Raw genomic sequence first — 50,286 nt, forward strand, 5'->3', positions numbered from 1 at the left:
TGCAGGAAGATTCGTTTCATCTCCTCGCTGCTGCCAGGAAGACTCTGGATGTCCTCCGCCCATCCCGCTAAGCGTTGTGCTCTCCGAGTCTGCGACAACAGATCGACCTGTTGGTTCAGCTGCCGCCAAAGTTCCTCGACAGCCTGCGGGCTGTGGTCTTTGCCCAACGTTTTCAGTGCTTCCTCCACGGTAGTCTTCATCACTGCGTCGTTCGTTTCTGCTGGTGCGATCCCTGGATTGTGCCAGCGCATCATTCCTACCAGCCTCGTTGCGTTCCCTCCCGTCGCTTCCAAGGCTTTAATCACGAGCTGTCCTACTTGGTACTGCAAAAACTGGAACATTATTCGGTACAGAGACTGATCCTTGTCCTGTTGAATGCCCGGTGTCGAGCGCAGTACGTCGATAGCTTTGCGCTCCAGTTCTGTGTGCTCCTGGTTGAGTTGGGACACGATCTTGTACGCGGTCGGCTCGTTCGCGTTCTCCGGATCGGTTATCTTCAGGTACTCCACGAGCAGAAAGATCGAGTCGCTGTCGCGATCGACCATCGGAAGATCCCAATCCGACCCTCCCAGGATGTCCGGCACTGGTCGCTTCGGGTAACCGTGAAACCTGATTTGTGGTGTTGTCATCGTTGCTCCCTTCTACTTTCGGCAATGCTATGCAGGCATGCCGACATGACGGCATGGAGTCATGCTGGCGGGACGGCATGCTGGCATTCTGTGTTTGAGTCAGCGCTGGTCAGAGGGTGTCGAGGCGTATTTTCTCTCGCAAAGATTTGCGATTTTTCTTTATATCGTCAGCGGCTGCTTCGGTGAGGATTTCCATCATTGTCGGGAAGTATTCTCTGGCTTGTTCGCTAATACGAATCGTTAATTTCTTCTCACGGTCGGCTGGTTTCATTCCGGTTTCAGCAGCAGTGGTTGATTACCCGTGGTTGCGGAGGCCACATAGGCTTGTGGCGTCGTGCTACGCACCGAGGACACCCTCCTCCGAGACGAGCAGCCCACACGGTAGGGTGGCCACCATGATTCACTCCACGTCCGAGTCCCCGGCTGCGCACGCTTCAGCGCGTGCGGGTCACGATCCAATGATCCGGGTGCGTGATGCGCACCTGCATAACCTGAAGCACATCGACGTTGATCTGCCTCGGGATACCCTCGTGGCGGTCACCGGTGTGTCGGGCTCGGGAAAGTCCAGCCTGGCGTTCGGCACCATCCATGGGGAAGCGCAGCGTCGCTACCTGGAATCTGTTTCGCCGTTTGCGCGTCGTCTGATCGGTGGCGCGGTCAACCCGCGCGTCGGCTCGGTCGCGGGTTTGCCGCCGACAGTGGCGCTGCAGCAGTCCACCACCCTGGGTGGAGCGCGCTCTTCCGTGGGCACGATCTCGAATATGTCGAATAGCATTCGGCTGCTCTTTTCCCGCTCCGGCAGCTACCCGGACGGCATGCGCGAGCGACTGGAATACGGCAGGCTCGACTCCGACGCCTTCTCTCCCAACACTACGGCCGGCATGTGCCCCGAGTGCCAGGGCACCGGCACCGTGCACCAGCCGACGGAGGAGTCGATGGTGCCGGATCCCAGCCTGTCCATCTGGGACGGAGCGATCGCCGCGTGGCCGGGAGCGTGGTTGGGGAAGAACTTCCGGGACATCCTGGGCACCCTCGGCTACCCGCTGGACATCCCGTGGCGGGACATTCCGCAGAAGGACCGCGACTGGATCCTGTTCACGGACGAGCAGCCGGTGGTCACCGTCCACCCGGTGCGGGACGAAAACGCCGTGCATGGGTCGTATAAGGGTAAGTGGCGCTCGGTTGCCACGTACCTCACGGACACGTTGGCGGAGACGGAGTCGGATAAGAACCGTCGTCGGGTGCTCTCGTTTATGCATTCATCGACGTGCCCGACGTGCCAGGGCCGCGGGTTCCAGCCGGATACCCTGCAGGTCACCTATGCCGGGTACGCCATCGACGAGTTCAATGACTTGGCGTTGAAGGACGTACTGGCTGTGCTGGAGGATCGCCTGGAGCGCCTGGAGGGCATCACGGAGCAGCAGTGGAACGAGCACGACGAGGCCGAAGAGCTGCTGCTGGATCAGGTGCTGCCCACGGTGCGGGCGGCGAATGAGCTGGGACTGGGGCACTTAAGCCTTTCCCGTCCGGCGCGGACCTTGTCCGCGGGCGAGCACCAGCGACTGCGGCTGGCCTCCCAGCTGAACTCGAGCCTGTTCGGTACGACCTACGTGTTGGATGAGCCCTCGGCTGGCCTGCACGTGGTGGAGCGCAAGGCGGTCTCTGAGCTGCTCCAGCGCTTCATCGACGCTGGTAATTCGGTACTGCTGGTGGAGCACGACATGTCGCTCGTGGCGGGGTGCGATTGGATCGTGGATATCGGCCCGCGTGCAGGGGAGCGCGGCGGGGAGCTGGTGTTCTCTGGGCCTCTTGACCAGTTCCGCGCCAACGCCGAGCAGCTGGGCTCGCCCACGGCGATCGCCCTGAATGCGGACTTTCCCGAACTGACGGACACCCCTGCCGGCACCGGTGACTCCATCAGCCTGCGCGGCGTGCACGCACGCGCCTTCGACGGCACCGACGTGGACTTCCCGCTAGGAGCACTCACTGCAGTCACGGGCGTATCCGGTTCCGGCAAGTCCACCCTGGTCATCGGGGTGCTGGCGGACGTGGTGTCCCGCTCTGCCAAGCAGGTGGTCGGCGCCGACGAGGCCTCGGGAGAGGATGCGGATGCCGAACTCACTGCAAACTCCGACGACTCCCGGGATTTCCGGGTGGACAACGTAGAGGGCGTCGAGAAGATTCGTCGGCTGGTGCACATCACTCAGAAGCCGATTGGGCGCACGGTACGCTCCACCGTCGCGACGTACACGGGGCTGTTCGATCACGTCCGCAAGCTCTTCGCCGCGACCCCAGAGGCCAAGCGGCGGGGCATGTCGGTGTCGGACTTTTCCTATAACACGACGAAGGGCCGCTGCCCGGAGTGCGACGGTGCGGGCAGCATCGAGGTCGAGCTGGTGTTCCTGCCCGGCACGTACACCACTTGCCCGGCCTGCCACGGCAAGCGCTACAAGCCGGAGATCCTTGAGGTGCAGTGGAACGGCCGCAGCATCGCGGATATCTTGGCCCTGACCGTGGACGAGGCGCTGGAGGTTTTCGCCGAGGAGTCGAAGATTCTGCGCTCTGTCGAATTCTTGCACGCGCTCGGCCTGGGCTATCTGCGGCTGGGGCAGGGGTCCCCGGAGCTTTCGGGCGGGGAGGCGCAGCGCATCAAGCTGGCCTCCGAAATGCAGCGCGGTTCTAGCCGCAAGCACAGCCTGTACCTCCTGGACGAGCCAACGACAGGCCTACACCCGGCGGATGTTGATCTGTTGCTCGCCCAGCTGCGCCGCCTTGTCGACGACGGCGCCACAGTGGTCGTCGTCGAGCACGACCTGCGGGTGGTCGCGCAGGCCGACCACATTATCGACGTCGGCCCAGGCGCCGGGGACGAGGGCGGCCAGATCTTGGCCACCGGGACGCCGGCGGCAGTCGCCCAGCAGGGGACAGATCCGGATTCGCGCTCGGTGACGGCCCAGGTGCTGGCCGAACGGGCTGGGTTGCGCTGAGGGGGAGCATCCAGCGTCCTGCTGGAACGCGGTGATGCTCGACGCGGATGCGCCTCTGGGTCTGCTTGTCGAGTTTGCGTAGTTCCTTCGCAGCAGAAGATTTGAAGGTGATGCGATAAGTGGCGTTTGACATAACCGAGCTTTACGCGAAGCCGAGTTCCTTTTTGAGGTCCTCAAACGAGATTTCCTCGCTCTCTTGCCGAGCAATTTCGGCGGCGCGGATGTCTTCCATGTCCTCGAGAGCTTCGACAGCGCGGGCAAAGAATGTAGGAGAGACGACAACTGCGCGAGCGCGGCTGCCACGGCTGGTGATAACAACAGGTGTGCGCTGCGCTTCTTCTAATAACCTGCTCTGGGAATTGCGAAATTCGCTGGAAGTCACTGATTTTGTTTCCATCTCGTAAATGTACATCTTGTACATATTGGTTGGCAACGATATTTCACTGATTGTTCCGATTCGGGCTTGTGGTCAAAAGGCGCTGTAGCGCGATTGATCTGCAAGGTTTTGCTCGTGTCGAGGTGTTAAAGGAGTGCGATGCAGGTCGCACATTTTCGTCCAGCCCGGCTGATTTTCGACGACCAGCGTCGCACTCCTTAAGCACCTCGACCGGAATGGGCTGCAGCTGTTTGTTCGAGCTTCCCAGTCGCCAAGTCGAACGAGGAGACACGCAAAAAGATATTGCCAGCCGCGCGTGGACCGCACCCAGCGCATTCGTTGGGCTTGAGGGACATGTGGTGTGTAAAAGCCGCTGCCGAACCACCCATTTCTCACGCTTAAGCTGGGGCTCCACTGACTGTCGATGCCGGTATCAATTCTCTCGGCCACTGTGCTGGGCGCATGCTGGGTGACGCGTAGTCGGTAAGGCACGTGTTAGCATCTGGTGACGGACGGGTGTAAACCCTACAGAAGTTCCCACTTTGGATTTATGGAAATGGCAAAAGCTCCAGAGCATCAATTCGATTTAAAGGCCGCTGCAAACTATTTGGCCGAAATTCTCAATAAGGATGCTTTGAGTGAAAGCGATTCTCGGGTTGAAGGTGCCGTATCCTCGCCGAAGTTTCATGGGGCTGCCGCTTGGATTGATACATTTTTATATCTCGTTTTGGAAGTGGAAACGTCGACTGGGACCACCTTCGTGGGGTTTGAAACTCTCTTTCAACCCGAGGGAACGTTTCACGAAAATTCGGTTGAGTATGAGAATGTCCATGATTTGTGGGCGTACGAAATTGCTGGTGATTTGTTTCTTCAAACACTCAGTTTTGAGGATCCGGATCGTATCACGTGGATGAGAGTTGATACGAAACATTTCGTTCCTGCTACGTGGAGCGATTTGCTGGATTTTGCGTATGGGTCGAATCGAATATGGGTGCGTGATTAAAGTGGTACCAACACCGGCATGAAACCTACAGGAGCAGCCTCATGAACGCCGACGTACACTCCAGTTATTTCCTTGCTGATTCCTACGGGTCGCGCCTGGAGAAGATTGACGAAGAGTCGCGCGCCCTGCTTGCCGAATACCAGACTTTGCAGCCTCCTCTCGTCTCGCCGGATATGGATGTCACGAATCTCCGTGGGACCGCTTTCCCGCGGAGCTCAGTGGAGCGGATCCGCGATTCGAGCCTCAGCGAAGAGGAGCGTCAGAAAGCAGTGACCTACCTGCTGGGTTGTTGGTATATCGACCAGGTTGATGGTGTTTGGGATTTCGTTCCCATGCTTGTGGATAGGCCAGCGCTCTACCTTTCGTTTGGCCTCGGGGTCCGGACGGAGAACGGCTCGATGCTCATTATCGCCGAGTCTGCTCGAGAGCTTGTGGAAGGCGGGGACCTGGCTTTTAGTGAGGCCTTCTATGCGTCCAACGTGAAAGTCGAACGGCGACTTGCGGAAGAGAGGTCGCGCTCGGAGGAGGCTCGGGCCTAGATTCTCGCACCAAACGTCCATGCCATCAAACGTGCATGAAGGTTCGCTTGGGCAAGGACTGACTTGAGTTGAGGACTGTAAGGCGCAGAGTTGAGGTGTTGAAGCACGTAATGATTCCGCCATCTGCAGTGCTTTTACTGGGGTAGCGCAGGAGCACAGCTGCATGTGCGAAAGCGAGTTTACCCCTCCCAATATCGAAGCCACGAAAGTCCTGCGCAGGATTGTCGAATCAGCTACTCTAACGAGAAAGTTGATTTCCCCTCCCTAAGTAGGTTGCAAAATGAAATTGATTAACCGCATTCTCCCTCCCGTCACTGCGTTTCTTGCCGCGTGCAGTTTAGGCGTGGCCACAGCTAGCGCCGATGTCTTTCATGGGCATTGGATCGGCGGCCGAATTGAAGAAACGTATCAACGCCTCGGCGGATGGCCCACATTTGGGGATGCTTTGACTCCCGAAAGCGTGTCGGCGTGGAATGGTCGTTTTCAAGTCTTTGCCCGCGATTCCTCCATTTACTGGCACCCCAACATCGATGGTGGAACCGCCCACCAAGTTGGAGGGGCAATCAGGGACAAATGGGCGGAATTGGGGTGGGAACGGGAGCATCTGGGTTATCCCGTCACAGATGAACTTCCCACTCGGAAGCCAGGAGGGCGATTCAACCATTTTCAAGGAGGATCGATCTATTGGAGCCCGTCCACCGGCGCGCATAATGTTCAAGGCGAGATTAAAAAGCGATGGGGTTTGAGCGACTGGGAAATGGGCCCACTTGGCTTTCCTACGACCGACGAGATCGACACTCCTGGCGGAGAAGGAAAGTTCAATCACTTTCAAAGAGGCTCGGTCTATTGGAGCCCGTCCACCGGCGCGCATAAAGTGCTAGGCGAAATTAGAAACTACTGGGGTAAACACGGGTGGGAGAAGAGTAGGTTCGGTTTTCCTGTATCCGAGGAACGGCATTTGAATGACGGCGCAGTTCAACAAGAATTTCAAGGCCATGCCCTTCAATGGGTTCCTTTTAGGCCCGCATCCCTACCAACCTACGACTCTGCATATGGTAGCTACAACCAGATTTACGATATTTTCAATATCAGTGAGCAATGGACCCCGCAGGCCCTCAATAGAGAGTTGACCACTCGGTTTAATCAATATTTCACTTTCACGGGCTGTCCTGACATCCTCCACGTAGGAGATACTTGCGACCTTGACACAGCATTACCTGTGGTTGCCCCAGTACGAGTAGAGGCCATTTCTCCAGACGGTTTCACCCTTAAATCCCTGGAGGGGCACCCCGAGGGTGCCGGCAGGTTGATTAACTTCAGATTCGTTCCGACTACCGTCACAGGGGTTACGACTATCAGATTGCAAGTACAAGCATGGGGGCCAGTTTCAAGTGCATCGCTCGCCGGGCCTTTGAACTCCGAAACCATCGCTCGGTATTCATGGTCCCGCCTGGCACACAATCTAAGGAAGCGAACTTCGACTGCATCTGCTACATACATCACCGCAGATAAGAACACAACCTCTGTTAGGACGTTGAATGTTCCCAATTCGGACTCAGCTTTTGCCCTTTCAGGTGCTGAGGTGGTTGACACGAAAGACTACCAGTTGAGCGAAGGTATGGACCGCGTTCCGCTCTTCCCAGCAGGAACATCCTCGGAGGAAATCGAAGCGGCACTGCAAGGTGGTAGCATGCCCACTTCATTTCCAACAATCCTTGAAAATGAGACCGACACCTCAAGCGACACCACGACCGATAGTCAGCCAGAGCCCGTTCAGATAACACAGGGAGCAGAAGATAGAACACAATAGAAGTCGTCTCGTCACCCCCAAAAAAGAAGAATTAGGAGAGAAACATGGTCTTTGCGGTTCTCAGTTTCGGTGCAGCAATCGCGCTATTCGTGTCCTTTTGCATCTTGGTAATTGGGTTCGTAGTCCACTTACTCCTAGTCCACTTCTCAGTGAAGCGAAAGGTGCTTTCTGCATACCGTTTCTTAGTGGTGATGGTTTTATTAGCACCTGTTTTTCTGATGTACGACGGGTTCGGCGGTGGGAGGCGTGACGGCTTCTTTAGCGTAGTGGTCACCGGGTATTTAATTACCGCAGTCATCATCAGTTTCCTTGGGCGCATCATTGAGTACTACAACAGCGAAGAGCGGGAGTAGTTAAGCAAAACGTGCGGTCATCATCGTTGTGCGGGGCACCTGAAACCGTTGGCGTTGAAGATGGTTGGATGAACTCGCTGCGGTAGCAGGCGTCGACTCCCCAAGGAAGAAGTTCTCTTGGGTTGAGGCCCTACGCTTATCGACGTTCGCCCGCTCGCATGTCGGGCGCCTCCGTTAAGCTACCTGTATGAGTTCTGTGACAACTGCTCCGCGCCTTGATCGCGCTACCATGCGCCGCAACCTTGACGGCTTCAAACACCGTTGGAACGAACGCCTCGACGGGTGGCGCTCCCTCGACGAGGGCGCACTGGAACGCAAGTATGCGCAGTCATACTGGGCAGAGCTCCTCGCGTGCTTCGGCATCACCGCTTCACGCATGGACTTGTTTGAGCAGGACGCGAAGCGCGCCTCAAGCGGACAACGCGGCTACATCGACCTCTTCTGGCCCGGAGTCGTCATCGGCGAAGCCAAAAAACCGGGCGTCGACCTACAAGTAGCGATCGACCAAGCCCGCGACTACCTCCTCGGCGGCACCGTCAACGACGCCGAACAACCCCGCTACATCATCGCCACCGACTTCTACCGCATCCGACTCATGCGCCTCGGCGACCCAGAGACTCGATTCAACATCGAGTTCCCGCTCGAAGAAATCACGGACCACGTCGACGAACTCAAATTCCTGGCGGGCTACGAGGACAAGCTCACGCACGTTGAGCAGACCCAGGCTTCGATCGCGGCGTCGAAAATCATGGCGAACCTGTTTACCGCGATGGTCGGTGACGAGGTGGACGAAGAAGTTGGCGACGCAGCCCCTACGTACATGCAGGATGAGGAGCTCGCGGTGCAGGAAACGTCCATGTTCCTCACGCGGCTGTTGTTCCTGCTGTTCGGCGATGATGCCGGGCTGTGGGAGCAGGACCTGTTTTATCGTTTCATTCTTGAGCACACCAACAGTGAGAACCTCGGCACACAGCTTGCTGGTCTGTTCGAGGTCCTCAACACCCCGGAGGAGCGCCGCCGACGCGTCCCCGATTCGATGGCGGCATTCCCGTACGTCAATGGCGCCCTGTTTGAAACTATGATGCCGACGCAGTTTTTCACCCCGGAGATGCGCGACGCAATCCTGGTCGCCTGCCGTTTTCAGTGGACGAACATCTCACCGGCGATCTTCGGTTCGCTTTTCCAGCTCGTGAAGTCCAAGGAGGCACGTCGCGACGACGGCGAGCATTACACCTCCGAGAAGAACATCTTGAAGACGCTCGGCCCGCTATTTCTCGACGAGCTCCGCGAAGAAGCCGACCGCCTCATCAATTCAAAATCAACCAGTGTGAAGAAGCTCCGCGAATTCCGCGACAGTCTCGCTACACACGTATTCATGGACCCGGCATGTGGTTCCGGAAACTTCCTCATCGTTGCCTACCGTGAGCTGCGCAAGATTGAGACCGACGTCATCGTTGCGATCCGCGAACGCGAAGGCAACACCGCCATGTCGCTGGATATCACGTGGGAGCAGAAGCTTTCCATCGGCCAGTTCTACGGCATCGAACTGAACTGGTGGCCAGCCCGCATCGCCGAGACCGCAATGTTCCTCGTCGACCACCAGGCGAACCGTGAACTTGCCGACCGCGTCGGCCTTGCACCAGAGCGCCTACCGATCAGCATCACCGCACACATCACCCACGCCAACGCACTCTCGGTGGATTGGCGAAATGTCCTGCCGGAAACTTCTGGGCAAACTTATGTGTTCGGCAACCCACCGTTTCGCGGCGATGCACGGACGAAAGAGCAGCAAGCTGATTTAGAGCGAGCATGGTTAGGAAAAACAGCGAAGATTTCTCGTTTAGATTTCGTAACTGGATGGCATGCCAAAAGTCTTGACTTGTTCGAAAAGCGTCGTGGTTCATTTGCTTTCGTAACGACAAACTCAATCGTTCAAGGTGATCAAGTTCCACGATTATTTGGGCCGATCTTCGCAGCTAGGTGGCGCATTCGATTCGCGCATCGAACATTTGCATGGGATTCCGAAGCCCCTGGTAAGGCAGCCGTGCACTGCGTTATCGTTGGCTTTGATCGTGCTGATGAACCACGACCTAGGTTGTGGGACTATCCAAGCGTCAAGTCCGATCCTGTTGAGATGCCTGTAGAGCGGGCAATCAATGCATATCTCGTGGACGGTCCTAACGTGCTTGTGGAGAAGGCATCGAAACCGATCTCTTCAGAGGTTGAAAAAACCGCATATGGGTCAAAACCTACCGATGGTGGTCACCTCATCGTTGAACCCGACGAATATGAAGCAGTTATCGCTGATCCAATTGCTGCACAGTACGTTCACCGTTATGTCGGGGCGCGAGAGCTTCTTCATGGAGAAATGCGGTGGTGTCTTTGGCTTGAGGATGCTGGACCCAAGGACATCACATCGTCTCCGCTTCTTAAGCAACGCGTGGAAGCAGTTCGAGAATTTCGAGAGCAATCTAAAGCGGCTAGTACCCGTGAATTTGCCAAATTCCCTACACTATTTCGGCAGCGAGCAAAGATGGATACTGCATACTTGTGTATCCCCAGTGTGGTAAGCGAGGCTCGGCACTATTTCACTGCGGCAAGGCTAGATCCTGAGTTCGTTACCAGCAATCTAGCATTCCAAACACCTGACCCAGATGGTTATCAGTTTGGTCTGATTTCATCGTCCATGTTCATCACGTGGCAACGTACCGTCGGAGGGCGAATGAAGTCCGATCTGCGATTTGCTTCGACGCTTACCTGGTACACGTTCCCTGTTCCGGAGTTGGACGAAAAGACTCGCCAGCGGATCATCGACGCGGGCAAGAGAGTGCTTGCCGCGCGTGAACTGCACCCGGAGCGTTCGCTGGCGGAACACTACAACCCGCTCGCAATGGACTCGACGTTACGCAAGGCGCATGACGCGTTGGACAAGGAAGTCGACAAAGCGTTTGGAGCACCTCGCAAACTCACATCAGAGAAGCAACGTCAGGAATTGCTTTTCAAGAATTACGCTCGTATGACAAACTAAGCCGCAATATGCGAACGGGGCAGATGATTTTACAATCACCTGCCCCGTCCTGGTTCGTCCCCCAACGACTCACCAAGTGCTGCTTTGAGTATTCTTATGAACCCTCGGCAACAAAGTATGAGCGATGCGACATGCGACAACAACAATAGCGAGCGTACTCGCCATGCAGAAAGAGATCCTCAATGAAAGATCGCATGGTCATTTCCATTGCTGAATGTGACCGCACTAATCAGACGAGGGTCTTGCTGATCGCTGTCATGCGCATTGATTCTTAGCTGGAAAAGTGACCAACCAAGCGAAGCGAAGGCGGTAGCCGAACTGAGCAAAGCGAAAGCGGGAGTAACACAAGGTATGATTTCAGCGTCAGGATTCTCTCTCTTCTGTCCGGTGTCCTGGCTTGGTCAATTCTAAACTTGCGAGGTGCTTTTGTAGACGCTTCGACATCGGGAGGAACGTCCCCAGAGCGAGGCCCCCAGAGAGAACTGCACCGGCGACGGGGACGGTCTTAGCTACTCCGCTAGCGAATATTTTTTTAGTCATACTCACCCCGAGATAGCTCGCAACCTTTTTTACGATCGGATAGATCACTCCCTTGGTGAGTGCCTTCTGCGGGAGTTTCCTAGCAACATTGGCTGCGACCATGCCTGCAACTCGAGTCACTCCACCTTGAGCGAGCTGCACCCCAAACATCACACCCACGAACAGGACCAACATGCTCTCGGTCGCTTCGTCCAAATCTTCGCCATCATCGGCAAATAAATCAGGCCAGCTGTAGATATAGGCAAGCTTCTGGGCAATTCGAAGAATATGCCCCATGTACTGCGCAAGATCTGCCGGCACAGTCCCCGCCATCGCCAGGCCGCCAGGGATGCCTGCGATTGTCGAGAGGCCAGTAACCTTGCTCGTCTCATAGGTAATAGATGTGTTCGCTATCGCGGTGATGACCTTGAACGGGATGCCTGCCGCTGCCGGGCTGGTATTGACTGCTTCCTCGATTTGCGCCTCAGTGCAGTAACGCTTGAGGGCTTGGCGGAGGTAAGTAGCTCTGTTCATCCTCACCCCAGGGAGCTTCGCTGCAGCTTCCAACACCTGGGTGAAATTCGATCTCGGACTCTCGAGTTCTTGGGGTTGAGTCATGGATACATTGTATCTATGTTGCCGGTAGCGAAATATTCCGCAAGCCCTACTCGGCCCAAGAAGGTACAGCCAGTTCGCCAGTTCCTCCATTTTTGATGGCCTGAGTGAGCAACAGAAAGGACTTCCTCCCCCCCTAATCTCAATGTTGTGCTGAAGTGCGTACCTCTTTTGCAGTTGAGAGAACCGAGTCGACGGCAAGAACGGCTTCTATACGGTGGACTGGCGTATCAGCCTGGGCCAGCTCCTCGCGAGCGTTGGCAAGTCGGCGATACATATCTTCAATGACACCATCCTGACCTGCGATTCTCGTGCCGATGCCCTTGGTGTATTTCAGCTTATCCCAGGCGATTAGTTCCTCAGAAATATCAAACGAGGCATCATTGCTAAGCTGCTCAATCTCACCCGATATCGGTCCAAGCTTGGTTCCTCCGGTGTCATAAGAGCGAAGGATAAAAAAGACTCCGACTCCGATGGACCCAAGGGTCACAAGGGAGGCTAAAACGATGAGAGCGATGCCATAAAAAAGCATTGCCAGCAAGGCAACTATCATTCCGATTAAACCGGACATCCCTTGCCAGAATGAAGGGCCATCGTCGTTGGCTTCAGAAGAGTTATTAGCCATTAGAGATCCTTCGCATACTCGACGAAACCCGGCCACACCAGGTAAGCAGCATAGAAGAGTAGTGCTCCCACGATGAGCCCAACAACCAAGATAATGATGCCGGCGATTCTCTTTAGTTGCGGGCTTCGCTCGGGGGTTGAGCGAAGCTCGGCAACTAGATCTCGCATCTGAGAACGTACGTCGCTGTACTCTTCTTCGGTTTTCGCTAGCCTGCGTTGACGGCGCACACGTTCGACATCCTCAATGGAAATCGTCGGCTGTGTTTGGGCCGACTTAATCCGCGTCACGGGGTTCAGATTCATGCAAGTAAAGATACCATGGCACGAAAGGCCCCAGTGATAGATGTTTCAGAAGGTAGTAACAAGCTTTGTAGAGATCACACCCTGACAGCAGCAGCTTTGCATTAGCTGGGGGAAGTACTGTAGAGTGGACCGCAATAGATCCCCGGTCAGGCCTCTTCCCCATGAGGGGAATGCACAAATGACCGGGGCCTTTCATTATTTGTGGAGGCCCATATTTGATGCCGAAGGGGTGGCTGAGCTACGAGCAGCAGATCGAGCTGCTTGGCCAGCGAGGCATGCACATCGATGACACTGCAGCTGCAGCTAAGTTTCTCGCACGGGTCAACTACTACCGCTTCTCTGGGTATTTCCGGCATTGGCAGCAAGATCCGGCACGAGGCGACAACCGATTCTTCAAAGGCACCTCATTTGAGGCCATTTGTGCTCTCTATGACGCCGAGCAGGAGCTCGTGACTGTCTGTGATGAACTGCTGCATCCTCTTGAGGTTCTCCTGCGTACCCGCTTTGCTTACGCTTACGGTCAACACGTGGGCGTAACAGGGATGTTCGCGCGTGGGGAGGGTTTTACCCAATCACCCCGCGCCGATGCTGAACGTGTCGAAGAGCATGCGCTTTCCAATCTTGACCGCAGTAAAGAAGCATTCGTTACTCACTACCGCGATGACATCAAGCAAGGGCACACCTACAAGCCTGAAGCCTACGGCCGCATGCCGATCTGGGCTGCAGTCGAAGCGTTCTCGTTCGGTACCCTGTCCCGTCTCATCGAGGCTTCCGGTGAGTCCGGTGTGTTAGATGACATCGCAGAATCGATGAACACCTCGCGTAAGTTCCTGCCTGGCCAGGTGAAGTCATTCGTCTATCTGCGTAACCGCGTAGCGCATTGTGCTCAACTGTGGAACCACCGTGTACTCGATGTCCCTGGCCTACAGCCCAAGACCACGAGGAAAATCAAGAAAGAATATCGCAACTTCTCGGATCATTCGATCTACAAAATCCTTGTTGCGCTCGATGACATCGCAACTCGGTCTAAAATCTCGGGCACCTGGCTGCGCGACGCCGTTGAACCGATTTTGAACAATAATCCACTACTTGCTCAGGGAATATCTCAACCGGCACGATACGGGGAAATACTTCCCCCAGCATCGTGAACTAGTATTTCATGTAGAAATCGTATGCGTACCCGTCTGCTGCTAGTGATAACCCAACAGCTCAGCCAGGTGTGGTTGTTATAAGCTGGCAGATCTTGTCCACGATGATTGTGGTGGTCTCTCTCCACGGCGATTGCGGACTTGATTTTAAATCGCACAGAATTTGCGTCTTTTGAGCAGCAAGTTGAAATCTTCGAAAAACAGATCACCCAGGCCCATGTCGCCGTTATTCGCAAACTTGCGAACGAGCGTCAGCCCAGGAGCTGCTCTTCGCTAACTAAGCGAAGATGGCCAGTGAGCAGACAGGGGACAAGGCTTAGCTGTCCCAGTCCACCGCCCAGGGGTCTTCCTCTTCTTGCTGGTTCATCAGGGCGGTGATTGGCTCCGTTAGGTGCTGGTCAATCACGGTCCAGGCTGCCTCGCGTTGGTCCTGTTGGAAGATCTGTTTCAGCGCCTCGCTGCTGCATGGTATGTCGGCGATGTCTTTTGCCCACCCGGCGAGGCGTAGCACCCGCTTCGTTTTCGCGATCAGGTCCGCCTCTTCATTGAGCTCCAACCAGAGTTCCTCGACGGCCTGCGGGCTGTGGTCCCTCCCGAGCGTCTTTAGTGCTTCTTCCACGGTGGTTTTCATAACGGCGTCGACAACCCAGGCGCATTCTATAGATGGGTGGTGGTAGCGCATCATCCCGACCACCTTGTACGGGTTCCCATCGGTGACTTCCAAGGCCTTGGCCACGAGCTGCCCGGCTTGGTACTGGCGGAACTGGAACATCACCCGGTAAAACGCCTGGTCCTTCTCCTTCAGGATGCCTGGCGTCTCACACAGTCGGTGAAATACTCCCTGCTCCATTGCGCGGTGTTCGCTGTGGAGCTCGCGAAGTAATTTGTAGGCCGTCGGCTCGTTCGCGTTCTCGGGGTCGGTGATTTTTAGACCCCAGTCGGAGCTGCACGAATCACGCCCGGATGTCGCGGATAGCGCATATCCTTGCTCCTACTGAAATCATCGGCCCGATGCGTAGGAGGTTCGCCCGTGCTCGTAGACGTGCTCACCTGGGCAACGGTGATGGCGATTCCGGGTCCGGACATTGTGGCGATCGGCACGCAGACGTCACGCTACGGGCAGCGGGCGGGGTTTTGGACTGCGCTCGGGGCGATGCTTGGGGTGGCAACGTGGTCGGTACTCGCGCTGCTCGGGATTGAGGCGCTCCTGCACGTCGTGCCCGCGCTGTCGGTGGTGTTGCCGCTGGCGGGGTCGGTGGCGCTGATGCTGCTCGGCGCGTTCGGTCTGTGGGGGAGCGTGAAGGCGGCGAAGGGGACGTCGAAAAGTACTGAAGAGCAAGAAGTGGCGAGCGTGGCCGCGCGCACCGCGGGTGCCTCGGTGCGGCTGGGGTACGTCACCAACATCTCGAACCCGAAGGCGCTGGTGTTCTTCACCTCTTTCTTTACGCCGATGATGAGCCACTACGACGGGCTGGCGGAAAAGCTCAGCATGCTGGGGTTGCTGCTGGGTGTCACGCTGCTGGTGTTCAGTGCGATGTCCGTGCTGATTCAGGTGGCGGCGAAGACGCAGCTGCGCAACATCCCGGGCCTGCAGTACCTGCCGGGGATCATCTTCCTGGGCATCGGGCTGTTCTACTTCGTGGAAACACTAGTGAAATAGCGCAGAAAATGTGATTTATGTCGCAAAAATTCGGTGGATTTTTTCCTGCGACGCTTTTGCAATGAGGGAAAACTAACAGGGGTCCAGTCAATATAGTGCTCGCCACGGAAGGGGCGCCACGAAGAAAGGATTCACATGTCTATCGATCAACAGATCTCTGACTATTACGGCAAATTGCAGAAGAGGAACGCGGGGGAACCGGAGTTCCACCAGGCACTCGCGGAAGTGCTTGACTCCCTCAAGATCGTCCTCAACAAGGATCCTCACTACGCTGACTACGGCCTCATTGAGCGTCTCTGCGAGCCAGAGCGCCAACTTGTGTTCCGCGTCCCATGGGTCGATGACAACGGACAAATCCAGGTCAACCGCGGCTTCCGCGTGCAGTTCAACTCCGCGCTCGGCCCATACAAGGGCGGGCTGCGGTTCCACCCGAGCGTGAACCTGGGCATCATCAAGTTCCTGGGCTTCGAGCAGATCTTCAAGAACTCCCTGACCGGCCTGCCAATCGGCGGCGCGAAAGGCGGCTCTGACTTCGACCCGAAGGGCAAGTCCGACGCCGAGATCATGCGCTTCTGCCAGTCCTTCATGACGGAGCTGCACACCCACATCGGCGAATATCGCGACGTGCCAGCCGGTGACATCGGCGTTGGCGCACGCGAGATCGGCTACCTCTTCGGCCAGTACCGTCGCCTGGAGAACAGCCACGAGTCCGGCGTGATCACCGGCAAGGGCCTGAAGTGGGGCGGTTCCCTCGTCCGCACCGAGGCGACTGGCTACGGCCTGGTCTACCTCACCTCCGAGATGATGCAGACCCACGGCGAGTCCTTCGAAGGCTCCAAGGTCATCGTCTCCGGTTCCGGCAACGTAGCCATCTACGCTGCGGAGAAGGTGCAGCAGCTCGGCGGCGTGGTTGTGGCCATGTCGGACTCCTCCGGCTACGTCACCACCCCGAACGGCGTGGACATCGAACTGCTCAAGGATGTCAAGGAAGTGCGCCGCGGGCGCATCTCCACCTACGCGGCTGAGGCCGGCGAGGGCGTCGAATTCCACCGGGACGGCAACGTGTGGGAAGTCCAGGCGGATGTTGCCCTGCCGTGCGCCACCCAGAACGAGCTCGATGGTGACGACGCCAAACTCCTTGTGGACAACGGTGTGCGCTACGTCGCCGAGGGCGCAAACATGCCGTGCACCCCTGCGGCTGCCCACTACTTCCAGCAGAAGGGGATCGCGTTCGCGCCGGGCAAGGCCGCCAACGCGGGTGGCGTGGCCACCTCTGCGCTGGAGATGCAGCAGAACGCCTCGCGCGACTCCTGGTCCTTCGAGTACACCGACCAGCGTCTGCACGAGATCATGTCGAACATCTTCAAGACGGTCGATTCGACCGCGAAGGAGTACGACATGGAAGGCGACTACGTGGCCGGCGCGAACATTGCGGGCTTCAAGAAGGTCGCTGACGCGATGCTGGCGCAAGGTGTTATCTAGGGATATATGAATATGCGTTGATGGCATAAAATACGCGTTCACTGCCCACTGCCGATTCCGTTTCGGTAGTGGGCAGACGTGTTTCCGGGGGTAGGAGGAAAGAAATTTTCCTGAATAACATACAGCGCGCCGTATATCTGTTACGCTGCCGTGTATGTCAGAGCAAAAAGTGTTGAACGTAGCAGTCGCGGGCGCTACCGGGTACGCCGGCGGCGAAATCCTCCGCCTGCTGCTCGGCCACCCGGCATACCTCGCGGGCGAGCTTGCAATCGGTGCGCTCACCGGAGCCTCCAACGCGGGCGCCTCGGTCGGGGAGCTCATGCCGCACCTGCCCGAGCTTGCCGACCGCATCATTGAACCCACCACGGTAGAGGTGCTCGCGGGCCACGACGTCGTCTTCCTCGGCTTGCCGCACGGGCACTCCGCGAAGATCGGCGCGGCGCTGCCGCCAGAGGTCACGGTCATCGACTGTGCTGCGGACTTCCGCCTGCGCAGCGCCGATGCCTGGCAGCACTACTACGGCTCCGAGCACGCCGGCTCCTGGCCGTACGGCCTGCCGGAGCTGCCCGGCCACCGCGAGCAGATCGCAGCAGCCACGCGGATCGCGGTGCCCGGCTGCTTCCCGACGGGCGCTACGCTCGCGGCGTGGCCCGTGGTGGCATCCGGCCTGGTCGAGCCGGACCTGACTATCGTCTCCGTCACCGGCGTGTCCGGCGCAGGCAAGAAGGCGAGCGTTGCCATGCTGGGCGCGGAAACGATGGGCTCGCTGAAGGCCTACAGCGCTGGCGGCACCCACCGGCACACCCCGGAGATCCAGCAGAACCTGCAGGAAGTTGCGCAGTCTCCGGTCGGCATCAGCTTCACGCCGGTGCTCGCGCCGCTGCCGCGCGGCATCCTCACCACCGTGGTCGCACCCCTTGCCCAGGGCGTGGACGCGGCCGCGGTCCGCGCGGCGTACGAATCCGCCTACGCGGGCGAAGCCTTCGTCACCCTGCTCCCGGCAGGGCAGCAGCCACAGACGCAGCACGTGGTCGGCTCAAACATGTGCCACGTGCAGGTAGAAGTCGACGAATCGGCCAAGAAACTGGTGGTCACCAGCGCCATCGATAATCTCACCAAAGGCACCGGCGGCGGTGCTGTGCAGTGCATGAACCTCGCGCTCGGGCTCGAAGAGACCGCGGGACTCTCGCGAGCCGGGGTGGCCCCGTAACCGCCAGCCCCATTCCATCTCTACTTCTTCTCATAACGGACTGTAAAGGACATTTTCATCATGAGCACTACTGGTGTTACCGCCCCCAAAGGATTCAGCGCCGCAGCAACCTCGGCCGGCATCAAGGCATCCGGCAAGCCGGACATGGCCGTCGTGGTCAACGAAGGGCCAAAGAACGCGGCCGCTGCCGTGTTCACCCGCAACAAGGTCTTCGCGGCTCCGGTCAAGGTCAGCCGCGAAGTAATCAAGGGCGGCGCGCTGTCCGCCGTCGTGTTTAACTCCGGCAACGCCAACGCCTGCACCGGCACGCAGGGCTTCGAGGACGCCAAGGCGATGCAGCAGCTCACCGCCACGGGTATCGGGGCGGAGGCCTCGCAGATCGCGGTGTGCTCCACCGGCATCATCGGCGACCTGCTGCCGATGGACAAGGTCGAGTACGGCATCGGGGCCGTCGTGAAGCAACTCGGCGACCATGGCGCGGACGCCGCCGTCGCCATCAAGACCACGGATACCGTGGCGAAAGAGGTCGTCGTCAACGGTGACGGGTGGACGCTCGGCGGGATGGGCAAGGGCGCCGGCATGATGGCGCCGTCGCTTGCCACCATGCTCGTGTGCATCACCACGGACGCGGACGTCGAGAGCCAAGCGCTGCAGGCCGCGCTCGACCGCGCCGTCGCCACCACCTTCAACACCCTCGATATCGACGGCTCCACCTCCACCAACGACACCGTCATCGCCATGGCCAGCGGCGCAAGCGGCATCACCCCGACGCAGGAAGACCTCGACGCCGCGATGCAGGACGCCTGCTCGCAGCTCGCCGCCATGATGCAGTCCGACGCCGAAGGCGTGACCAAGCGCGTGGCCATCACCGTCGAAGGCGCAGCCGACGACGCCCAGGCGCTCAACGCAGCCCGGACAATCGGGCGCGACAACCTAGTCAAGACCGCAATGTTCGGCTCCGACCCGAACTGGGGCCGCGTGCTCGCCGCCGTCGGCATGGCAGACGCCGAGATGGACGCCGAGAACATCTCCGTCACCTTCAACGGGCAGACCGTATGCGAGCAGTCGGCGGGCGCGCCGGGCGCGCGCGACGTGGACTTGAGCGGTGCGGACATCGAGGTCGTCGTCAACCTCGGCACCGGCGGGCAGGGCAGCGCCACCGTGCGCACCACCGACCTGTCGCACGCCTACGTCGAAATCAACTCCGCATACAGCAGCTAGGAGGCACCGTGTTAGCGAATCTCAGCAGCGAGCAGCGGGCAACCGTCCTGGCAGAGGCACTGCCATGGCTGCAGCACTACCGCGACAAAATTGTGGTGGTCAAGTACGGCGGCAACGCCATGATCGATGAAGACCTCAAGGCCGCATTCGCCGCCGACATGGTCTTCCTGCGCACCGTCGGCGCGAAGCCCGTCGTCGTCCACGGCGGCGGCCCGCAGATCAGCGCGATGCTCTCCCGCCTCGGCCTGGACGGCGGCGAGTTCGTCGGCGGGTTCCGCGTCACCACACCGGAGATCCTGGACGTGGTGCGCATGGTGCTCTTCGGCCAGGTCGGGCGCGACCTGCTGGGCAAGATCAACTCCCATGGGCCCTACGCGGTGGGCACCTCCGGCGAGGACGCCGGGCTGTTCACCGCGAAGCGCCGCACCGTCGAAGTCGACGGCGAAACCCGCGACATCGGGCTCGTCGGCACGATCACCGACGTGAACCCCGCCGCCGTCATGGACATCATCGAGGCCGGCCGCATCCCGGTGGTCTCCGGCATCGCGCCGGGAGAGAACGGTGAGGTGTACAACATCAACGCCGACGAGGCCGCGGGCGCGCTCGCCGCGGCGATCGGCGCGGAGCGCCTCGTGGTGCTCACCAACGTGGAAGGCCTCTACACAGACTGGCCGAATAGGGACTCGCTGCTGTCTAAGATCGAGGCCGGGGATCTCGAGCAGATGCTGCCAGCATTGGACTCGGGGATGATCCCCAAGATGGAGGCGTGCCTGACCGCGGTGCGGGGTGGGGTGAAAGCCGCCCACGTCATCGACGGGCGCGTCGCACACTCCGTCCTGCTTGAGCTGCTCACGATGGGCGGTGTGGGCACCATGGTTCTGCCAGATGATTACGACCGTTCCCAGTACCCGGACGGCACCATTTTTAGAAAGGATGACGCATGAAGGACTTCACGCAGCGTTGGGCGGGCGCGCTTTTAGATAACTACCCGGTTCCGCCAGTCGAACTCGTCGAAGGTTCCGGCTCCACCGTGACTGACGCCGATGGCAAGCAGTACATCGACATGCTGGCCGGCATCGCGGTCAACGCGCTCGGCCATGCGCATCCGGCAGTGGTCGAGGCGGTCACCAACCAGCTATCGACGCTCGGCCACGTCTCGAACCTGTTCGGCTCCGCACCCGTGGTCAAGGTCGCCGAGGCACTCCGCGAGCACGTCGGTGATGACACCGCCCGCGTCTACTTCGGCAACTCCGGCACCGAGGCCAACGAGGCCGCCTTCAAACTCGCGCGCCTGACGGGTCGCCGCCGCATCCTCGCAGCGCAGCACGGCTTCCACGGCCGCACCATGGGCGCGCTCGCCATGACCGGCCAGCCCGACAAGCAAAAGCCGTTCGAGCCCCTGCCCGCCGGCGTGGAGTTCTACCCCTACGGCGACATCGAGGCGCTCACCGCACTCGTGGAACAGAACCCTTCGGATACCGCGGCCATCATCCTGGAGCCCATCCAGGGCGAGACCGGCGTCATCCCCGCCCCGGAAGGCTTCCTCACCCAGGTCCGCGAGCTGTGCGACAAGTATGGCATCCTCTTCATCGCCGACGAGGTGCAGACTGGCGTCGGCCGCACCGGCGACTTCTTCGCCTTCCAACACGAGGGTGTGCTCCCGGACGTGATCACTATGGCCAAGGGCCTCGGCGGCGGCCTGCCCATCGGCGCGACGATCGCTCGCGGCGAGGCGGCGAAGCTCTTCACTCCGGGCAGTCACGGCACCACGTTCGGCGGCAACCCAGTCTCGTGCGCGGCGGCCACGGCAGTGCTGGCCACCATCGACGACGCCTTCCTCGCGGAGGTGCGTCGCAAAGGCCAGGTGCTTTACGACGCCGCCTCGAAGATCCCGGGTGTGAAGGAAGTCCGCGGGCGTGGGCTCATGCTCGGCGTGGTCTTGGAGCAGCCGGTGGCGAAGCGCGTCGTCAAGCTTGGCCTTGAGCACGGCGTGATCCTCAACGCGCCGGCGGATGACGTGATCCGCCTGACGCCGCCGCTGGTGATCAGCGACGAGGAGATCGCACAGGCGGCCCGGCGCCTCGCGGCCGCGATTGCGGAGGCTTCAGAAGAGGTCTCACAATAATTTGACAGGCTTGACGTATCGCTTTCACATGTGCTGTAATTTGATTGTTCAATTCATTAATTGAACATTTGCTAGTGGGGTGGAGCCATCCACCCTTGCGCCTTCACATTCCTTGCTCGGAATCGGTGCAACCAAACCACAGTGAAAGTCGATAATCATGGCCTTCTCCGCGAAGAAATCCCTCCCAGCTGTAGTGCTCTGTGCCGCGATGATGTGGACAGTGACTGGATGCAGCAGCCCTGCGGACAACGAGCCTGCCTCGGAAACGAGCCAGACTGCCGCAGACGCCTCGCATGCAGTGACCATCACGGACATCACCGGGAACACGATTCAGCTGGAGAAGCCACTCGAGCACGCAGCCATTCAGCTTTCTGGTTCTGGCGGGCCGCTTTTGACGATGGCGGCCCTTGACCGGGACAACTACACGTCTAAGATCGCTGCGATGGATAAGGGCCTCGAGTCCAACCGACAGGACCTGTGGGACCTTTTGCTTGAGGCGAACCCGGAGCTTGCTGATATCCCGAAGATTGGTGATGCGACGAAGGATCAGATCTCCGCCGAACAACTTTTGACGATGGGTGTCGACGGAGTCATTGCTCCGGTTCGCCAGAAAGCAAAGATGGATGTCATCGCTGAACAGACTGGCATCCCGGTAATCTACATCGATTACCACAGCCAAAAGCTGGAAAACCATATTCAGTCCACCAAGATCATCGCTGAAGCCACTGGGCTGACGAAGAACGTCGACGAGATCACGAAGTTCTACGGGGACGTCGTCGGCGACATCGAGGAGCGCGCTTCGAAGCTGGACCACACCACGTCGGTCTACTTTGAGACGACCTCGAACGGCCCGACCGAATTCGGCAACACCTACGGCGCCGGCATCATGTGGGGCGCCATCCTGGACGCCGTCGGCGCGGACAACATTGCGACGCACTTTATGGCTGCGGACGACGCCGAGGCGCTCTCCGCCGAACAGGTCTTGGTCAGCAACCCGGACAAAATCGTGCTCTCGGGTTCCCTGTGGGCGAACCAGCCGGACTCGGTCAAGATGGGCTTCTCTGTCTCCAATGAGGAGGCGCTGGCCTCGATGGAGTCGTTCCGCCAGCGCGAGGGCTGGGACAAGCTCAAGGCAATCCAGAACAACGAGCTGTACGCGATTGGTCACCCTATGACCCGCGAAATGCTGGACTTCTACTCCTACGCGCAGCTTGCCAAGCTCTTCCACCCGGAGGAGTTCGCGGACCTGGATCCAGAAGCGCTGATCAAGGAGTACTTCGATAAGTACATGCCGATCCCATACGAGGGAACCTGGTTCATCAAGTATGAGTAAGGCAAGAACAAAAAGCCTCCCGAAAGGACTACTGGTCGCATTTGCCATTTTGGCGGTCGTAGTCCTTTTCGTGGTGGATCTTTGCGTCGGCCCCGCCAACATCAAGCTCTCGAACTTCTCCGCCGTGCTAGATCCTGATTCGGTTGAGCACGTTGCGTTCTTCCGCATGCGCATGCCGGCTGCCCTCATGGCAGTTGGGGTGGGGATGAGTCTGGGGTTGGCGGGTGCCGTGATGCAGACGATCCTGAATAACCCGCTTGCCAGCCCGTTCACGCTTGGCGTGTCCTCGGCAGCGAGCCTTGGCGCAGCCATCGTCTTTGTGATGGCGCTGCCGATGGTGTTCGTTACGGGCGGTGCGCTGCTGCTCGCGCTGGTCTCCGTGCTGGTTATCTTCGCGGTGGGCAAGTACATCGAGATGAGCAACTCATCACTCGTGCTTGCGGGCATCGCGCTGAACTTCCTCTTCGACGCCTTCCTGTCCCTGATCCAGTACCGCGCGTCAGAAGAGAGCCTGTCGTACATCGTCTTCTGGACGATGGGCGGGCTCACCCGCGCCTCGTATCCGCAGGCGTGGATCCTGCTCTCGACGTTCGTCGTTGTCTTCGCGGTGCTGCTGCGCAACGCGTGGAACCTGACCGCGCTGAAGTTCGGTGAAGCACGAGCGGAAGCGCTCGGCGTCAAAGTCGGGCGCGTGAAGATCCTCTCCCTCGTCTTGGCCTCGATTCTGACCGCGCTCGCGGTGAGTTTCTGCGGCAAGATCGGCTTCATCGGCCTGGCCGCGCCGCACCTGGCGCGCCGACTGGTCTCCGAGGACCAACGGTTCTACCTGACCAGCTCCGCCATTCTTGGTGCGATGATCCTGCTGGTGTCCTCTATACTCTCGAAGCTGATCGTCCCTGGGGTTGTGGTGCCAATCGGCATCATCAGCTCCATCATCGGCATTCCGTTCCTGGTCTACGCGCTTACCAGCCAGCGCCGTCAAAGGGCGGTGTAGCGGCATGATTCGCGTCAAGAACTTCTCGTTCGATTATGGCGAGCGCCAGATCATCAACAACATCAGCTTCCAAGCCAAACCCGGCGAGGTCACCGTACTGATGGGGCGCAACGGTGCTGGCAAGACCACGCTGATGACGTCGATTGTCCGCTCACACAACCAAGGGCGCGGCAAGAAGATCTCCGGCGAGATTACAACCACCGGTAACATTTCTTACCTGAACCAGCACACGGAAGGCGACCTACCGTTCACCGTGTTTGAAACGGTGATGATCGGCAAAGTTGCCAAGCTGGGCATCCGCACCACGCAGGAAGACATCGACGACGTCAACGAGGTGCTCGACATGCTTGAGTTGCAGCCCCTGCGCGACGTCGCCATCCGCAACCTGTCCGGTGGCCAACGCCAAAAAGTCTTCATCGGGCAGGCCATGGTCAAACGGCCAGACATCCTGCTTTTCGATGAGCCCACGTCCGCACTCGACATCGAAAACCAGTACAGAATCCTGCACCAAATCAAGGCGCTCACGGTTGAACGAAACATCACAACGGTAGTAAGCCTGCACCAAATCGACCTGATTGAGCGCTTCGCGGACCACATCATCGTGCTCCACGAAGGCAAGATCTATGCCGAAGGCTCACCCGCCGAAGTGTTTACGAAGCAAACGTTCCGCGACGTCTACTCCGTCGAGGCGATTCTGGCGGGAGTCAAGGACCGGATCCTCTTCGGGTTCGACCTGTTAGACCACCCGAAGATCCCGCCCGAGCACTCACCAACCTCCATCCATTAGTCCCGGTGGCGGGTAAGCTTCAGCGCCCGCTGCTGGTCCAGCACCTCGAAGTAGGGCAGCGGGTCGATGTCTAGCGCCTCCACGTAGTCCGTCAACATGTCACGCACTACGCTGTGCAGGTTCTCGACGTCCCACGGCTTAGCGATGTAGTAGTCCAGGTTCGCCTCGTTCACCGCGTGCACGGTGTCCTTGAGCTGCGCCTGCCCGGTTACCAGCACCTTCCGGGTCGCCGCGGTGCGTGGGTCTTGCATCATCTGCACAAGGAACTCCACGCCGGTGGTCCCGGGCATGCGGTGATCACACAGCGCGAGCGCGAGGAGGTCGCCGTCGTCGCTGAGCTCGTCGATCACCTCCCATGCTTCGTCGGCGTTGGAGGCAACCTCCAGGCGGACGGTGTCCGCGAAGGGGAGGAGGTCGCGCTCAAGGGCGGCGCGCACTTCGGCTTCATCTTCAAGAATCAGAATGGTGAGGTTCATGGTGTCTCCTTGGTCCGTTGATACGTAGGCGAACGCTGGCTTGGGTGCCTCGTGGCGAGGACTCCAGCGTGATGGTTCCGTGGTGCTTATTGATGATGCTTCGGCACACACTCAGGCCGATGCCCATCCCGAAGCGCACCTGGCCGTTCTTCGTGGTGAAACGCGGTTCGAAGAGCCGCTCGAGGCGCTCGCCGGGGATGCCGGGGCCGTCATCAATAATGTCGACTTCAATCCAGCCCGGCTCTGGTGCGCTGGTTCTGATCGTGACTGCGCTGCCAACGCCCGTGTCCTGCATCGCCTCGGCGGCGTTGGTCAGCAGGTTCGTCCACACCTGCGCAAGCTGGCCCGGCATGCACGTGATGTTGGGCAGCTCCGCGTAATCGCGGATGACCTCGACGTGGTCGAGCCGGTGCGAGATGAGGCGCAGCGTGTCGTCAATACCTTCGTGGACATTGACATCGGTGACGGGGTCGCCGTCAGGGCGCGCGTACGAGCGCAGCGAGGCCACGAGTTCCGTGATGCGGGTCGCTGCGGTGGACAGATTGCGCACCCCAGTGCCGATCGCCGCAGCGCGCTCGATGGTCTCGAAGTCGAGCCTGCGGGAGCGAGCCACCTGCTTAGCAAAGGCGGCGTCGTGAAGCCCGGCGAGCACCCAGCGCTGCGCGAGCGCGCGGTCGCCGATGATCTCGGTGAGCTCACGCCGCAGCCTGCGCGCCTCCTTCGTACTCACCGAGGGTGCTAGTTTCGCCTGCTCAAACGCCTTGAGCACGCCCTCGCGCCACTTCCGGTTCGGGCTCGCCGCAAGCAGCGTATCGACGTCCTCTCCGAGATGCGCCGCCGTGCGCTCAATCGCGGCCATCGGGTTGTTCAGCTCGTGGGCGACCCCCGCCGCCAACTCACCGAGTGAGGCGAACCGGGCCTGGCTCATCAGCTCTCGGCGGGCCTCCTCCAGGTTGCGCAAGGCGGTGCTGAGCCGCGCCCGCTCCTGCTCAAGCTCCGCGGTCATCTCGTGCTGGTGCACCTGGATGTCCTCGGAGCGGCGCAGGCGCCGGTCGTAGGAGCGCACCAGCAACACAGCGAGCATGCGGTCCAGGCCAGGGGCGATGTCGAGCAGGTAGTTGAGTTGGTCCATCGGCAGCTGCACCGCGGTGACCTCCGTCGTGGTGCGGGCGGTAAAGAACCCGATGCGCGTGCCCGCCAGCGCCAACAGGCCGATGACCAGGCCCGTCGAGCCGCGGTGCATCGTGATGTCGCCTGCGTCCGTGTTGCGCTGCAGCACCACCTCGCCCGAGATAGTCAAGATGACCTCCTCGACCTCCTTGCCCTCCGTGGTCAGGTTCACCCCGGGAGGAAACACCAGGCGTGGCTGGCGCCCAAGGTGGCGGTCGGCTGCATCAATAATGCGCCCGACAATCTCCTCGTTTGTCAGTTCCACATCCAGGGCCGGCGCGGCCGGCTGGTCGTACTTCGACGCCAGCTCGGGGTTGTCGTGGTAGCGCGACGCCCAATAGCGGGTGAGCTGCTGCTGCAGGTTCCGTGCCAGGGCCTCGTCGTGGATCTCCGGCGTGTACACCAGCATGTCCAGCCTGCCCAGCTCGCTGAGCCGGTCCAGGCCCGACACCGTCGGTGCCGTGGTCAGGACGATGATGCGGGTGTGTTCGTAGTGGGCGTCGTCAAGAAATTTGACCAGCGGGTGATCGGCGGTGAGCCCGTGCTCGTGCACCGTGACGGTGACGAGCGCGAGGTCGTCCGTGCGAGGCAAGTCCGTCAGCGACGGGTAGGTGAGCACCGTGTGGGTGCCGCCGAACGCGTCGCGCACGATGGTCTGGATGGTGCGTGACGCCTCCGACGCACCGATGACCGCGATTGTTGAGTGGGGAATCATCTACAGCAACCCCAGCAGCGTCCATACTGACGGCATCACGAAGATCAGCAGCAGCGTTGCCACCGTACCCACCACCAGGCCGACCTGCGCCATCTGTGGGATGGTGATCTCCTTCGTGGCGTACGCAATCGCGTTCGGCGGGGTGGAGATCGGCAGCGCCATACCCAGCGAGCAGGCGATCGCCACAATCACCGCGATGAGCATCGGGCTCGGCTCGGACAGCGTGATCGCCAGCGAGACCGCCAGCGGCACCAGCAGGTTCGCCGCCGCCGAGTGGGAAATGACGTTCGCCATGGCAAACCCGATCAGGCCCAGCAGCGCCAGGATCATCATCGGGCCGAGCACCTTCCAGTTCACGGAGCCGACCAGCCAATCGTCGAGGCCCGTCGCACCCACGCCCGTGCCCAGCGCAATACCGCCGGAGACCAGCCACAACACCGGCCAGTCCAGCGCCTGGACGTCCTTGCCCTTCATCACTTTCAGGCTCAGCAGCGCAACGACGGGGAAGAAACCGACAATATTCGAGGAAATCCCGTGCAGCGGCTCGCTCATCCACAGCGCAATCGTCAGCCCCGCCACCGCGTAAAACAGCTTCGCGTTCGACGACGTATCCCAGGACGCATCCATTGCAATCGAGATCCGCGTCTCCGAAGGGATGAACGCGACGCACAGGAACAGCCACGCAAACACCAGCACAACCAGCATGAACGGGACGGCAAGCAGCATCCACTGCGCGAAGGACACCTTGATGCCGTACTCCGCCAGCGCACCAATCGCGATCGCGTTCGGCGGCGTGCCCACCGGCGTACCGATGCCGCCCACATTCGCCGCCAGCGGAATCGACAGCGCCACACCCGCGCGCACCTTACCCGGCGGCAGCGTGCGCAGAATCGGGATGACCACCGCGAACATCGTGGCCGTCGTCGCCGTATTCGACATAAACATGCTCAGCAGTGCAGTAATCAGCATGAGCCCCAGCACCGTCAGCCGCGCCTTATCCGGGAAGGGCCGCAGCATAATCGCCGCCAGGTTCTTGTCCAGCCCGAACTTCTCCGCGCCATGCGCAATCATGAACCCGCCCAAGAAAAGGATGATCACCGGGTTCGCCAGCGCCGCAAAGTAGTCGGACGCCGGCAGCACCGTCTCCTTCAGCGCCTCGACGCCGCCCGTCGGGTCAACGATGGCGCCCTTCGAAAGCAGGATGACCTCGAGGAAGATCACCAGCACCGCGGTCGCGGTCAGCGGGATCGGCTCGAGGATCCAGAAGACAATCGCTAACAGGAAAATAGAAAGCATCCGCTGGCCGGGAGCCTCGAGGCCAGGGATGTTGAAAAAGAAGGGGAGCGCGAAGAGCACGGCGCCAAGAATGAGGCCCGCCCACTGCTTTTTCGAAAGGGAGGGGGCGCGCTGCTGGAGCGCCGGTGGTGGAATCGTTCCATGCTGTACAGCCATACCTCTGTATCTTAATCGTATGACCAGCGAATTTCGGTGGTTAGAATAAGCAGAATGAAACACTCAAAGCTTTTCGTCGCAGCACTCGCCGCCGCCTGCGTATCGACGGCCACTTCGTGCACCACCCAGCCCCTCCCATTCGAGCAAACACCCGCCGCACCGGCTTCGCAGGAAGCAGAGACCGCGCCCGATGCCGATCCAGGCGTGATGGACGAGCCCGCCTTCGAAGACGCCATCATTGCCATCTGGTCAAAGACAGACGAGATGCGTGGCATCGGCGTTCCCGAGTCCGAAATCGAAGACCTGCAGGCCCGCACCGACAAGCGCGACGAGTCCATGGGGCAGCGCGCCATGTTCTACGTCACCGAGGCGGACAAGCTCAGCGAACAGTACGCGTCCGTAACCGAAGACGGGTCTTAAGCCCAGAGCGGGCCTGTGCGCGTGTGGTACCCCGCGGGCTCCACGTGCACGATGGTTTCCGATTCGCCGATGGCTTCGGTGATGCCGTCCTCGATGGCGTCAGCGTGTTCGTGGGAGTACGCCACTGTCCAGCTGCCGGGTACCTGCACCACGAGGCTGATGAGCCGATCCCGCCCAAACGCAGCCGTGCGCACAGACGTGAACTCGACGTCGTGCTCGGCGACGTAGCTATTAAGGAAGCCGTGCAGCTTCTCCAGCTCATCTTGCGGTAGCGCTTCCGAGAGCAGCCCAAGAATGGCGCCTTTGAGCAGGCGGTAGCCAGTGAACAGGACGTTGAAGCCGACGCACAGCGCGATGATCGGGTCGAGCAGCTGCCAGCCCGTAATCCAGACAGCCGCGATGCCGATGATCACGCCGACCGTGGTCCACACGTCAGTAAGCAGGTGGTGGCCGTCGGCATCCAGCGTTGAAGAGCGGTACTTTTTCCCAGCCTTCACCAGCGCGACGCCCACCGCGAGGTTCAGTACCGTGGCGGCAACAGAGAACGCCAGGCCGATACCGATCTGCTCAACCGGCTGCGGGTGAATAATGCGCTGCACGGACGTATAGATAATGGCCACGGACGCCACCAGAATCAGCGACCCCTCCACCTGCGCGGAGAAATACTCGGCCTTCGCGTGGCCAAAGTTGTGGTTTTCGTCTGCGGGCTTGGCGGAAAGCTTTAGTGCCCACAGGCCGACGAGGGCAGCAACCAGGTTGATCACGGACTCGATGGCGTCGGAGAGGAAACCAACTGATCCTGTAATACCAGCCGCTGCCATCTTCAAAGCAATGGTGATGACGGACGCTGTGATGGAGAGCCACATAAACCGTTCGAGGAGCCGCTGTTCTCGTTTACGTTCAGCATTGATTTCGGACAAAGGCATGTCTGCTTTCCGCCTCCCTATATCTGACCTGCAATATGTTAACAGTGCGGTCGGGGAGGGGTATGGGACCAGGCGAACCGGGAAAGGTTGAAAGTTGGACCTTAAAAAGCTCCCAGGAAACTTTTGAATGTTGATTTATAAAATAATGAAATAACAACAGTATGCAATTCAATCGAACCATTGAATCTCGGATATTCAATAAAGGGGTAGAGAGTTTCTATTTTTGGCCCAATTTTCGGGGCATCTTTGGGAAACGTGCAGCTGACAGTATGTTTGTACTGTTTGGGCATACCCTATAACGGGGGTAGTCGAAATGTATAAAAATCTGAATGGAGCTTTTATAAAGTCGCTCGGAGAGGGGTTATATATGCAATAGTTTGAAAGTTATGCAAATGGTGCCTTAAGAAATTCTGAATTGTGTTTCGGAATGTATTGTGTTTGGCATGTCAAATACTTCTAGCGCCACTACGGCAGCGGACATCAAGGGTCCGCCAATCAAACCAGTGAGCCACGGCAAGGCGGTTTTGTTCCTTGCGCTTGGTACAGCATTCCTTGCCGGCACCCCGCTGTGGGTAAAGGCGACAAACATGGATCCAGCGACGCAGGCCTTCCTGCGCGTCGTGATCGGTTGCCTCGTGTTGATCCCGTTCGGTGTTATGGAAATTCGCAAGAAGGCGTCGCTGAGCAAGAAGGGCATCATGCTCTCCATTGCCTCCGGCCTCTTCCTGGGCGTGGACTTTACCTGCTGGAACTACTCCATTTTCTACGTAGGCGCCGGCATTGCCGCAATTCTGCTGAACCTGCAGGTCATCATCGTGCCGATGCTTACGGCAGTCTTTGATAAGTACAAGATTCCGCCGGTCTTCCTGATCCTTGTCCCGATCATGGCCGTCGGTGTGATGCTGACCGGTGGCGTCTTCGAGGCCTCTGAGGCATCTGGTGGACCGGAGTCCATCTACGGCATTAAGACTGCAACCCTGGGTACCATCTTCGGCCTGACCTCGGGCGTGTGCTACTCGTTCTACCTGTACCTCTCCCGTAAGGCTGGTACCTCCGCACGTAAGGACCTGTACGTCCAACCGATGATGTACACGATGATGGCGCAGGCAGTCCCGCCAACAATCGTGGCATTCTTCATCTCCCCGCGTAAGGGATTCGACTTCGTGAACGGTGTTCTGATCGACGGCCAGCTCCCGCTGGTTGATCCTGAGCACACCGTCGGTGACGCGCTGACCACTTGGAACTGGTTCAACCTGATCTGCTTGGCTATCCTCGGCCAGGCGCTGGCATGGACCTTCGTCCAGTACGGCACGGTTTGGCTCGACCCGACCCTGTCCGCAGGTATCCTGCTGCTCTCGCCGGTGACCTCCGTCATCATTGCAGCTCCGCTGTTCGGCGAGATCCCATCGGTACTCCAGATCATCGGTATCTTCCTGATTCTGGGTACAGTGGCATACCAGAACGGACTGTTCTCAATGTTTACAAAATCGAAGATGAAAACCGACCATGAGAATCCGGACCACTCACTCGATGAACAACTCATCAGAGAGGGATTAGCGCCCGGACACTCACCGGAAGAAGCCTCGGATAACCCGAAGAAGCATCACCATCACCACTAATTCGGAGTAGGTTCGGGGCGAACCGAAAAAATTTCACACAATGAGTGAAAACTGAACCCCGTCTGTTCCAGAAGGCACAGACGGGGCGTCGGCAAATAATCGAATATCAATCGTCAACGAGCAAGGAGAAGAAATGAAGCTGACCCAACGCGAACAGGAAAAGCTGCTCATCGTGGTTGCTGCTGATGTGGCACGTCGCCGCAAGGAACGCGGCGTGAAGCTGAACTACCCAGAGTCGGTAGCCCTCATCACGGATTACCTCATGGAAGGCGCCCGCGATGGCAAGACGGTAGCGCAGCTGATGTCCGAGGGCATCCAGGTGCTTACCCGTGACGATGTCATGGAAGGCGTTCCAGAGATGATCTCTGACGTTCAGGTTGAGGCAACCTTCCCTGACGGCACCAAGCTTGTCACTGTCCACAACCCAATCCGATAAAAGGAGACTATCCATGATTCCAGGCGAGTACTTCATCACTGAAGGCAAGGTCATCCTGAACGAAGGCAGCGAGCCAATCACGCTTGAGGTGAAGAACACCGGCGACCGCCCGATCCAGGTCGGTTCCCACTTCCACTTCGCAGAGGCAAACAGCGCCCTCGAGTTCGACCGTGAAGCTGCGATGGGCAAGCGCCTCGACATCCCGTCGGGCACCGCAGCCCGTCTCGAGCCAGGCGATTCCCGCACTGTTGAGCTGATCGACTTCGGCGGCAAGCGCGAAGTTCACGGCTTCAACGGCCAGGTCAACGGCCCAGTCAAGTAAACGGATTACGAAACCTTTAAGGAAGGGAACAAAATGGCATTTGAGATGGATAGGCGTCAGTACGCCGAGCTTTACGGCCCACACACCGGTGACGGCGTCCGCCTCGCGGACACCTCGCTGATCGCACGCGTTGAGAAGAACCTGCTGAAGCCAGGCGAAGAAGTCAACTTCGGTGGCGGCAAGGTTATCCGCGACGGCATGGGTCAGAACTCCCGTGTTACTGGTGAAGAACTGATTCCGGACCTCGTCATTACCGGCCCGATCATTATTGACTACACCGGTATCTACGTTGCTGACATCGGCATCAAGGACGGCAAGATCCTCAAGATCGGCCGTGCAGGTAACCCAGATATCCAGGATGGCATCGACATCGTTGTCGGCGTCGCAACCGAGGTCATCGGCGGCGAGGGCAAGATCGTCACCGCTGGTGCAGTGGATACCCACATTCACTTCATTTCCCCAGAGCAGGTCCTGGCTGCGCTGGACAACGGCACCACCACGCTCATCGGTGGCGGCGTTGGCCCGGTTGATTCCACCAACGCAACCACCGTCTCCGCTGGTGCGACCAACATCAAGCACATGATCGAGGCTTCGGTTGACTTCCCGGTCAACGTTGGATTCCTGGGCAAGGGCCACGCGTCCGCGCTCAACCCGCTGCGTGAGCAGATCAAGGCCGGCGCTATCGGCCTGAAGATTCACGAGGACTGGGGCGCAACCGCGAACACCATCGACAACGCGCTCAAGGTCGCGGACGAGATGGACGTCCAGATCGCGATCCACACCGACACCCTCAACGAGGGTGGCTTCGTGGACAACACCATCAAGGCAATTGACGGCCGCGTCATCCACACCTTCCACACCGAGGGTGCTGGCGGCGGTCACGCGCCGGACATCATTGAGCTGGCTGGCCACTCCAACGTGCTGCCAGCGTCGACCAACCCGACGCTGCCGTACACCCACAACACGCTGGAAGAGCACCTTGACATGATCATGGTCTGCCACCACCTGAACCCGGATCTTCCGGAGGACGTGGCGTTCGCAGACTCCCGTATCCGCAAGGAGACCATCGCGGCGGAGGACGTCCTGCACGACATGGGCATCCTCTCCATCACCTCCTCTGACTCCCAGGCAATGGGCCGCGTCGGCGAGGTCGTGCTGCGCACCTGGCAGGTCGCTGACCGTATGAAGCAGCAGCGTGGTCCGCTCGAGGGTGACTCCGAGGGCAACGACAACGAGCGCATCAAGCGTTACGTGTCCAAGTACACCATCAACCCAGCGATCGCTCACGGTATCGCGCACGCAGTCGGTTCCGTTGAAGAGGGCAAGCTTGCTGACCTGGTGGTCTGGGAGCCGGCACACTTCGGCGTCAAGCCGCTGCTCGTGCTCAAGTCCGGCTACGTTGCACGCGCAGAGATGGGTGACTCCAACGCATCCATTCCGACGCCACAGCCACGTACGATGCGTTACTCCTACGCGGCATACGGCGATGCAGTTCGTCGCACCAGCGTCACCTTCCTGCCGACGGCCGCATTCGAGGCCGGCGTGCCGGATCAGCTGAACACGAACCGCAGGTTTGTTGAGGCGAAGGGCATCCGCAACCTCTCCAAGGCAGACATGAAGTACAACTCCGAGACGCCTGACATCAAGGTCGATCCGGAGACCTACGTGCTGACCGTCAACGGTGAGGAAATCCACTCCGAGCCAGCTGAAGAACTGGCTATGGCACAGCGCTACTTCCTGTTCTAAGGTGGACGTGTAGCAGAAGCGAGCGGGGGCAGCAGACGCTGCCTACGCTCGCTTTTTCTCTTTCTGCGACAAAAACTATTGAAAGGTACTTATCGTAAAATGATCGTTACTGAGATTCTCGGCAACGTGAATACAACCGAGGGTATTGATGCGTCGAACTGCGACTACGTCGTGTTCGACAACGAATCCCGCGTCAAGCGCATTCAGCGCCTGACCACCGAGCAAGGCACCGAGCTCGGCATCCGTCTCGACAACGACTTCCGCGAGTTCGTCGACGGTGACATTCTTGCCCGCGAGGGGGACAAGCTGATCGTCGCGAAAATCGCGGCTTCCGATGTCCTGGTGATCGAACCTGCAACGATCCGCGAGGCGCTCGAGGTTGCGCACGCGCTCGGTAACCGCCACCTCCAGGCACAGTTCTTCGCCGCAGGCGAGAATGCATTCGACAAGGACGTTATGGTTGTGCGGTACGACCACACCGTCGAGCACCATATCCAGCACACCGGTGTGTCCTACCACCGCGGTGAATACGTGATGCCAAAGGCGTTCCGTCATGCAGAGCACACCCACTAATCGCAGCCAGCTCGTCGTCTGGCACCTCACCGACTCCGCCCTGCCAACTGGTGGCTTTGCGCACTCCGCGGGCATGGAAACGTACCTGCAGCGTGACGTCATCCGCGACGCCGACACGTTCGCGACGTGGCTGCGCGGCTACCTGTACCAGGCCACGTTTAATGACGCCCTGGCGGCCAGGTTCGCCATCGAGCTGCAGCAGTCTGGCCTGTCGGAGGCGGAGCGCGTCGAAAAGCTCGCTGAGCTCGATGCCCTGGTGCATGCGACGCAGACGCCGAAGGAGCTGCGCGCCGCGATGCAGTCGATGGGTCGGCGCATGTCGAAGGTTGCCAAGATTGTCGACGCCAACGATGCGCTCGTCACCGAGTACGACCGCGGGCTTGCGGTCCGTGAGTACAAGGGCAACCCCGGCATCGCGTTCGGACTGGTGCTCGGCGCAGCTGGTGTGGAGGAGTACACCGCCGTTGAGGCGTACCTGATGCAGCTTGCGACCTCGATGGTGCAGAACGCCATCCGTGCGATCCCGCTCGGCCAGGACGCTGGGCAGCGACTGCTCGTCGGAGTGTATGACTGGGTATCGCGCTACGCCGCGGTGACCATGGAGCACACCATCCACGACTTGGGCGTGGCGGCGCCGGATATGGAAATCGCGCAGATGGAGCACGAGTTCCTGCATTCGCGAATGTTTATGTCTTAAACCTTGGAAGGAATGTTGAATTATGTCAGTTATTAAGATCGGTGTCGGTGGCCCTGTTGGCTCCGGCAAGACGCAGCTCATCGAGCGTATTACGCGCGCGCTTGATGGAGAGATCTCCATGGCCGCGATTACCAACGATATTTACACCACCGAGGACGCACGCATCCTCGCCCGCGACGGCGTGCTGCCAGAGGACCGCATCATCGGCGTTGAGACCGGCGGCTGCCCGCACACCGCTATTCGTGAAGACACCTCGATGAACGAGGCCGCCTACGAGGAGCTGCTGAACCGCCACCCGGACCTGGAGCTGGTGTTCATGGAGTCCGGCGGCGATAACCTGTCCGCAACGTTCTCCCCGGAGCTCGTCGACTTCTCGATTTACATTATCGACGTGGCCCAGGGCGAGAAGATCCCGCGCAAGGCAGGCCAGGGCATGATCAAGTCCGACCTGTTCGTGATCAATAAGACGGACCTCGCCCCGTACGTCGGCGCTGATCTGCAGGTCATGGCGGACGACTCGAAGAAGTTCCGCGGTGACAAGCCGTTCGTGCTGACCAACCTCAAGACCGACGAAGGCCTTGACCAGGTCATCGAGTGGATCTGTCGAGATGTGCTCATGCAAGATCTCGACACCAAGGCGTAGCTTGATGTGGGGCGAGTCAAGCGCGGTCTTCACTCACGAACCGCCGCATGAGGAAACTGGTGTACTGGAGCTTGGTATCGGCATTGGCGGTACCAAGTCCGTAGCGAAACGGCAGTACCACGAGGGTGCGTTCAAGATCATCCGCCCGCACTACCTGGATGATTCCGGGCAGGTCTACTACACCATCGCGAACCCCGGTGGGGGATACGTTGGTGGGGACGTGTACCGGATGGAAGTCGAAGTAGAGCCGGACGCGTCCGTGCTTTTGACTGACCAGTCCGCGGCGAAGGTGTACCGCACCCCGGACGACTACGTTGTACAGAACGTGGAGTTCACCCTGCACGGCAACGCCGTGATGGAGTACATCCCGGATCAGCTGATCCTGTACCGGGAGGCGGACTTCCGCCAGCAAATTACCGTCAACATGGACGCGGAGTCGCAGCTGTTCATGTCGGACATCGTCACGCCGGGCTGGTCGCCGGATGGTCGCCAGTTCCTGTACGAGCAGGCGCACCTGCGTAACGTCGTTCGTGTCGACGGCAAGCTGGCCGTCGTGGACAACGTGCGCATCGAGCCGACGAAGGAACTCTTCAACGACGTGAAGGAGTCCTTCCTGGGGCAGCACACCCACTTCGCAACGGCGATCTGCATCGACCCGAACATGACGCCGGAGCTGCTGGAGAAGGTCCGGGATGCAGTGCGCAACTCCCTGGAGGGCAAGGGCACTGCGAGCGCTTCGGTCACAGAGACCGAAGTTCCTGGCTTTGTGCTTCGCGGTGTTGCTGACTGGACGGAGGACCTGATGCGCATCATCAAGGCTGCGGCGAACGTCGTTCGCGCCGAGACGCGCGGCCAGGGGCCGATCGACCTGCGCCAGTACTAGTTACTTGCTATCGGCCGAATCCGGGCCATGTCCATGTTCGTGGGCATGGCCCGCACCTATCCAGTGCAACAGCTCGTGGATGTCATTGTCCGCGATGGCGTAATAGATGCTGCGGCCGTCTCGTTTCGAGGACACCGTGCCGTTGTTCTCCATCGCGCGTAGCGCGGCGGACGCGGTTGCGATACGAAGCTCGGTGACCTCCGCGAGCTCGGTCACGGTCAGCTTGTGCTGGCCGGCGTGGTGAATCGCAGCAAGCAGCGTCAACCGGGTCTGGTCCCCGAGGATCTTGAAAATCCCGGTCCAATGGGGGAAATCTACTGACTGAGCCACTACTGAAACCTTTCTGGAATCCTAAAATTCACTACACCGGATGGGAAATATGCAGCACCGGGATGTCCTGGCTATCTCGGTCTAGGTTACCGCTCACACCGAAAACATTCTCAAGGACCGCCGGAGTAAGCACATCGTCTGGCGCGCCGTTGCCCTTGAGCTGCTTATCGTGCAGCAGCAGGAGGCGATCGCAGTAGCGCGCGGCGAGCGCCAGGTCATGAATCGCCAGCACAATCACCGTGTTGTGTTCACGGGACAGGTGGCGAAGCATGTTCATCAGCTTGTACTGGTGATGCAGGTCGAGGTGGTTTGTCGGCTCGTCCAGCAGCATCACCTTTGAACGCTGCGCCATCGCGCGCGCAACCATGGCGCGTTGGATCTGGCCGCCGGAGAGCTCCGACATCTTCTGGTCCACGATGCCCTCGAGGTCCGCGTGACGCAGGGCGTGAAGGATAATCTCCTCGTCCTCCGGCTGGGCTTGCGCGAACGGTCCACGGCCGGCGCTGCGGCCCAGCTGGATCACCTCGCGCACGGTCAGTGGAATCTTGTCGCCAGAGTGCTGCGCAACGTAGGACAGTACGTGGACGCGCTCGGTGCGAGGGTAGTCGCGCAGCGGCTTGCCGTCGAACAGCACATCGCCTGTGAATGGGTGCACCCCGGCGATGGATTTGAGCAACGTCGACTTGCCGCAGCCGTTCGGGCCCACGAGCCCAATGACCGACGGGGCGTCGAGCTCAAACGAGATGCCGCTCAGGATGGTCGTGCCGGGGAAGCCCGTTTCGAGGTTCTTGACTTCTAACATCAGTGCTTCCTCCGCAGGATCAAGAAGAATGCCGGGACACCGATGAGCGCGGTGATCACGCCGACAGGCAGTTCTTGCGGGGCGAACAGGGCGCGGGCGATGGCGTCGGCAACTACGAGGGTGATCGCGCCGACCACCGCGGAAATCGGGATCAAGCTGGCGTGCCGCGGCCCGGAAATCATGCGCACGGCGTGCGGAACAATCAAGCCCACAAACCCGATCGCGCCGACGGACGCGACCGTGGCCGCCGTCATCAGCGACACCGCGACCAGCACCGCGTAGCGCAGCGCCACAACCGGGATACCCATCGTGGACGCGGTCGCATCACCGAGGGAGAGCGCATCCAGGTAGCGCGACATCATCCACAGTGCCACCGTGCCGATGGTGCCAACGATGAACACCGCAATCACGGTGTACCAGCGCGCGGCGCTAAGCACGCCGAGCAGCCAGAACATGATGCCGCGGGTCGACTCAGCGTTACCGGACGCGGTGACAATCAGCGAGGTCAGCGACTGGAACAGGAACCCGATCAGTACACCAGTGAGCACGACACGCGCGGCGTCGGCGGCGCTGTTGCGCAGCAGCAGCATCAACATGCCGAAGGACACGAGTGCGCCCACCGCAGCACCGGCGATGATGCCGTACTGCCAGGTGGAAAACAGGATCGCCACCACGGCACCTGTTGACGCGCCCGAGGAAATACCCAGCAGGTACGGCTCGGCCAGGTCATTATGTGTGATGGCCTGCATCGCCACGCCGGACACCGCGAGGATGCCGCCCACCATCGCAGCCATCAGGATGCGCGGGATGCGAAGCTCCGTCAGGATGGACATGCGCAGTGGGGAAGGCGCCGGGTAGGCCGGATCGAAAATGCCGCGCAGCTCAGTAAAGCTCAGGGAGCTTGAGCCAATCGGAATAGAACAAACCATCGCGAGTACCAGCAGTACTAACGCGATGGCTGAAACAGTGACGGTTTTCTTCACAGCTACTTGGTTGCTCCGTCGAAGAGGCCGTCGTCAATTGCCTTGGAGATGTTCTGCACAACTTCGTAGGAACGAGCGGAAGCCGAGGTAGCGACGCCAGGAACCACAATGTACATGTTGTTTTTGACTGCCTTCATCTCCTTGGTGCCAGGGGTGGCTTCGAGGTCAGCGACCTTCTCCTCCCACTTGTCGCCAGGCTCGCCGCGGCCAGGCAGGTCCGCGAGGATAATCACGTCCGGGTCAGCCTCAGCGACGGCCTCCCACGACACCTGTGGCCACTCCTCATTCAGGTTGGCGAATACGTTCGTCATACCGGTGCGCTCGCCCATGTTGGTCACGATCGACGGGCCGCCAGCGACGTATGGGGAACCGCCGACAGAGGAGTAGAGCAGCATGAACGTGGTGCCCTCAGGCGCCTGCTTCGCGTTCTCCAGCTCGGAGTTCTGCTTCTCGATGAGCTTCTTCGCCTCTTCTTCGCGGCCGAAGAGCTTGCCCAGGTCCTCGAGGTCCTTCGCGATCAGCTGGAAGGAGTCCTTGCCCTTGTTGTCGCCGTAGGACGGGCACTCGCTGTTCGGGTTGAAGGTGGCGACGCCCAGCTTTGCCCACTCCTCGCGGGTACCTGCGGCGTCAGCGCGCCAGTTCAGCTCGAACGGGGAGAAGATGAAGTCCGTGTCAGCGTCACGCAGCTGCTCAGAGTTCGGGACCGACGGGCTGATTTCCTTCAGGCCGTCGAGGGAGAAGTCTGCTGGGGGCAGGTCCTTCTGGTGGCCGTAGCCTGCAATCTGGTCCTTGGCGCCGAGCAGCAGCAGCGTGTCCGTTGCGCCCTGCTCGAGCGTGGTCGCACGCTGGACCGGTCCCTGAACGGTGACCTCGGTGCCACAGTTATCGATGGTGATGGCGGAGTCGGACTGTGCCTGTGGGGTTTGCTCATCCGTGGAGCTGCAGCCGGCCAGAGCCAGCCCTGCGACGAGAACAGAACCAAGAGCTGCAGAGATTGCGCGCATGGAGCTTCCTTTCAAACAATCAATTATCTGACAGAATGAGAGTAGCGTGAAACCTTAAGAAAAGCTAGAAAAACATTTATGGACGGCGAAGACGCATCACACGGTGCGGGACGCCAGTATCAAGGAACTCCTCGCCTTCGGCGACAAGGCCGAACTGCTCGTAGTAGGGGACCAGGCCAGACTGTGCCTCGACGATGAGGTCGCCCGGCCAGCGCTCGGTGAGCTGGATGCCCGTTCGCGCGATCTGCGCGCCCAGGCCTGTGCCGCGAGCGGCCGGGGCGACGACGAAACGGCCAAACTGGGAACCCGTTGCGGTGGGAAAGACGCGGGCGCAGCCCTCCAACACCGCACCGTTCCACGCGAGCAGGTGCAGCGTGTCCGGGTGCGTGTCCTGCTCGTCGAGCTCACGGTAAGGGCAGCGCTGCTCGGCGACGAAGACGTCGACGCGGAGCTTGAATAGTTCGAACGCCTCGAGCGAGGTGAGCTCCGAAAGCGGTGCTACTTGGATTCGGTGTGCGCTCATTGCGGGAGGGCCTTTCCGGTCGCAGGGCCTGAGTATGGTTCGATGCGGCGCGTCGGGCCGTATGAGAGGCGGCGGTGCAGCGACTCGAACGGGCCCTGCTTGCCCATGCGCTCAAGCAGGGCCGCGAGCGCCACCGACAACAGCCACACCGCGGTCCCGAGCAATATCGGGCGGAGCTCCCCGAGGCCCGGCAGCCACGAGTAGCCGATCAGTACCGCGGTCGGAAGCAACACGAACGTCTGCAGAAGGTAGCCGGACATGGAGCGCTTGCCCAGGGTGATCATCGGCAACGTCCAGCGCGGTGGCTGCTGGTTCCAGTGCTGCGTTGCCAGCGCGAACGCAGCCAAGATGCCTGGTCCGGTGAGCATCCCGAAGCTCTGGTTCAAAATTGACCAAAATGCCGCTGTCGACGCAGGCAGGATACCCAGCTGTGCAAGCCCAAGTGGGATGCCGATCGCAACAACGACAGCGACGGCCACCGCTACCCAAATCCACAGCGTCCGCGCGTGTTCCTTCACGTCAGTGAGCACGCCGTCACGCGCCCACGCAAAACCAATCAGGGAAAGCGCGCCCAGCTGGATCACAACGAGGGGCTGCGAGAAAAACATGTAGATCGCGAACTCTTGGTTCCCGGCAAAGTACGTGGCAAAGGAGCTAGCATCCGGTGCCGGCGTTGCAAGGTCCAGGGGTGTTCCATAGAAAAACACCGCAACCAGCGAGTACACAATGCACGACAGTCCCAGAATGATGCCTGCAATGACGTAGAGCACCCCCGAGCGCACGCGCAGGAACAGCGCCATCAGCACACCTATAAGCCCGTAGGTCAACATGATGTCGCCGCTAAACAGCAGCCACATGTGTGCCAGTCCAAAGAGCGCGAGCATCCCGTAGCGCTTCGCCAGCACGCGCCGGGCAGCACCTGCCGGGTACCCTTTGCGTGCCAGACTCGCCGCGACCAGACCGAAGCCGAAGCCGAGGAGCGTTGAGAACATCGGCAGGCCACGGACGTGCACGAACATCGCCGCGAAGACCGTCGCGGCTTGGTCAGCCGCCGTGCCTGGGTGCTCGCCTGTCACGGTTGTGCTTAAAGGAGTGAGCCAGTACGAAATCGCGTTGGCTACGGCGATGCCGAGCAGCGCCAAACCCCGTGCGATATCCGGGACGACGAGCCGTGTACGTTGCTGTTGCTCTACGGTACGCATGCAACGAAAGCGTACGGCAGGCCTACCCTCGCATCAACCACGGAGACGTAGAGACCAAGATGGCCTGGATACTGCGGTCAAGCACCGGCTGCAGGTCAGGGGCGAAGTACGGCGAGTGGTTCGAAGGGGCGCCGTCGATATCTTTGACACTGCCCAAGAACCAGTAGAAGTACGGAGCGCCGAACGCGTTGCCAATCGTGGGGAAGTCCTCGGAGCCGGAGAGCCTGCCGAAGTCGCCCACCTCGTCGAAGTTCTTCCGGAATGCGGTCATGACGGTGTCGGCCGTCGCTTCGTCGTTGTGGAACTCCGGTGCACCGCCGATGCGCTCGAACGCGGGCGGTTTTGGCGTGCCAGCGGCCTCGCACTCTGCACGAACGATCCGTTTGATCGAGGCGTTGAGTTTCTCCGAAAGATCGGAAGTAAACGCGCGGGTGGAGACGGAAATCTCCGCGGTGGCGGCAATCGTGTTCGCGGAGTTACCCGCGTGGACCGCGCCAACCGTGACTACGGCCATGTCCTGCGGGTTTACCTCGCGCGCAACGATCGTCTGCAACCGGGTGATGATGCTCGCCGCGATCACCACCGGGTCGATGCCGTTGTGCGGTTGCGAGCCGTGAGCCCCCTGCCCGTGAATGGTGATCTTCGTTTGTTCAGCAGCCGCAAACACTGGCCCTGGTAGTGCGCCGAGGCCGTAGTTCGGCAGCATCGGTCCTACGTGCTGGCCAAGCACTACCTCGGGGGTAGGGACCTTCGTGGCTAGCCCCGCGTCGGCCATGTCCTGGGCGCCAGCGCCGGTCTCCTCGCCAGGCTGGAAGATGGCAAGGAAGGTGCCGCTCCACGCGTCGGTATTTTCCTGCAGCAGGCGAACCGCACCCAACAGTGCGGTCGTGTGAATGTCGTGGCCGCAGGCGTGCATGATGCCCAGCTCCGGGGATGCCGAGTACTCAAGCCCGGTTTCTTCCTTGATTGGGAGGGCGTCGAAGTCGGCGCGGAAACCGACAGTTGGGCCGTCGCCGTTTCGCACGACGCCCACGAGCCCCGTTTTGCCGACGGGCACCACCTCGACGCCGAGCGCCTCCAGCTCCTCCTGAATGCGAGCGGAGGTAGCAAACTCCTGCATGGATAGTTCGGGGTTCTGGTGGAACCACTTGTACAAATTCTCTAGCTCACCGCGGTGAGCTTCCAGGCTTTGTAGGAACGGCGTGAACTTTTCTTCTAGGCGCATGGCTTGAGCATAGTTCCGCACCCACACCTTTTTGTGTTGGTTGCCGTGCCGATGGGGCAAATTAGGGCAAAAGGTGGCATTGTGTACTCAAGAAACGTCTGTGGTTGGAGTGGAAGGGTGCCTATGTTGCTTCGCCGAGTGTGTGCGCTCGTTGCTGGGGTTGGAATCGCGGTCGCAGGGGTGGGGCTCGCGCCACCGGCAATAGCGCAGGTGCGCTCGGAGTACGAGGGCAACGTCGACCCAAACTATGTCTGGCGTAGCGACGCCGCTTCGAAGCTACTCGCCGGAAAACCTTGGACCGACTACGTGCTGCACCGCGTGCCCGGTTCCTTCCACGACGCCCCGCGGATTCCGGAGGCCTCGAACCAGGCGCTCACTCGGGGAAATTCCCTCTACGGGCCCAGCACCCCGATTTACGTGAAGCGCACCAATGGCACCGAATCAATGTGCACCGTCGCCGTGGCGGGCCACGACGATAAAGGGCACAAGTACGCGCTGACCGCCGGGCACTGCGGTGAAGTTGGCGACGCCGTCACCTCCGCCGACTCCTGGCAAGTCGGGCCTTCCGGCACCATCGTGGAGGTCAACCGGGACCTCGACTACGCACTGATCGAGCTGGGCTCGAACGCGGAGGTCACACGCTCCTACAACGGCGTCCACATCAACCACCTCGGCAGCAAGCCGATCAAGCCCGGCAACGTGGTGTGCAAGCAGGGCGTGGCCTCCGGCAGGACGTGCGGCGTGACGCTGCACGACTGGGAGTCCATGAACATCTCCCACACCTGCGCCATGCAGGGTGATTCGGGCGCACCCGTAGTGGTGGGCGACCGCCTCGTCGGCATCCTGAACGGCGGGGTGCTCCCATCGCCGTTCGATGTCTCGTGCCACAGCCCGCTGCAGGGCGTGATTCACGCGCCGACGGGCGCGGTCCGGCTGGACGCGGTGCTGTCCACGCTGGACAACGGCTTCCGCCTGCCCTAAGGCTTCAAGCGCTTGAAGTTTCTTAGACGCCGATTACCTTCCGGGCGGCGTCGTGCAGCAGCCCGTTCGTGGCGATCGCGTCGCCGCCGTGCGGTCCAGGCTCACCGTTGAGTGAGCTAAACGTGCCACCGGCCTCCGTGACCAGGACAGACAGAGCAGCGAGGTCCCACACAGAAACCTCCGGTTCTGCCGCGATGTCGACGGCGCCCTCGGCCACCAGGCAGTAGCCGAAGAAATCCCCGTAGCCGCGCAGGCGCCAGGTGCGCTCAGTGAGTGCGATGAAGTTCTCCTGCAGGCCACGTGCCTTCCAGCCCTCAAGCGAAGACATCGCCAGGGAGGCATCCGCAAGCTCGCTCACATGGGAGACCTCGAGGCGCTTCAGGCTGCCCTTGTTAAACGTCCGCCACGCGCCCGAGCCTTGGGCCGCGTACCAGCGGCGCGCAAGCGCTGGGGCAGAGACGACGCCTAGGACTGGTTGGCCGTCGACAAGCAGTGAAATCAACGTCGCCCACACGGGAACGCCGCGAACGAAGTTCTTCGTGCCATCAATTGGGTCGATGACCCACTGGCGGCCCTCGAAGACGGTCTCGCCGCCGAATTCCTCACCAACGATCGAGTCGCCCGGGCGGGCCTCGGCGAGGCGAGCACGCAGCACCTCCTCGACAGCGACATCGGCGTCAGAAACCGGGGTCATATCCGGCTTTGATTTCACCTTCAGGTCGGACGCTTCGAAGCGGTCGAGCGTAATCGCGTCGGCAGCATCCGCAAGCTCTAGTGCAAGTGCCAGGTCATCGTCATAAAGATTCGTCATGCTCAGTAAGCCTAGCTTCAATGTCCGACACAATTTGTGGATTTCCAGCAACACACCAGGTCACCCCGCCCGCAGGCACCTTCTTTGCCACGCCCCCAACGGCCTCAATGAGCGCCTTGCCCGGCAGCCAATCCCAGTCAGCGACGGAGTGCTGCAGCCAGCCGCCCAACTGGCCACTAGCGATATTTGAAAGGTCGACGGAGCCCGCGCCCCACATACGGATCGTCGCCGCATCGCGCACCGCGCGCAACCACGTATTTCGGATGGCGTCATCCCGCATGAACGTCGGGTGCAGGTAGGTGACCAGGCCCTGCGAGGGAAGCGACGCCGGTGCAAGGTCGGGCAGTGGCTCGCCGTTGCGCGTCGCAACGCCGTCGTGGGCAAGCCACGTGGTTTTCATCGCCGGGCGGTGCACCGCGCCAATCAGGATGCGCGCCGGGTCCGAGGGGTCGCCCTCTACCAGCGCGAGCGCCGAGCAGAAGTAGTCCGATCCCTGCGTGAAGTTAAACGTGCCATCAACCGGGTCAATCACCCACGTCCGTGAGGAATCGCCATGTTTGGAAGCACCCTCTTCGCCGAGGACGCCGTCGTGTGGGCGCAGCTCGGCGAGCGTTTCTGCGACGAATCGTTCCGCGGCACGGTCCGCCTCCGTCACCACGTCGGAAATTGAGGTCTTGTAATCCGTTGAAAGGCCTTCCTCCCGCATCCGCAGCGCAAGCGAGCCAGCATGCTCAACCAGCGCGGCGGCCAGTGTTGCGTCATCAGAGTCGCGATGTTGCTCAATGAAAGAAGTCATGTACCCATTATGGGGCTGTGCGCGCGATTTGTGGAGCGTCGTCTAGACTTCGACGGTATGCAACCGGAGACGCTCGCTCGAATCAAATGTATTGACGCCACGTTGACCACCATCGAAAAAGTCATGGACCTCGACGAAATGGCCCTGCGCATCAAAGAACTCGAGCAGCAAGCCGGCGACCCGAGCCTCTGGGACGACCCCGCCCACGCGCAGCAGGTCACCTCGGAGCTCTCCAGCGTCCAGGCTCGCCTGAAGAAAGTCACGAGCTTGCGCTCGCGTATCGACGACCTCCCCGTCATGTACGAACTCGCCGAAGAGGAAGGCGATCCTTCGCTCGCCGACGATGAGCTCGACGCCGTCGAAGCGGACGTCGATTCCCTGGAAGTGCAGACGATGCTGTCGGGCGAGTACGACGAGCGCGAGGCCGTCGTCAACATCCGCTCCGGCGCCGGCGGTGTTGATGCTGCTGACTGGGCCGAGATGCTCATGCGCATGTACATCCGCTGGGCAGAGAAGCACGGCCACAAGGTGGACGTGTACGACATTTCGTATGCAGAAGAGGCCGGGATTAAGTCGGCGACCTTCGTGGTGCACGGGGAATATATGTACGGTCAGCTTTCTGTCGAACAGGGCGCGCACCGCCTGGTGCGCATCTCGCCGTTCGATAACCAGGCGCGACGCCAGACCTCGTTCGCTGAGGTAGAAGTGCTGCCGGTGGTCGAACACACCGACTCGATTGAAATCCCCGATAGCGAGATTCGCGTGGATGTCTACCGCTCCTCGGGTCCCGGCGGGCAGTCGGTGAACACCACAGACTCGGCGGTGCGCATCACGCACATCCCAACCGGCATCGTGGTGACCTGCCAGAACGAGAAATCTCAGATCCAGAACAAGGCGTCCGCGCTCAACGTGCTGCAGTCCAAGCTCCTGGAGAAGAAACGCATGGAAGAAAAGGCTGAGATGGACGCCCTGGGTGCCGGCGGCAACGCAAGCTGGGGCAACCAGATGCGCTCCTATGTGCTGCACCCGTACCAGATGGTGAAGGACCTGCGCACGAACTACGAGGTAGGCGACCCGCAGAAGGTGCTCGACGGCGACATCGACGGCTTCCTGGAGGCCGGTATCCGCTGGCGCATGGGACAACTCCAGTCACAGGAGTAACAGAAGAAGTAGTAGTGTGTAGCGGGTGATCACTTTTTCCAACGTGACGAAGGTCTACCCGACGTCCACACGCCCAGCACTCGACGATGTCTCATTCGAAATTGCCGACGGCGACTTCGTCTTCCTCATCGGCCCGTCCGGGTCCGGCAAGTCGACGTTGCTTCAGCTGATGATCCGTGAGGAAAACCTGACCTCGGGGGATATCTACTTCGACGACTTCCACGTCAACGCATTAAAGGGCAGCAACGTAAACCTGCTGCGTCAGTCCATCGGCTACGTCTTCCAGGACTTCAGGCTGCTGCCCAAGCTAAACGTCTACGACAACGTAGCGTTCGCGCTCGAGGTGATCGGTAAGAAGAAGCAGCGCATCGCAAAGCTGGTGCCGGAGGCCCTTGAACTGGTCGGCCTCGATGCGAAAGCGAACCGTATGCCACACGAACTGTCAGGCGGTGAGCAGCAACGCGTCGCAATCGCGCGAGCGTTCGTCGATAAGCCCCCACTCGTCCTCGCCGACGAGCCCACGGGCAACCTCGACCCGGGAACCTCCGACGAGATCATGGCGCTACTCGCGCGCATCAACCGCCTTGGCACCACCGTTGTGATGTCCACCCACAACGCACGCGCCGTCAACGAGATGCGCCAGCGCGTCATGGAACTGCACCTGGGCAAACTTGTTCGCGACGACGCCAACGGCGTCTACGGAACCGTGAGGGGATAAGCATGAACTGGAACTTCATTTTCCGCGAAGGCCTCCGCGGCCTCGGGCGCAACTTCACCATGACCATCGCGCTCATCATCACCACCGCACTCTCACTCGTGTTGGTTGGTGCCGGCATCCTCATCTCGCAGGCGACGAGCGCGACCAAGGACCTCTACCTCGACCGCGTCGAAGTCATGGTGGAGCTCGACGAGACCATCTCCGCTGAGGACAGCGACTGCTCCTCCGAGGCCTGCCGCGAGGTCCGCGACACCCTGCAAGCCAACGACCGCGTCGAGCAGGTGACCTTCCGTTCCCGCGAGCAGTCCTACGAACGCTTCGTAGAGCTCTTCCAGGACTCCGAGCCGGACCTCGTGCGCGAAACCTCCCCGGACGCGCTACCGGCCGCGCTGCACGTGCGCCTCAAGGACCCGTCCGACATCGCACCTATCGACGCAATCCGTGACATGCCGCAGGTTGCCATGGTCAGCGACCAGGCCGACACCGTACGCGAGGCCGCCGGCACCATGGACACCTTCCGCAACGTGACCTTCGTCGTCGCCGCGGCGCAGGCACTGGCATCGCTGTTCCTGATCGTGAACATGGTCCAGCTCGCCGCGTACAACCGCCGCGAGCAGATCGCCATTATGCGCATGGTGGGTGCATCCCGCTGGTTCACCCAGGCCCCATTCGTGCTGGAAGCGGTGCTCTCCGTGCTGATCGGTGCAGTACTTGCCACCGTGTTGGCGTGGGTGGGGAAGCGCTCGCTCGTCGACCCGATCCTCGGTGACCTCTACGCCTCCCAACTCGTCGCCCGCGTTCCGGACTCCGCCGTCATGACAGTGATGCCGCTTGTCGGACTCGGGGCCGTCGTCATCGGCGCCCTCGCAGCTCAGGTGGCACTGCGCAGCTACGTGCGGAAGTAGTAGGGTGGAACGCCTATGGGTAAAAAGAAGAAACAAAAGCTGAGCAACACCGGGGTCCTCGCGACTAACCGGAAAGCGCGCCACGACTACAACATCCTGGACACCTGGGAGACCGGCATCGTGCTCGTCGGCACCGAGATCAAGTCGCTGCGCGAAGGCAAGGTGTCCTTAGTCGAGGCGTTCGCCACCATCGACAACGGCGAGGTCTGGCTGCGCAACATGCACATCCCGGAGTACTCGAAGGGGCACTGGACGAACCACCCTCCACGCCGGACCCGCAAGCTGCTCATGCACCGCCGCGAAATCGACTCTCTGCAGGGCAAGCTTCGCGATGGCAACCGCACCCTCATCCCGCTCTCGCTCTACCTCAAGGACGGCCGCGCGAAAGTGGAGCTCGGCCTGGGGCAGGGTAAGCAGGACTATGACAAGCGCCAAGCCATCAAACGCCGCACTGAGGACCGCGAAATCGCCCGCGACCTCGGCCGGAAGTTCAAAGGCATCAAAGCCTAAGGAGGATTCACGATGAAGCACGCACTCGTCACCGGGGCATCCCGCGGAATCGGCCGCGCGATCGCAGAGGAACTCGGCCGCGACCACCACATCTACGTCGGCGCCTCCCGCGACGCCTCCGAGGTTGTCAGCGCACTGCCCAGCGCGGAGCCCTTCGAGGTTGACCTGACGGACAGCGCTGCGGTGGCGAAGGCGGCGTCGAACATTGAAGAGCTCGACGTGCTCGTGCTCGCCGCAGGCGTCATGACGCCCGCCCGCCTCACCGACCTTTCCGAAGCCGACCTGCGCCGCACCATGGAAGTCAACGTGATCGCGCCGATGCTGCTGACGAAAGCGCTCTTGCCCGCGCTGCGACGCAGCAACGGCCTCATCTTGACCATCAACTCCGGCGCCGGCTTCTTTGGTATCGACGGCAACTCCGCCTACTGCGCCTCCAAATTCGGCCTGCGCGGCTTCACCGACTCCCTCCGCCTGGAGGAAGCCGGAGCCGTGCGCGTGACCTCCCTACACCCAGGGCGCACCGACACCGACATGCTCCACGGCGACACAAACGGTCCGAAGATGACGCCACAGTCCGTGGCGAAAGCTGCACGCCTCGCCGTCGACGCCGGCCCGGATGCCGTGGTCGAATTCCTGCGCATCACCCCAACCGCCTAAGTCGGGGCCCTTGCGCGGGAGCGCGATTGTCGGCTACAGTGGTGCTCCTACGGTTCCCGTAGTACGAGGGGTCGATTCTGGTTTCGACTTCATCGACTAAGCCAGGGGAAGCGTGCCGGTGCAGGCTAGAGACCACCGTAAGCGTCGTAGCAACCAATAAACGCAGAGAAGAACTCTCAGCGTGACTACGCCCTCGCTGCCTAATTAGAAAGGTTCAGCGACCTGCGTGTCCGTCAGGCCGGGGATGCCCCCGACCCGGTACCTGGCGTCGACTTAGGGGGCTTGCCTTCCGGCCCTGTCAGTGGGGCCTCGGAAGGGACATTTTTCACTGACTGGGCCCGTCATCCGGACATGTTTGCCTGATCCGGAGGGCCGAGCAGAGGCAGTGCGCGAACTGCGCACGGAGAAGCCCTGGCGCGGTGGTGAAGGACCCGGGTTCAATTCCCGGCGGCTCCACTGACCCTCTACTTGTTTAAGCAGGTAGAGGGTCATTTTCTTCATATCTTGCCGAGGCTATTCCGGCTTAAGGGACATTTTGTGTGTTTTTACGGCGTGTCGCGATAAGGGACATTTTGTGTGTGTTTAGCTGCGTCCAGCCCACCCTTTTCTCACGCCTAAGCTGGGGTTCCACTGATGATCAATGCCGGTATCGAATTCTTTCGGCCCGTCGACCTCTTCCCGTCGACCTACTCCGGTATACCAACGCAGATCAGCGCAAAATCAGCAGAATAACCCCCAAACCATCCAAATCGCGCTGACCTGGGTTAGTCGACGCAATGAGGTCGACCGGAACGCCCGATACCTCGACGCGACCAGAATCGTGCACGTCAAGGGCTTTGCTCGTCCCCTGGCTA

General features: G+C 60.3%; 50 protein-coding genes and 1 other RNA gene. 32 read left to right on the forward strand and 19 right to left on the reverse strand.

Annotated elements, in window-relative coordinates; all coding sequences use genetic code 11:
* Positions 1-629 (reverse strand): hypothetical protein (locus HMPREF3170_RS00010; RefSeq protein WP_141742140.1); only part of this gene is annotated, 629 nt, incomplete at its 3' end.
* Positions 630-1,024: 395 nt separating this feature from the next.
* On the opposite strand from HMPREF3170_RS00010, the gene HMPREF3170_RS00015 reads away from it, so the two are divergent.
* Positions 1,025-3,616 carry an excinuclease ABC subunit UvrA gene (locus tag HMPREF3170_RS00015; RefSeq protein ID WP_070476917.1) on the forward strand — a complete coding sequence of 864 codons (2,592 nt, stop codon included), beginning with the start codon at positions 1,025-1,027 and terminating at the stop codon, positions 3,614-3,616.
* Positions 3,617-3,758: 142 nt separating this feature from the next.
* Here HMPREF3170_RS00015 and HMPREF3170_RS00020 read toward each other — a convergent pair whose 3' ends face one another.
* Complete coding sequence (locus HMPREF3170_RS00020) at positions 3,759-4,028, reverse strand: type II toxin-antitoxin system Phd/YefM family antitoxin (RefSeq protein WP_246814874.1); 270 nt, start codon at positions 4,026-4,028, stop codon at positions 3,759-3,761.
* 520 nt (positions 4,029-4,548) lie between these two features.
* Here HMPREF3170_RS00020 and HMPREF3170_RS00025 point away from each other — a divergent pair.
* The 5 genes from HMPREF3170_RS00025 (at position 4,549) to HMPREF3170_RS00040 (ending at position 10,725) form a co-directional block, all read left to right on the forward strand.
* Positions 4,549-4,995, forward strand: coding sequence for a hypothetical protein (locus tag HMPREF3170_RS00025; protein ID WP_246814875.1), 447 nt, complete (start codon positions 4,549-4,551; stop codon positions 4,993-4,995).
* Positions 4,996-5,036: 41 nt separating this feature from the next.
* The gene (locus HMPREF3170_RS00030) at positions 5,037-5,534 is read left to right on the forward strand and encodes a hypothetical protein (RefSeq protein WP_070476921.1); all 498 of its coding nucleotides are present in this window, start codon (positions 5,037-5,039) and stop codon (positions 5,532-5,534) included.
* A 280-nt stretch (positions 5,535-5,814) separates the two neighbouring features.
* The gene (locus HMPREF3170_RS11195) at positions 5,815-7,344 is read left to right on the forward strand and encodes an LGFP repeat-containing protein (RefSeq protein WP_083290767.1); all 1,530 of its coding nucleotides are present in this window, start codon (positions 5,815-5,817) and stop codon (positions 7,342-7,344) included.
* Between the two features lie 188 nt (positions 7,345-7,532).
* The gene (locus tag HMPREF3170_RS11625) at positions 7,533-7,697 is read left to right on the forward strand and encodes a hypothetical protein (protein WP_168161596.1); all 165 of its coding nucleotides are present in this window, start codon (positions 7,533-7,535) and stop codon (positions 7,695-7,697) included.
* Positions 7,698-7,884: 187 nt separating this feature from the next.
* Positions 7,885-10,725: a DNA methyltransferase gene (locus tag HMPREF3170_RS00040; RefSeq protein WP_070476925.1), complete on the forward strand. Its 2,841-nt coding sequence runs from the start codon at positions 7,885-7,887 to the stop codon at positions 10,723-10,725.
* A 363-nt stretch (positions 10,726-11,088) separates the two neighbouring features.
* Here the strand turns inward: HMPREF3170_RS00040 and HMPREF3170_RS00045 are convergent, their stop codons facing one another.
* The 3 genes from HMPREF3170_RS00045 to HMPREF3170_RS00055 all read right to left on the reverse strand — a co-directional run bounded on the left by HMPREF3170_RS00045 (position 11,089) and on the right by HMPREF3170_RS00055 (position 12,786).
* Entirely contained in the window at positions 11,089-11,862 is a 774-nt protein-coding gene (locus HMPREF3170_RS00045) for a hypothetical protein (protein WP_070476997.1), read from the reverse strand.
* A gap of 139 nt (positions 11,863-12,001) precedes the next feature.
* Positions 12,002-12,484 (reverse strand): hypothetical protein, encoded by a 483-nt coding sequence (locus HMPREF3170_RS00050; protein WP_070476927.1) that lies wholly within the window; start codon positions 12,482-12,484, stop codon positions 12,002-12,004.
* Positions 12,484-12,786 (reverse strand): hypothetical protein, encoded by a 303-nt coding sequence (locus HMPREF3170_RS00055; RefSeq protein WP_070476929.1) that lies wholly within the window; start codon positions 12,784-12,786, stop codon positions 12,484-12,486. Before HMPREF3170_RS00055 ends, HMPREF3170_RS00050 begins: the two co-directional genes overlap by 1 nt.
* Before the next feature lie 218 nt (positions 12,787-13,004).
* Here HMPREF3170_RS00055 and HMPREF3170_RS00060 point away from each other — a divergent pair, with 218 nt between their 5' ends.
* Positions 13,005-13,934 (forward strand): Abi family protein, encoded by a 930-nt coding sequence (locus HMPREF3170_RS00060; RefSeq protein WP_070476931.1) that lies wholly within the window; start codon positions 13,005-13,007, stop codon positions 13,932-13,934.
* Between the two features lie 316 nt (positions 13,935-14,250).
* Here the strand turns inward: HMPREF3170_RS00060 and HMPREF3170_RS00065 are convergent, their stop codons facing one another.
* A complete protein-coding gene (locus HMPREF3170_RS00065; protein ID WP_070476933.1) occupies positions 14,251-14,784 on the reverse strand; it encodes a hypothetical protein in 534 nt (177 codons plus the stop codon).
* Between the two features lie 180 nt (positions 14,785-14,964).
* On the opposite strand from HMPREF3170_RS00065, the gene HMPREF3170_RS00070 reads away from it, so the two are divergent.
* The 9 genes from HMPREF3170_RS00070 to HMPREF3170_RS00110 all read left to right on the forward strand — a co-directional run bounded on the left by HMPREF3170_RS00070 (position 14,965) and on the right by HMPREF3170_RS00110 (position 24,746).
* Complete coding sequence (locus tag HMPREF3170_RS00070; RefSeq protein WP_070476935.1) at positions 14,965-15,594, forward strand: LysE family translocator; 630 nt, start codon at positions 14,965-14,967, stop codon at positions 15,592-15,594.
* A gap of 135 nt (positions 15,595-15,729) precedes the next feature.
* Positions 15,730-17,076 carry an NADP-specific glutamate dehydrogenase gene (gene gdhA / locus HMPREF3170_RS00075; protein WP_070476937.1) on the forward strand — a complete coding sequence of 449 codons (1,347 nt, stop codon included), beginning with the start codon at positions 15,730-15,732 and terminating at the stop codon, positions 17,074-17,076.
* Between the two features lie 154 nt (positions 17,077-17,230).
* Positions 17,231-18,286 (forward strand): N-acetyl-gamma-glutamyl-phosphate reductase, encoded by a 1,056-nt coding sequence (argC, locus tag HMPREF3170_RS00080; protein ID WP_070476939.1) that lies wholly within the window; start codon positions 17,231-17,233, stop codon positions 18,284-18,286.
* Positions 18,287-18,346: 60 nt separating this feature from the next.
* Positions 18,347-19,507 carry a bifunctional glutamate N-acetyltransferase/amino-acid acetyltransferase ArgJ gene (gene argJ, locus HMPREF3170_RS00085; protein ID WP_070476941.1) on the forward strand — a complete coding sequence of 387 codons (1,161 nt, stop codon included), beginning with the start codon at positions 18,347-18,349 and terminating at the stop codon, positions 19,505-19,507.
* Positions 19,508-19,515: 8 nt separating this feature from the next.
* Complete coding sequence (argB, locus tag HMPREF3170_RS00090) at positions 19,516-20,451, forward strand: acetylglutamate kinase (RefSeq protein WP_070476943.1); 936 nt, start codon at positions 19,516-19,518, stop codon at positions 20,449-20,451.
* Positions 20,448-21,632 carry an acetylornithine transaminase gene (locus tag HMPREF3170_RS00095; RefSeq protein WP_070476945.1) on the forward strand — a complete coding sequence of 395 codons (1,185 nt, stop codon included), beginning with the start codon at positions 20,448-20,450 and terminating at the stop codon, positions 21,630-21,632. Before argB ends, HMPREF3170_RS00095 begins: the two co-directional genes overlap by 4 nt.
* A gap of 157 nt (positions 21,633-21,789) precedes the next feature.
* Positions 21,790-22,965 carry an ABC transporter substrate-binding protein gene (locus HMPREF3170_RS00100; protein WP_070476947.1) on the forward strand — a complete coding sequence of 392 codons (1,176 nt, stop codon included), beginning with the start codon at positions 21,790-21,792 and terminating at the stop codon, positions 22,963-22,965.
* A gap of 49 nt (positions 22,966-23,014) precedes the next feature.
* Complete coding sequence (locus tag HMPREF3170_RS00105; RefSeq protein WP_168161597.1) at positions 23,015-23,959, forward strand: FecCD family ABC transporter permease; 945 nt, start codon at positions 23,015-23,017, stop codon at positions 23,957-23,959.
* A 4-nt stretch (positions 23,960-23,963) separates the two neighbouring features.
* The gene (locus HMPREF3170_RS00110) at positions 23,964-24,746 is read left to right on the forward strand and encodes an ABC transporter ATP-binding protein (RefSeq protein ID WP_070476951.1); all 783 of its coding nucleotides are present in this window, start codon (positions 23,964-23,966) and stop codon (positions 24,744-24,746) included.
* Here HMPREF3170_RS00110 and HMPREF3170_RS00115 read toward each other — a convergent pair.
* The 3 genes from HMPREF3170_RS00115 to HMPREF3170_RS00125 are packed head-to-tail and all read right to left on the reverse strand — an operon-like array spanning position 24,743 to position 28,559.
* Entirely contained in the window at positions 24,743-25,222 is a 480-nt protein-coding gene (locus tag HMPREF3170_RS00115) for a response regulator (RefSeq protein WP_070476953.1), read from the reverse strand. The genes HMPREF3170_RS00110 and HMPREF3170_RS00115 overlap by 4 nt on opposite strands.
* A complete protein-coding gene (locus HMPREF3170_RS00120; protein WP_083290768.1) occupies positions 25,197-27,107 on the reverse strand; it encodes a sensor histidine kinase in 1,911 nt (636 codons plus the stop codon). The genes HMPREF3170_RS00115 and HMPREF3170_RS00120 overlap by 26 nt, the downstream gene beginning before the upstream one ends.
* The gene (locus HMPREF3170_RS00125) at positions 27,108-28,559 is read right to left on the reverse strand and encodes an SLC13 family permease (protein WP_070476955.1); all 1,452 of its coding nucleotides are present in this window, start codon (positions 28,557-28,559) and stop codon (positions 27,108-27,110) included. It abuts the gene before it with no gap.
* Between the two features lie 54 nt (positions 28,560-28,613).
* On the opposite strand from HMPREF3170_RS00125, the gene HMPREF3170_RS00130 reads away from it, so the two are divergent.
* Positions 28,614-28,979 carry a hypothetical protein gene (locus HMPREF3170_RS00130; RefSeq protein ID WP_070476957.1) on the forward strand — a complete coding sequence of 122 codons (366 nt, stop codon included), beginning with the start codon at positions 28,614-28,616 and terminating at the stop codon, positions 28,977-28,979.
* On the opposite strand, the gene HMPREF3170_RS00135 is transcribed toward HMPREF3170_RS00130, so the two are convergent.
* Entirely contained in the window at positions 28,976-29,905 is a 930-nt protein-coding gene (locus HMPREF3170_RS00135) for a cation diffusion facilitator family transporter (protein WP_070476962.1), read from the reverse strand. The two genes, HMPREF3170_RS00130 and HMPREF3170_RS00135, sit on opposite strands and share 4 nt — an antisense overlap.
* A 443-nt stretch (positions 29,906-30,348) precedes the next feature.
* Here HMPREF3170_RS00135 and HMPREF3170_RS00140 point away from each other — a divergent pair, with 443 nt between their 5' ends.
* The 8 genes from HMPREF3170_RS00140 (at position 30,349) to HMPREF3170_RS00175 (ending at position 36,824) form a co-directional block, all read left to right on the forward strand.
* A complete protein-coding gene (locus tag HMPREF3170_RS00140) occupies positions 30,349-31,524 on the forward strand; it encodes a DMT family transporter (RefSeq protein ID WP_070477000.1) in 1,176 nt (391 codons plus the stop codon).
* Between the two features lie 133 nt (positions 31,525-31,657).
* Positions 31,658-31,960, forward strand: a complete 303-nt coding sequence (locus HMPREF3170_RS00145) for an urease subunit gamma (protein ID WP_070362895.1) — start codon at positions 31,658-31,660, stop codon at positions 31,958-31,960.
* 13 nt (positions 31,961-31,973) lie between these two features.
* Entirely contained in the window at positions 31,974-32,282 is a 309-nt protein-coding gene (locus tag HMPREF3170_RS00150; protein ID WP_070476964.1) for an urease subunit beta, read from the forward strand.
* A 33-nt stretch (positions 32,283-32,315) separates the two neighbouring features.
* Positions 32,316-34,028, forward strand: a complete 1,713-nt coding sequence (ureC, locus tag HMPREF3170_RS00155; protein ID WP_070362893.1) for an urease subunit alpha — start codon at positions 32,316-32,318, stop codon at positions 34,026-34,028.
* Positions 34,029-34,127: 99 nt separating this feature from the next.
* Positions 34,128-34,601 (forward strand): urease accessory protein UreE, encoded by a 474-nt coding sequence (locus HMPREF3170_RS00160; protein WP_070362892.1) that lies wholly within the window; start codon positions 34,128-34,130, stop codon positions 34,599-34,601.
* Positions 34,582-35,298 (forward strand): urease accessory protein UreF, encoded by a 717-nt coding sequence (locus tag HMPREF3170_RS00165; protein WP_070362891.1) that lies wholly within the window; start codon positions 34,582-34,584, stop codon positions 35,296-35,298. Before HMPREF3170_RS00160 ends, HMPREF3170_RS00165 begins: the two co-directional genes overlap by 20 nt.
* A gap of 22 nt (positions 35,299-35,320) precedes the next feature.
* The gene (ureG, locus tag HMPREF3170_RS00170) at positions 35,321-35,941 is read left to right on the forward strand and encodes an urease accessory protein UreG (protein WP_070476966.1); all 621 of its coding nucleotides are present in this window, start codon (positions 35,321-35,323) and stop codon (positions 35,939-35,941) included.
* Between the two features lie 4 nt (positions 35,942-35,945).
* A complete protein-coding gene (locus HMPREF3170_RS00175) occupies positions 35,946-36,824 on the forward strand; it encodes an urease accessory protein UreD (RefSeq protein ID WP_070476968.1) in 879 nt (292 codons plus the stop codon).
* On the opposite strand, the gene HMPREF3170_RS00180 is transcribed toward HMPREF3170_RS00175, so the two are convergent.
* From HMPREF3170_RS00180 to HMPREF3170_RS00210, 7 genes are all read right to left on the reverse strand, one after another.
* On the reverse strand, positions 36,825-37,154 hold the full coding sequence (locus HMPREF3170_RS00180) for an ArsR/SmtB family transcription factor (protein WP_070362888.1): 330 nt from the start codon (positions 37,152-37,154) through the stop codon (positions 36,825-36,827).
* Between the two features lie 31 nt (positions 37,155-37,185).
* Positions 37,186-37,956 carry an ABC transporter ATP-binding protein gene (locus HMPREF3170_RS00185; RefSeq protein WP_070362887.1) on the reverse strand — a complete coding sequence of 257 codons (771 nt, stop codon included), beginning with the start codon at positions 37,954-37,956 and terminating at the stop codon, positions 37,186-37,188.
* On the reverse strand, positions 37,956-38,939 hold the full coding sequence (locus HMPREF3170_RS00190) for a FecCD family ABC transporter permease (protein WP_070476970.1): 984 nt from the start codon (positions 38,937-38,939) through the stop codon (positions 37,956-37,958). Before HMPREF3170_RS00190 ends, HMPREF3170_RS00185 begins: the two co-directional genes overlap by 1 nt.
* A gap of 2 nt (positions 38,940-38,941) precedes the next feature.
* Entirely contained in the window at positions 38,942-39,943 is a 1,002-nt protein-coding gene (locus HMPREF3170_RS00195) for an ABC transporter substrate-binding protein (RefSeq protein WP_070476972.1), read from the reverse strand.
* 76 nt (positions 39,944-40,019) lie between these two features.
* Positions 40,020-40,466: a GNAT family N-acetyltransferase gene (locus tag HMPREF3170_RS00200; RefSeq protein ID WP_070476973.1), complete on the reverse strand. Its 447-nt coding sequence runs from the start codon at positions 40,464-40,466 to the stop codon at positions 40,020-40,022.
* Positions 40,463-41,668 (reverse strand): DUF418 domain-containing protein, encoded by a 1,206-nt coding sequence (locus HMPREF3170_RS00205; protein WP_070476975.1) that lies wholly within the window; start codon positions 41,666-41,668, stop codon positions 40,463-40,465. Before HMPREF3170_RS00205 ends, HMPREF3170_RS00200 begins: the two co-directional genes overlap by 4 nt.
* 22 nt (positions 41,669-41,690) lie before the next feature.
* Entirely contained in the window at positions 41,691-42,893 is a 1,203-nt protein-coding gene (locus tag HMPREF3170_RS00210; protein WP_070476977.1) for an amidohydrolase, read from the reverse strand.
* Between the two features lie 123 nt (positions 42,894-43,016).
* Here HMPREF3170_RS00210 and HMPREF3170_RS00215 point away from each other — a divergent pair, with 123 nt between their 5' ends.
* The gene (locus tag HMPREF3170_RS00215; protein ID WP_070476979.1) at positions 43,017-43,874 is read left to right on the forward strand and encodes a S1 family peptidase; all 858 of its coding nucleotides are present in this window, start codon (positions 43,017-43,019) and stop codon (positions 43,872-43,874) included.
* A 22-nt stretch (positions 43,875-43,896) separates the two neighbouring features.
* On the opposite strand, the gene hisN is transcribed toward HMPREF3170_RS00215, so the two are convergent.
* On the reverse strand, positions 43,897-44,685 hold the full coding sequence (gene hisN, locus HMPREF3170_RS00220; protein WP_070476981.1) for a histidinol-phosphatase: 789 nt from the start codon (positions 44,683-44,685) through the stop codon (positions 43,897-43,899).
* Complete coding sequence (locus HMPREF3170_RS00225; RefSeq protein ID WP_070476983.1) at positions 44,669-45,481, reverse strand: inositol monophosphatase family protein; 813 nt, start codon at positions 45,479-45,481, stop codon at positions 44,669-44,671. The genes hisN and HMPREF3170_RS00225 overlap by 17 nt, the downstream gene beginning before the upstream one ends.
* Positions 45,482-45,538: 57 nt before the next feature.
* Between HMPREF3170_RS00225 and prfB the strand changes: the two genes are divergently transcribed.
* From prfB to ssrA, 6 genes are all read left to right on the forward strand, one after another.
* Positions 45,539-46,642, forward strand: coding sequence for a peptide chain release factor 2 (gene prfB, locus HMPREF3170_RS00230; protein WP_070477002.1), 1,104 nt, complete (start codon positions 45,539-45,541; stop codon positions 46,640-46,642).
* A gap of 25 nt (positions 46,643-46,667) precedes the next feature.
* Positions 46,668-47,360, forward strand: coding sequence for a cell division ATP-binding protein FtsE (gene ftsE, locus HMPREF3170_RS00235; RefSeq protein ID WP_070362879.1), 693 nt, complete (start codon positions 46,668-46,670; stop codon positions 47,358-47,360).
* A 2-nt stretch (positions 47,361-47,362) separates the two neighbouring features.
* A complete protein-coding gene (gene ftsX / locus HMPREF3170_RS00240) occupies positions 47,363-48,265 on the forward strand; it encodes a permease-like cell division protein FtsX (RefSeq protein WP_070476986.1) in 903 nt (300 codons plus the stop codon).
* A 15-nt stretch (positions 48,266-48,280) separates the two neighbouring features.
* The gene (gene smpB, locus HMPREF3170_RS00245; RefSeq protein WP_070476987.1) at positions 48,281-48,775 is read left to right on the forward strand and encodes an SsrA-binding protein SmpB; all 495 of its coding nucleotides are present in this window, start codon (positions 48,281-48,283) and stop codon (positions 48,773-48,775) included.
* A 12-nt stretch (positions 48,776-48,787) separates the two neighbouring features.
* Positions 48,788-49,432, forward strand: a complete 645-nt coding sequence (locus HMPREF3170_RS00250) for an SDR family oxidoreductase (RefSeq protein ID WP_070476990.1) — start codon at positions 48,788-48,790, stop codon at positions 49,430-49,432.
* Between the two features lie 67 nt (positions 49,433-49,499).
* Positions 49,500-49,891, forward strand: a transfer-messenger RNA (tmRNA) gene (gene ssrA, locus HMPREF3170_RS00255).
* Positions 49,892-50,286: the final 395 nt, after the last annotated feature.

The sequence above is a fragment of the Corynebacterium sp. HMSC08D02 genome, assembly GCF_001807505.1.
GTDB lineage: Bacteria > Actinomycetota > Actinomycetes > Mycobacteriales > Mycobacteriaceae > Corynebacterium > Corynebacterium pseudogenitalium.

Excerpts from the sequence above, each read along its gene's own strand:
- ftsX (WP_070476986.1), top strand. The coding sequence starts at position 47,363 with ATGAACTGGAACTTCATTTTCCGCGAAGGCCTCCGCGGCCTCGGGCGC.
- HMPREF3170_RS00195 (WP_070476972.1), bottom strand. The coding sequence starts at position 39,943 with ATGCGCGCAATCTCTGCAGCTCTTGGTTCTGTTCTCGTCGCAGGGCTG.
- HMPREF3170_RS00120 (WP_083290768.1), bottom strand. The coding sequence starts at position 27,107 with ATGATTCCCCACTCAACAATCGCGGTCATCGGTGCGTCGGAGGCGTCA.
- HMPREF3170_RS00110 (WP_070476951.1), top strand. The coding sequence starts at position 23,964 with ATGATTCGCGTCAAGAACTTCTCGTTCGATTATGGCGAGCGCCAGATC.
- prfB (WP_070477002.1), top strand. The coding sequence starts at position 45,539 with ATGCAACCGGAGACGCTCGCTCGAATCAAATGTATTGACGCCACGTTG.
- ureG (WP_070476966.1), top strand. The coding sequence starts at position 35,321 with ATGTCAGTTATTAAGATCGGTGTCGGTGGCCCTGTTGGCTCCGGCAAG.
- HMPREF3170_RS00045 (WP_070476997.1), bottom strand. The coding sequence starts at position 11,862 with ATGACTCAACCCCAAGAACTCGAGAGTCCGAGATCGAATTTCACCCAG.
- HMPREF3170_RS00095 (WP_070476945.1), top strand. The coding sequence starts at position 20,448 with ATGAAGGACTTCACGCAGCGTTGGGCGGGCGCGCTTTTAGATAACTAC.
- HMPREF3170_RS00215 (WP_070476979.1), top strand. The coding sequence starts at position 43,017 with ATGTTGCTTCGCCGAGTGTGTGCGCTCGTTGCTGGGGTTGGAATCGCG.
- HMPREF3170_RS00100 (WP_070476947.1), top strand. The coding sequence starts at position 21,790 with ATGGCCTTCTCCGCGAAGAAATCCCTCCCAGCTGTAGTGCTCTGTGCC.
- HMPREF3170_RS00125 (WP_070476955.1), bottom strand. The coding sequence starts at position 28,559 with ATGGCTGTACAGCATGGAACGATTCCACCACCGGCGCTCCAGCAGCGC.
- HMPREF3170_RS00205 (WP_070476975.1), bottom strand. The coding sequence starts at position 41,668 with ATGCGTACCGTAGAGCAACAGCAACGTACACGGCTCGTCGTCCCGGAT.
- argC (WP_070476939.1), top strand. The coding sequence starts at position 17,231 with ATGTCAGAGCAAAAAGTGTTGAACGTAGCAGTCGCGGGCGCTACCGGG.
- HMPREF3170_RS00015 (WP_070476917.1), top strand. The coding sequence starts at position 1,025 with ATGATTCACTCCACGTCCGAGTCCCCGGCTGCGCACGCTTCAGCGCGT.
- HMPREF3170_RS00250 (WP_070476990.1), top strand. The coding sequence starts at position 48,788 with ATGAAGCACGCACTCGTCACCGGGGCATCCCGCGGAATCGGCCGCGCG.
- HMPREF3170_RS00065 (WP_070476933.1), bottom strand. The coding sequence starts at position 14,784 with ATGGAGCAGGGAGTATTTCACCGACTGTGTGAGACGCCAGGCATCCTG.
- HMPREF3170_RS00200 (WP_070476973.1), bottom strand. The coding sequence starts at position 40,466 with ATGAGCGCACACCGAATCCAAGTAGCACCGCTTTCGGAGCTCACCTCG.
- HMPREF3170_RS11195 (WP_083290767.1), top strand. The coding sequence starts at position 5,815 with ATGAAATTGATTAACCGCATTCTCCCTCCCGTCACTGCGTTTCTTGCC.
- HMPREF3170_RS00055 (WP_070476929.1), bottom strand. The coding sequence starts at position 12,786 with ATGAATCTGAACCCCGTGACGCGGATTAAGTCGGCCCAAACACAGCCG.
- HMPREF3170_RS00030 (WP_070476921.1), top strand. The coding sequence starts at position 5,037 with ATGAACGCCGACGTACACTCCAGTTATTTCCTTGCTGATTCCTACGGG.
- HMPREF3170_RS00130 (WP_070476957.1), top strand. The coding sequence starts at position 28,614 with ATGAAACACTCAAAGCTTTTCGTCGCAGCACTCGCCGCCGCCTGCGTA.
- argJ (WP_070476941.1), top strand. The coding sequence starts at position 18,347 with ATGAGCACTACTGGTGTTACCGCCCCCAAAGGATTCAGCGCCGCAGCA.
- HMPREF3170_RS00165 (WP_070362891.1), top strand. The coding sequence starts at position 34,582 with ATGCAGAGCACACCCACTAATCGCAGCCAGCTCGTCGTCTGGCACCTC.
- HMPREF3170_RS00140 (WP_070477000.1), top strand. The coding sequence starts at position 30,349 with ATGTCAAATACTTCTAGCGCCACTACGGCAGCGGACATCAAGGGTCCG.
- HMPREF3170_RS00050 (WP_070476927.1), bottom strand. The coding sequence starts at position 12,484 with ATGGCTAATAACTCTTCTGAAGCCAACGACGATGGCCCTTCATTCTGG.
- HMPREF3170_RS00025 (WP_246814875.1), top strand. The coding sequence starts at position 4,549 with ATGGCAAAAGCTCCAGAGCATCAATTCGATTTAAAGGCCGCTGCAAAC.
- ureC (WP_070362893.1), top strand. The coding sequence starts at position 32,316 with ATGGCATTTGAGATGGATAGGCGTCAGTACGCCGAGCTTTACGGCCCA.
- HMPREF3170_RS00145 (WP_070362895.1), top strand. The coding sequence starts at position 31,658 with ATGAAGCTGACCCAACGCGAACAGGAAAAGCTGCTCATCGTGGTTGCT.
- hisN (WP_070476981.1), bottom strand. The coding sequence starts at position 44,685 with ATGACGAATCTTTATGACGATGACCTGGCACTTGCACTAGAGCTTGCG.
- HMPREF3170_RS00150 (WP_070476964.1), top strand. The coding sequence starts at position 31,974 with ATGATTCCAGGCGAGTACTTCATCACTGAAGGCAAGGTCATCCTGAAC.
- gdhA (WP_070476937.1), top strand. The coding sequence starts at position 15,730 with ATGTCTATCGATCAACAGATCTCTGACTATTACGGCAAATTGCAGAAG.
- HMPREF3170_RS00135 (WP_070476962.1), bottom strand. The coding sequence starts at position 29,905 with ATGCCTTTGTCCGAAATCAATGCTGAACGTAAACGAGAACAGCGGCTC.
- smpB (WP_070476987.1), top strand. The coding sequence starts at position 48,281 with ATGGGTAAAAAGAAGAAACAAAAGCTGAGCAACACCGGGGTCCTCGCG.
- HMPREF3170_RS00225 (WP_070476983.1), bottom strand. The coding sequence starts at position 45,481 with ATGACTTCTTTCATTGAGCAACATCGCGACTCTGATGACGCAACACTG.
- HMPREF3170_RS00020 (WP_246814874.1), bottom strand. The coding sequence starts at position 4,028 with ATGTACATTTACGAGATGGAAACAAAATCAGTGACTTCCAGCGAATTT.
- HMPREF3170_RS00160 (WP_070362892.1), top strand. The coding sequence starts at position 34,128 with ATGATCGTTACTGAGATTCTCGGCAACGTGAATACAACCGAGGGTATT.
- HMPREF3170_RS00210 (WP_070476977.1), bottom strand. The coding sequence starts at position 42,893 with ATGCGCCTAGAAGAAAAGTTCACGCCGTTCCTACAAAGCCTGGAAGCT.
- HMPREF3170_RS00185 (WP_070362887.1), bottom strand. The coding sequence starts at position 37,956 with ATGTTAGAAGTCAAGAACCTCGAAACGGGCTTCCCCGGCACGACCATC.
- HMPREF3170_RS00060 (WP_070476931.1), top strand. The coding sequence starts at position 13,005 with ATGCCGAAGGGGTGGCTGAGCTACGAGCAGCAGATCGAGCTGCTTGGC.
- HMPREF3170_RS00175 (WP_070476968.1), top strand. The coding sequence starts at position 35,946 with ATGTGGGGCGAGTCAAGCGCGGTCTTCACTCACGAACCGCCGCATGAG.
- HMPREF3170_RS00040 (WP_070476925.1), top strand. The coding sequence starts at position 7,885 with ATGAGTTCTGTGACAACTGCTCCGCGCCTTGATCGCGCTACCATGCGC.
- HMPREF3170_RS00115 (WP_070476953.1), bottom strand. The coding sequence starts at position 25,222 with ATGAACCTCACCATTCTGATTCTTGAAGATGAAGCCGAAGTGCGCGCC.